Source organism: Stenotrophomonas sp. (assembly GCF_032099025.1).
GTDB lineage: Bacteria > Pseudomonadota > Gammaproteobacteria > Xanthomonadales > Xanthomonadaceae > Stenotrophomonas.
In genome coordinates this window covers 1-42,805 of sequence record NZ_DAMCID010000006.1, presented here as the reverse complement: position 1 = coordinate 42,805, position 42,805 = coordinate 1, and the positions used below count along the sequence as shown (strand labels likewise).

Annotated in this window: 47 protein-coding genes and 2 tRNA genes; 11 read left to right on the top strand and 38 right to left on the bottom strand. The window is 67.7% G+C overall.

The window, feature by feature from the left end; all coding sequences use genetic code 11:
- Window positions 1-70: 70 nt before the first annotated feature.
- The 10 genes from ubiB to rlmE form a co-directional block, all read right to left on the bottom strand.
- Window positions 71-1,750: a 2-polyprenylphenol 6-hydroxylase gene (gene ubiB, locus RT456_RS06080; protein WP_313344176.1), complete on the bottom strand. Its 1,680-nt coding sequence runs from the start codon at window positions 1,748-1,750 to the stop codon at window positions 71-73.
- Window positions 1,751-1,786: 36 nt separating this feature from the next.
- Window positions 1,787-2,281, bottom strand: a complete 495-nt coding sequence (locus RT456_RS06075; RefSeq protein ID WP_313343892.1) for a CinA family protein — start codon at window positions 2,279-2,281, stop codon at window positions 1,787-1,789.
- A 97-nt stretch (window positions 2,282-2,378) separates the two neighbouring features.
- Window positions 2,379-3,689, bottom strand: a complete 1,311-nt coding sequence (gene hflX, locus RT456_RS06070) for a ribosome rescue GTPase HflX (RefSeq protein WP_313343890.1) — start codon at window positions 3,687-3,689, stop codon at window positions 2,379-2,381.
- Between the two features lie 23 nt (window positions 3,690-3,712).
- Window positions 3,713-3,997 carry an RNA chaperone Hfq gene (gene hfq, locus RT456_RS06065; RefSeq protein ID WP_313343887.1) on the bottom strand — a complete coding sequence of 95 codons (285 nt, stop codon included), beginning with the start codon at window positions 3,995-3,997 and terminating at the stop codon, window positions 3,713-3,715.
- A 102-nt stretch (window positions 3,998-4,099) separates the two neighbouring features.
- Window positions 4,100-5,053, bottom strand: coding sequence for a tRNA (adenosine(37)-N6)-dimethylallyltransferase MiaA (gene miaA, locus RT456_RS06060; RefSeq protein ID WP_313343884.1), 954 nt, complete (start codon window positions 5,051-5,053; stop codon window positions 4,100-4,102).
- Entirely contained in the window at window positions 5,053-5,952 is a 900-nt protein-coding gene (folP, locus tag RT456_RS06055; protein ID WP_313343881.1) for a dihydropteroate synthase, read from the bottom strand. Before folP ends, miaA begins: the two co-directional genes overlap by 1 nt.
- Window positions 5,953-6,102: 150 nt before the next feature.
- Window positions 6,103-6,600 carry a hypothetical protein gene (locus RT456_RS06050; RefSeq protein ID WP_313343878.1) on the bottom strand — a complete coding sequence of 166 codons (498 nt, stop codon included), beginning with the start codon at window positions 6,598-6,600 and terminating at the stop codon, window positions 6,103-6,105.
- An 85-nt stretch (window positions 6,601-6,685) separates the two neighbouring features.
- Window positions 6,686-6,871: a hypothetical protein gene (locus tag RT456_RS06045; protein ID WP_313343875.1), complete on the bottom strand. Its 186-nt coding sequence runs from the start codon at window positions 6,869-6,871 to the stop codon at window positions 6,686-6,688.
- A gap of 109 nt (window positions 6,872-6,980) precedes the next feature.
- Window positions 6,981-8,921, bottom strand: coding sequence for an ATP-dependent zinc metalloprotease FtsH (gene ftsH, locus RT456_RS06040; protein WP_313343872.1), 1,941 nt, complete (start codon window positions 8,919-8,921; stop codon window positions 6,981-6,983).
- Between the two features lie 53 nt (window positions 8,922-8,974).
- Window positions 8,975-9,607: a 23S rRNA (uridine(2552)-2'-O)-methyltransferase RlmE gene (gene rlmE / locus RT456_RS06035; protein ID WP_313343870.1), complete on the bottom strand. Its 633-nt coding sequence runs from the start codon at window positions 9,605-9,607 to the stop codon at window positions 8,975-8,977.
- Window positions 9,608-9,672: 65 nt separating this feature from the next.
- Here rlmE and yhbY point away from each other — a divergent pair, with 65 nt between their 5' ends.
- Both yhbY and RT456_RS06025 read left to right on the top strand, forming a co-directional pair.
- Entirely contained in the window at window positions 9,673-9,978 is a 306-nt protein-coding gene (gene yhbY / locus RT456_RS06030) for a ribosome assembly RNA-binding protein YhbY (protein ID WP_313343868.1), read from the top strand.
- Window positions 9,979-9,985: 7 nt separating this feature from the next.
- Window positions 9,986-10,381, top strand: coding sequence for an Mth938-like domain-containing protein (locus RT456_RS06025; RefSeq protein ID WP_313343866.1), 396 nt, complete (start codon window positions 9,986-9,988; stop codon window positions 10,379-10,381).
- Window positions 10,382-10,566: 185 nt separating this feature from the next.
- On the opposite strand, the gene RT456_RS06020 is transcribed toward RT456_RS06025, so the two are convergent.
- Genes RT456_RS06020 through surE form a run of 4 tightly spaced genes read right to left on the bottom strand, consistent with a single transcriptional unit; the run spans window position 10,567 to window position 13,431 of the window.
- The gene (locus RT456_RS06020) at window positions 10,567-11,346 is read right to left on the bottom strand and encodes a peptidoglycan DD-metalloendopeptidase family protein (protein WP_313343862.1); all 780 of its coding nucleotides are present in this window, start codon (window positions 11,344-11,346) and stop codon (window positions 10,567-10,569) included.
- A complete protein-coding gene (locus tag RT456_RS06015; RefSeq protein WP_313343859.1) occupies window positions 11,343-11,957 on the bottom strand; it encodes a DedA family protein in 615 nt (204 codons plus the stop codon). Before RT456_RS06015 ends, RT456_RS06020 begins: the two co-directional genes overlap by 4 nt.
- 20 nt (window positions 11,958-11,977) lie before the next feature.
- Window positions 11,978-12,655 (bottom strand): protein-L-isoaspartate(D-aspartate) O-methyltransferase, encoded by a 678-nt coding sequence (locus RT456_RS06010; RefSeq protein ID WP_313343856.1) that lies wholly within the window; start codon window positions 12,653-12,655, stop codon window positions 11,978-11,980.
- On the bottom strand, window positions 12,652-13,431 hold the full coding sequence (gene surE, locus RT456_RS06005) for a 5'/3'-nucleotidase SurE (protein WP_313344173.1): 780 nt from the start codon (window positions 13,429-13,431) through the stop codon (window positions 12,652-12,654). Before surE ends, RT456_RS06010 begins: the two co-directional genes overlap by 4 nt.
- Window positions 13,432-13,618: 187 nt before the next feature.
- Between surE and RT456_RS06000 the strand changes: the two genes are divergently transcribed.
- Window positions 13,619-14,158 carry a Smr/MutS family protein gene (locus RT456_RS06000; protein WP_313343853.1) on the top strand — a complete coding sequence of 180 codons (540 nt, stop codon included), beginning with the start codon at window positions 13,619-13,621 and terminating at the stop codon, window positions 14,156-14,158.
- 165 nt (window positions 14,159-14,323) lie between these two features.
- Here RT456_RS06000 and truD read toward each other — a convergent pair whose 3' ends face one another.
- The 8 genes from truD to RT456_RS05960 form a co-directional block, all read right to left on the bottom strand.
- Entirely contained in the window at window positions 14,324-15,367 is a 1,044-nt protein-coding gene (gene truD / locus RT456_RS05995) for a tRNA pseudouridine(13) synthase TruD (RefSeq protein ID WP_313343851.1), read from the bottom strand.
- Window positions 15,364-15,858 carry a 2-C-methyl-D-erythritol 2,4-cyclodiphosphate synthase gene (gene ispF / locus RT456_RS05990; protein WP_313343848.1) on the bottom strand — a complete coding sequence of 165 codons (495 nt, stop codon included), beginning with the start codon at window positions 15,856-15,858 and terminating at the stop codon, window positions 15,364-15,366. The genes truD and ispF overlap by 4 nt, the downstream gene beginning before the upstream one ends.
- A gap of 36 nt (window positions 15,859-15,894) precedes the next feature.
- Window positions 15,895-16,593 carry a 2-C-methyl-D-erythritol 4-phosphate cytidylyltransferase gene (gene ispD, locus RT456_RS05985; RefSeq protein WP_313344167.1) on the bottom strand — a complete coding sequence of 233 codons (699 nt, stop codon included), beginning with the start codon at window positions 16,591-16,593 and terminating at the stop codon, window positions 15,895-15,897.
- Window positions 16,590-16,940: a cell division protein FtsB gene (ftsB, locus tag RT456_RS05980; RefSeq protein WP_313343845.1), complete on the bottom strand. Its 351-nt coding sequence runs from the start codon at window positions 16,938-16,940 to the stop codon at window positions 16,590-16,592. Before ftsB ends, ispD begins: the two co-directional genes overlap by 4 nt.
- Before the next feature lie 5 nt (window positions 16,941-16,945).
- Window positions 16,946-18,238 (bottom strand): phosphopyruvate hydratase, encoded by a 1,293-nt coding sequence (gene eno / locus RT456_RS05975; protein ID WP_313343842.1) that lies wholly within the window; start codon window positions 18,236-18,238, stop codon window positions 16,946-16,948.
- Window positions 18,239-18,303: 65 nt separating this feature from the next.
- A complete protein-coding gene (locus tag RT456_RS05970) occupies window positions 18,304-18,729 on the bottom strand; it encodes a hypothetical protein (protein WP_313343839.1) in 426 nt (141 codons plus the stop codon).
- Window positions 18,726-20,381, bottom strand: a complete 1,656-nt coding sequence (locus RT456_RS05965; protein WP_313343836.1) for a CTP synthase — start codon at window positions 20,379-20,381, stop codon at window positions 18,726-18,728. The genes RT456_RS05970 and RT456_RS05965 overlap by 4 nt, the downstream gene beginning before the upstream one ends.
- A gap of 369 nt (window positions 20,382-20,750) precedes the next feature.
- On the bottom strand, window positions 20,751-20,993 hold the full coding sequence (locus tag RT456_RS05960) for a hypothetical protein (RefSeq protein ID WP_313343833.1): 243 nt from the start codon (window positions 20,991-20,993) through the stop codon (window positions 20,751-20,753).
- Window positions 20,994-21,155: 162 nt separating this feature from the next.
- On the opposite strand from RT456_RS05960, the gene parE reads away from it, so the two are divergent.
- Window positions 21,156-23,045, top strand: a complete 1,890-nt coding sequence (gene parE / locus RT456_RS05955; RefSeq protein WP_313343830.1) for a DNA topoisomerase IV subunit B — start codon at window positions 21,156-21,158, stop codon at window positions 23,043-23,045.
- A gap of 633 nt (window positions 23,046-23,678) precedes the next feature.
- Here the strand turns inward: parE and RT456_RS05950 are convergent.
- On the bottom strand, window positions 23,679-24,800 hold the full coding sequence (locus RT456_RS05950) for an inorganic phosphate transporter (RefSeq protein WP_313343827.1): 1,122 nt from the start codon (window positions 24,798-24,800) through the stop codon (window positions 23,679-23,681).
- 13 nt (window positions 24,801-24,813) lie between these two features.
- A complete protein-coding gene (locus RT456_RS05945) occupies window positions 24,814-25,440 on the bottom strand; it encodes a DUF47 family protein (protein ID WP_313343825.1) in 627 nt (208 codons plus the stop codon).
- A gap of 278 nt (window positions 25,441-25,718) precedes the next feature.
- On the opposite strand from RT456_RS05945, the gene RT456_RS05940 reads away from it, so the two are divergent.
- Together RT456_RS05940 and RT456_RS05935 are read left to right on the top strand one after the other, a co-directional pair.
- Window positions 25,719-27,038, top strand: a complete 1,320-nt coding sequence (locus RT456_RS05940; protein WP_313343822.1) for a hemolysin family protein — start codon at window positions 25,719-25,721, stop codon at window positions 27,036-27,038.
- Window positions 27,022-27,681, top strand: a complete 660-nt coding sequence (locus RT456_RS05935) for an exopolysaccharide biosynthesis protein (RefSeq protein ID WP_313343819.1) — start codon at window positions 27,022-27,024, stop codon at window positions 27,679-27,681. The genes RT456_RS05940 and RT456_RS05935 overlap by 17 nt, the downstream gene beginning before the upstream one ends.
- Before the next feature lie 176 nt (window positions 27,682-27,857).
- On the opposite strand, the gene RT456_RS05930 is transcribed toward RT456_RS05935, so the two are convergent.
- The 4 genes from RT456_RS05930 to RT456_RS05915 form a co-directional block, all read right to left on the bottom strand.
- Entirely contained in the window at window positions 27,858-28,358 is a 501-nt protein-coding gene (locus RT456_RS05930; protein ID WP_313343816.1) for a pyridoxamine 5'-phosphate oxidase family protein, read from the bottom strand.
- Between the two features lie 150 nt (window positions 28,359-28,508).
- Window positions 28,509-29,504 (bottom strand): LLM class flavin-dependent oxidoreductase, encoded by a 996-nt coding sequence (locus tag RT456_RS05925; protein WP_313343813.1) that lies wholly within the window; start codon window positions 29,502-29,504, stop codon window positions 28,509-28,511.
- A 157-nt stretch (window positions 29,505-29,661) separates the two neighbouring features.
- Window positions 29,662-30,408 (bottom strand): sulfurtransferase, encoded by a 747-nt coding sequence (locus RT456_RS05920; protein WP_313343810.1) that lies wholly within the window; start codon window positions 30,406-30,408, stop codon window positions 29,662-29,664.
- Window positions 30,409-30,453: 45 nt separating this feature from the next.
- Window positions 30,454-30,819, bottom strand: a complete 366-nt coding sequence (locus tag RT456_RS05915; RefSeq protein ID WP_313343808.1) for a DUF6164 family protein — start codon at window positions 30,817-30,819, stop codon at window positions 30,454-30,456.
- Between the two features lie 63 nt (window positions 30,820-30,882).
- Here RT456_RS05915 and RT456_RS05910 point away from each other — a divergent pair, with 63 nt between their 5' ends.
- Window positions 30,883-31,323, top strand: coding sequence for an FKBP-type peptidyl-prolyl cis-trans isomerase (locus RT456_RS05910; protein ID WP_313343806.1), 441 nt, complete (start codon window positions 30,883-30,885; stop codon window positions 31,321-31,323).
- Between the two features lie 7 nt (window positions 31,324-31,330).
- Window positions 31,331-32,572 (top strand): TIGR03862 family flavoprotein, encoded by a 1,242-nt coding sequence (locus RT456_RS05905; RefSeq protein WP_313343804.1) that lies wholly within the window; start codon window positions 31,331-31,333, stop codon window positions 32,570-32,572.
- 49 nt (window positions 32,573-32,621) lie between these two features.
- On the opposite strand, the gene RT456_RS05900 is transcribed toward RT456_RS05905, so the two are convergent.
- From RT456_RS05900 to RT456_RS05880, 5 genes are all read right to left on the bottom strand, one after another.
- The gene (locus RT456_RS05900; RefSeq protein ID WP_313343801.1) at window positions 32,622-34,244 is read right to left on the bottom strand and encodes an FMN-binding glutamate synthase family protein; all 1,623 of its coding nucleotides are present in this window, start codon (window positions 34,242-34,244) and stop codon (window positions 32,622-32,624) included.
- Window positions 34,245-34,275: 31 nt separating this feature from the next.
- Window positions 34,276-35,559 (bottom strand): nucleotide sugar dehydrogenase, encoded by a 1,284-nt coding sequence (locus tag RT456_RS05895; protein WP_313343798.1) that lies wholly within the window; start codon window positions 35,557-35,559, stop codon window positions 34,276-34,278.
- Window positions 35,560-35,847: 288 nt separating this feature from the next.
- Window positions 35,848-36,303, bottom strand: coding sequence for a BLUF domain-containing protein (locus RT456_RS05890; RefSeq protein WP_313343795.1), 456 nt, complete (start codon window positions 36,301-36,303; stop codon window positions 35,848-35,850).
- Window positions 36,304-36,381: 78 nt separating this feature from the next.
- Window positions 36,382-37,368 (bottom strand): TraB/GumN family protein, encoded by a 987-nt coding sequence (locus RT456_RS05885; RefSeq protein WP_313343792.1) that lies wholly within the window; start codon window positions 37,366-37,368, stop codon window positions 36,382-36,384.
- Window positions 37,369-37,471: 103 nt separating this feature from the next.
- A complete protein-coding gene (locus RT456_RS05880; RefSeq protein WP_313343789.1) occupies window positions 37,472-38,164 on the bottom strand; it encodes a glutathione S-transferase family protein in 693 nt (230 codons plus the stop codon).
- A gap of 119 nt (window positions 38,165-38,283) precedes the next feature.
- Between RT456_RS05880 and RT456_RS05875 the strand changes: the two genes are divergently transcribed.
- Window positions 38,284-38,370: transfer RNA gene (locus tag RT456_RS05875), tRNA-Leu, on the top strand.
- A gap of 19 nt (window positions 38,371-38,389) precedes the next feature.
- Here the strand turns inward: RT456_RS05875 and hemN are convergent.
- Together hemN and RT456_RS05865 are read right to left on the bottom strand one after the other, a co-directional pair.
- Complete coding sequence (hemN, locus tag RT456_RS05870) at window positions 38,390-39,799, bottom strand: oxygen-independent coproporphyrinogen III oxidase (protein ID WP_313343786.1); 1,410 nt, start codon at window positions 39,797-39,799, stop codon at window positions 38,390-38,392.
- Window positions 39,800-39,843: 44 nt separating this feature from the next.
- Complete coding sequence (locus tag RT456_RS05865) at window positions 39,844-40,281, bottom strand: group III truncated hemoglobin (RefSeq protein WP_313343783.1); 438 nt, start codon at window positions 40,279-40,281, stop codon at window positions 39,844-39,846.
- A 96-nt stretch (window positions 40,282-40,377) separates the two neighbouring features.
- On the opposite strand from RT456_RS05865, the gene RT456_RS05860 reads away from it, so the two are divergent.
- Entirely contained in the window at window positions 40,378-40,674 is a 297-nt protein-coding gene (locus tag RT456_RS05860; protein WP_313343781.1) for a hypothetical protein, read from the top strand.
- A 104-nt stretch (window positions 40,675-40,778) separates the two neighbouring features.
- Window positions 40,779-41,756 carry a 4Fe-4S dicluster domain-containing protein gene (locus tag RT456_RS05855; RefSeq protein ID WP_313344164.1) on the top strand — a complete coding sequence of 326 codons (978 nt, stop codon included), beginning with the start codon at window positions 40,779-40,781 and terminating at the stop codon, window positions 41,754-41,756.
- Window positions 41,757-41,770: 14 nt separating this feature from the next.
- Here RT456_RS05855 and RT456_RS05850 read toward each other — a convergent pair whose 3' ends face one another.
- The 3 genes from RT456_RS05850 to RT456_RS05840 all read right to left on the bottom strand — a co-directional run bounded on the left by RT456_RS05850 (window position 41,771) and on the right by RT456_RS05840 (window position 42,706).
- Window positions 41,771-42,007: a hypothetical protein gene (locus tag RT456_RS05850; protein WP_313343778.1), complete on the bottom strand. Its 237-nt coding sequence runs from the start codon at window positions 42,005-42,007 to the stop codon at window positions 41,771-41,773.
- Window positions 42,008-42,279: 272 nt separating this feature from the next.
- A complete protein-coding gene (locus RT456_RS05845) occupies window positions 42,280-42,501 on the bottom strand; it encodes a hypothetical protein (RefSeq protein ID WP_313343776.1) in 222 nt (73 codons plus the stop codon).
- Window positions 42,502-42,632: 131 nt separating this feature from the next.
- Window positions 42,633-42,706 (bottom strand) — tRNA-Cys (locus RT456_RS05840).
- Between the last annotated feature and the right edge of the window lie 99 nt (window positions 42,707-42,805).

Genomic DNA, 42,805 nt, shown 5'->3' with positions numbered 1-42,805 from the left:
TCAGGCGTCATGAGCCCGGAACGGAGGGCAGCCACGCAGGGCGTGGCTCTACGCCTGTCGCCCTCCACCCTCACGAATTCCTGCCCGATCGCCAGATCGACACCAGGATCCACACGCCGCAGAATCCCGCGCCCACGAACCCCGCCACACCCAGCGCCAGCAGCCAGCGGCTGGAGAGCCCACCCACGCTGTGCATCACGATCGACGACCCGATGATCAGCGCCGCGGTGACGATGCCGACCACCAGGCGGTTGGCGGCGCGGTTGACCTGCTCGCCGAAGCCCTGCAACGCAGTGGTCTCCACCTTCAGCTGGAGCCGGCCGCGACGGGCCATCTGCAGCAGCTGGCGCACGTCGCGGGGCAGATCGCCGACCAGGTCCATCATCCCGACCAGGCTGCGCTTGCCGCGCTTGAGCATGGCGCCCGGCGAGTAGCGCTGCCACATCACCCGTTCCAGGAACGGGCGGGCCGCCGTGGCCATGTCGAACTGCGGGTCAAGCTGCCGGCCCATGCCTTCCAGGGTGAGGAAGGTCTTGATCATCAGCGCCAGGTCGGCCGGCAGGGTCAGCGCATGCTGGCGCAGCAGCTGGGTGATGTTGCCCAGCATCAGGCCCATGTGCAGGTCCTTCAGCGGCACGCCCCGGTACTGGTCCACGAAGGCGCTGATGTCCTGCTGCAGGCGCGATTCGTCCACGTCGATGCCGCCGGACCAGTCCAGCAGCACATCGGTCACCGATTCGGGTTCCTGGCTGACCAGCCCATGCAGGAGCTGCGCGACCTGGAAACGGCGCTGTTCGGAAATGGCACCGACCATGCCGAAATCGATCACCCCGATCCGGCCGTCGCGCAGGTAGATGATGTTGCCCGGGTGCGGGTCGGCATGGAAACAGCCGTCTTCGAGCACCATCTTGAGCACGATGCGCGCACCGGTCCGGGCCAGCCGCACGCGGTCCAGGCCGGCCGCATCCACGCCAGCCAAATCACGGCCGGCAATGCCGTCAACGAAGTCCTGCACGTTCAGGCTCTCGCAGGTCCACTGCCAGTGCACGCGCGGAATCAGGATGTCATTGCGCCCGGCAAAATTCCGCGCGATGCGTTCGGCGTTGCGGCACTCGGCGGCGAAGTCGAGCTCGCGCCGCAGCGACACCTGGAACTGCTGCACGACCTCGGCCGGGCGATAGCGCCGCATGTCCGGCAGGCGCGCTTCGACGATCTCCGCCAGTCGCGCCAGCAGCCTCAGGTCGGCCTCGATGACCTCGCGGATGCCGGGACGGCGGATCTTCAGCACCACCGCACTGCCATCATGCAGGGTGGCCCGGTGCGCCTGGGCCAGCGATGCGGCGGCCATCGGGGTTTCGTCCAGCCAGGCGAAGACCTCGGTGGGCGGCGCCCCGAGGTCGGCCTCGAGCTGGTCGCGGATCTGCGCATAGGGCAACGCCGGCACCGCGTTCTGCAGCTCGGTGAACTCGGCGATCCAGTCCGGCGGGAACAGGTCGACGCGCGTGGCCAGCACCTGGCCCAGCTTGACGAAGGTGGGACCCAGGTCTTCCATGGCGCGGCGGACCCGCACCGGGGCGGTCATGCGCAGGATCTGCTGGGTATCGTTCCAGTGCAGCAGGCGGCCGGCACGTTCAAGCACGTCGGCCAGGCCGATCCGGCGCACCAGGTCGCCGAACCCGTAGCGGATCAGGACCGAGGCGATTTCCTGCAGGCGTCCCAGGTCACGGACGGTTCCCAGCGTTTCCCACATCGGCACACCCTCGTTTCAACACTCGGGGGCAGGATGTCACACCGGTGCGAAAATTCCCGTCAGTGCCTGCTGCACGGTCTGCCGGCGGATGGCGTCGCGGTCGCCGTCGAACTGGAACAGCTGCGCGCGGGCGTAGCCCCCGCGATGCTTCCAGCCGATCCAGACGCTGCCAACGGGTTTGTCCGGGCTGCCACCGCCGGGGCCGGCAATGCCGGTCACCGCCACCGCGATGCCGGCGCCGGCATTGACCAGCGCACCGGACACCATTTCCAGCACGGTTTCGCGGCTGACGGCGCCGAACTGCTCCAGGGTCTGCGCACGCACGCCGAGCAGGCGCTGCTTGGCCTCGTAGCTGTAGACCACCATGCCGCAGTCGAAGAAGGCCGAGGAGCCGGCGATGTCGGTCATCGCCTTGGCGATCCAGCCGCCGCTGCAGCTCTCGGCGGTGACCAGCTGCAGCCCGGCCTGCTGCAGGCGCTGGCCGACGTCGCGGGCAAGGACGCCGAGCTCGGCATCGGTGGGGACGGTCATGGGGATCCTGGATCGGGGGGAATACGCCCCCCGTTTTAGCGGAATTCCGCCGTGCTGTCGTGTCCGTTCCGTGCGACGGTGTGTCGCAGCCGGGCGCTCACCACTCCGGAATCTTCTCCGGCAGCATCGCGCGGATCGGGGCACCGTCATCGCCTGCCGCCAGCTTCTCGGCTTCGGCGATCGGAATCTCGACCTGCAGCAGCCAACCCTCCTCGTCGCTCTGCTCGCCGCGCACCACTTCCAGCTGGTGCAGGCGCGAGCGCAGGCGACCGGCAGAGGGCGGCAGGCGCAGGTCGCCGCTGACATGCTGCAGGCCCAGGCGCTTGCCCAGTACCGACTGCAGCAGCTCCAGCCCCAGCCCGTCGCGGGCGGAGATCCACACGCGTTCGCGGCGCGCGGTGTCCGGGATGCCGTCCTGGCCATCGTGGCGGACCTCGCTGCCTTCGATGCGGTCGATCTTGTTGAACACCAGCAGCTGCGGCAACTCGCCCGCACCGACTTCGTTCAGCACTTCATCCACCTGGGCGATCCGCTCTTCGCGATGCGGATCGGCCGCGTCGACGATGTGCAGCAGGAAGTCGGCCTCGCGCGCTTCGCTCAGGGTCGCGCGGAACGCGGCCACCAGCTCATGCGGCAGGTCGCGCACGAAGCCGACGGTGTCGGCCAGCACCACGTTGCCGCCCGGCACCGCAATGCGGCGCACGGTGGGGTCCAGGGTCGCGAACAGCTGGTCCGCGGCATAGGCTTCCGCGCCGGTCAACGCGTTGAACAGGGTCGACTTGCCGGCATTGGTATACCCCACCAGCGCCACGCGCGGCAGTTCGCTGCGGACACGGGCACGGCGCATCTGGGTGCGCTGCACTTCGACCTTCTCGAGCCGCTTCTGCAGCTGCTCCACCCGCTTCTGCAGCAGGCGGCGATCGGTTTCCAGCTGGGTTTCACCCGGGCCGCGCAGCCCGATGGCACCACCGCGCTGACGCTCCAGGTGGGTCCAGCCGCGAACCAGCCGCGTGGCCATGTGGCGCAGCTGCGCCAGCTCGACCTGCAGCTTGCCTTCGTGGCTGTGCGCACGCTGGGCGAAAATGTCCAGGATCAACCCGGTCCGGTCGATCACCCGGCGCTCGAGGAACCGTTCCAGGTTGCGCTCCTGCGACGGCGACAGCGCATGGTTGACCAGCACCAAGTCGGCGCCCGTGGCGTCGGCCGCGGCCTTGATCTCATCCAGCTTGCCGGAGCCGATCAGGATGGAGGGATTGGGCCGATCGATGCGCGCGGTGAGGGTCGCCGCAATGCTGGCCCCTGCCGAGCGGGCCAGATCGGTGAACTCCTCCAGCACATCTTCTTCCAGCCGGCCGGAGTGCGGCTGGATCAGGATCGCGTGTTCGCCTCGCTTGGAACGGTCAAACACGCGCTTCTCCGCTGTTGCTTACTTCATTCAACGTCGTCTTCTTCCTGGACGCCATCGGCGCCACCTTCATTGGACTGTACATAGCCACCGCCGGGCCCGACCCGGACGTTGCGCGCCGGCACCACGGTCGAAATGGCGTGCTTGTACACCATCTGGCTGACCGTATTGCGCAGCAGGACAACGAACTGATCGAACGATTCAATCGTTCCCTGCAACTTGATGCCATTCACCAGATACACCGACACCGGCACGCGTTCGCGCCGAAGTGCATTCAGAAACGGATCCTGCAGCGATTGCCCCTTGGACATTGCACACTCCTGATTATTGTTTTTATGGTCTTCCGGCAGTTGCCACGGCCCCCGCCACCGGAACCCCCGATGGTACACGGGCCGGGGGGACGGCGCTGTGGCTCAGCGGGCCACAAAGGCCGCAACCGCATCCGCCAGGGAAGCCTTGTCTAGATGGGGGTCGAACCAGCGTGCATCAAGCTCGCCGCGCAACCAGGTCAGCTGGCGCTTGGCCAGCTGGCGGGTGGCGTAAATGCCACGTTCGCGGAACTCGCTGGCAGTGCCCTGCCCGTCCAGGAACGCCCAGGCCTGGCGGTAGCCCACGGCGCGGATCGCGGGCAGGTCCAGCGGCGCGGCCACGTCGGCCATCGCCGGCAGTGCACGCAGCGCGCGCACCTCGTCCAGAAACCCCTGGTCGAGCATGCCGTCGAACCGCGCTTCGATGCGCTGGTGCAGCACCGCGCGCTCGCGCGGCGCCAGCACCAGTTTCAGGCAGCGCACCGGCAGGCGGTCCACGCCCGGCAGTTTCTGCCATTCAGTGATCGGGGTGCCGGTCAGGCGGTAGACCTCCAGCGCCCGCTGGATGCGCTGCGGGTCGGTCGCATGGATGCGCGCCGCTGCGACGGGATCAACCTGGGCCAGCTGCGCGTGCAGCGCCGGCCAGCCCTGTGCGGCCGCCTCGGCGCCGATCCGCCCACGGGTGGCCGGGTCGGCGGGCGGCATCGGCGACAGCCCCTGCAGCAACGCGCGGAAGTACAACCCGGTGCCGCCGGCCAGGATCGGCATGCGGCCACGCGCGACGATATCGGCCACGGCGCGCGCCGCATCGGCGGCGAACTCGGCCGCTGAATAGGTCTGCCATGGGTCGCGCAGGTCCAACAGGTGATGCGGCGCCTGTGCGCGCTCGGCGGCATCGGGCTTGGCCGAGCCGATATCCAGGCCACGGTAGACCAGCGCCGAGTCGACGCTCACGATCTCCCCGCCCAGCTGCTGCGCCAGGGCGATGGCCGTAGCGGTCTTGCCCGACGCGGTCGGGCCCATCACGGCGATCGCGAGCGGTCGCTGGTCAGCGCCCATCAGCCCTCGTCCGGCCAGCGCGGCATCGCCGGGGCGGCATCCACGCGCGGCATCGGCACCGCATCCACCGCGGCCCACACCTTCAGCGCGTCCACGGTCGCGGCGACGTCATGCACCCGCAGGATCGCCGCGCCGCGCTGGGCGGCGATGAGGTGCGCGGCGACCGACCCGGCCAGCCGTTCGCGCGGCACGTCGCGTCCGGTCAGTTCGCCGATGCTGCGCTTGCGCGACAGGCCGGCCAGCATCGGCACGCCCAGCTCCAGGAACCGCGCCGAACGGGCCAGCAGGATCATGTTGTGTTCGGTGCTTTTGCCGAAGCCGAAGCCCAGGTCGATGACCAGGTTCTTCTTCGCGATACCGGCCATCTCGGCCGAGAACATGCGGTCGGCCAGGAAGCGGTGCACCTCGGCCACGACATCGTCGTACTGCGGGGTGTCCTGCATGCTGCCCGGCTCGCCCTGCATGTGCATCAGCACCACCGGCACGCCCAGTTCGGCGGCGGCGGCGAGTGCGCCCTCCTGGCGCAGCGCATGGATGTCGTTGATCATCCCGGCACCGGCGGCGACAGCGGCGCGCATCACGTCGGGCTTGAAGGTATCGATGCTGATCGGCACCTGGGTGCGGGCCGCCAGCGCCTCGATCACCGGAATCACCCGGCGCAGCTCTTCCTCCAGCGGCACCGGGGCGCTGCCCGGGCGGGTGGATTCGCCGCCGATGTCCAGCAGGTCGGCGCCTTCGGCCACCAGCTGCAGGCCATGCGCGACGGCTGCCTCGGTGCTGTCGTGCGCGCCACCGTCGGAGAACGAATCCGGGGTGACGTTCACGATGCCCATCACGCGTGGGCGGTCCAGCCGCAGCAGGCGGCCGCCACAATCGAGTTGGGGAGAAATGTCGAACATGGGCCACCCACGGAATGCGTCAGCGCATAGTTTACGCCGGCCGATCGGAATGGCTGTCGGTGGTTGCGGGATTGCGCAGCCACGCAGGGCGTGGCTCTACGGCAGGGAAACGTTCGTAGAGCCACGCCCTGCGTGGCGCCGGCCCAGGCCTCAGAGATCGCCCAGCTTCGCGTTGTCGACCGGGTTGCCCAGCCATTCGGCCAGGTCGCCACCGATCGCGGTGACCACGCGCTCGAGCACGTCGCAGGAGCCCTTGAAGCCGGCGAACGCACCGCCGCGCGAGGTGCGCCGCGCGGTCACGATGGCGACCTTCTGGCCATCATCCAGCAGCACGCCACGCACGGTGGCCGACTTGAAATGACCGGTGAAGGCATTGCCGGCGCTCTGTGCTTCCACCAGCTCCAGCTTCAGCACACGGCCCTGCTCCACCGGTTCGGTACCGAAGGCAATCGTGTTGCCGAACTTGCCGGCACTGGCACCCAGCGCGGTGGCCAGCTGCGCGCCCATGCGGCATTCGGTCTTGATGTTGTCGGCGATGTAGGCCGAATCGGAGAACGGCACCGGATCCTGCACGTGGACGGTGGCCGCGAACGCGGGCGAGGCACAGCACAGCAGCACGGCAGCCGCCGCGCGCATCGAATGACGCATGGTATTCCCCCTGGAACAGTGTTGGCGGCCGCCTCATGCAGCCGCGCCCGCGCATCGTGCCCATTGCGGGGCACGCGCGCAAGGGTCAGCGCCTGTTGCGGCGCTTGTAGTCCAGGTACAGGGTCTTGCCGACGCTCAGGCCGATGCCAAGCACGATGCCGACGATGGCACCGAGCAGGAAATTGTCACGGGTCAGGCCTATCGCGACACCGACCACCGTGGCGATCACCATTTCGGTGGTGTGCGAGATCGGGGGCGGCGGCGTGGACATGGCGACTCCGGAACAGCGTACTGGCAGGGGTGCCATTGTCGCCCAGAACGAGGCAGCAGAAACGACGAAGGCCGGGTTGCCCCGGCCTTCGTGTTCTACCTGTTCACCGTCAGACCTGCTCGGCAGGCCCGGCGATCGGCGGCAACGGACGGGCGTCGCCACCCTTGTCGTTGTTGTTGCCACCGTCCTTGTTGGACTTGCCCCAGCCCATCGGCGGCGGCGGATCGCGGCCTTCCATGATGGCGTCGATCTGCGGCGCGTCGATGGTCTCGTACTGCAGCAGCAGCTGGGACATCGTGTGCAGCTTGTCGAGGTTGGCGGTGACCAGCTCGGTGGTACGGGCGTAGGCCTTGTCCAGGATGCTGCGCACCACTTCGTCGATGCGGCGGGCGGTATCGTCGGACACGCTCTTGTGCTGGGTCACCGAACGGCCCAGGAACACTTCGTCGTCCTCTTCGCCGTAGGCGATCGGACCCAGCTCGTCGGACAGGCCCCACTTGGTGACCATGTTGCGGGCCATCTTGGTGGCACGCTCGATGTCGTTCGACGCGCCGGTGGTGACCTTGTCGGCGCCGAAGATCAGCTCTTCGGCAACACGGCCGCCATACAGCGAGCACAGCTGCGATTCGATCGCCACACGGTTCATGGAGTACTTGTCGCCTTCCGGCAGGTACATGGTCACACCGAGCGCGCGACCGCGCGGAATGATCGTGACCTTGTAGACCGGATCATGCTCGGGCACCAGACGGCCGACGATGGCATGGCCGGCCTCGTGGTACGCGGTAAGGGTCTTCTCTTCCTCGCTCATGGCCATCGAGCGGCGCTCGGCACCCATCAGGATCTTGTCGCGGGCGCGGTCGAAGTGCTCCATGCGCACTTCCTTCTCGCTGTTGCGCGCGGCGAACAGGGCCGCCTCGTTGCACAGGTTGGCCAGGTCGGCACCGGAGAAGCCCGGGGTACCGCGCGCGATCACCATCGGCTCGACATCGTCGGCCAGCGGCAGCTTGCGCATGTGCACCTTGAGGATCTGCTCGCGGCCACGGACGTCGGCCAGGCCGACCACCACCTGGCGGTCGAAGCGGCCCGGGCGCAGCAGCGCCGGGTCCAGCACGTCGGGACGGTTGGTGGCGGCGATGACGATCACGCCCTCGCCTCCCTCGAAGCCGTCCATTTCGACCAGCAGCTGGTTCAGGGTCTGCTCGCGCTCGTCATGACCGCCGCCCAGGCCGGCACCGCGGTGGCGGCCGACGGCGTCGATTTCATCGATGAAGATGATGCACGGGGCCTGCTTCTTGGCCTGCTCGAACATGTCGCGCACGCGGCTCGCGCCGACACCGACGAACATTTCCACGAAGTCCGAACCGGAGATCGAGAAGAACGGCACCTTGGCCTCGCCGGCAATGGCACGGGCCAGCAGGGTCTTGCCGGTACCGGGCGGGCCGACCATCAGCACGCCGCGCGGAATCTTGCCGCCCAGCTTGGTGAACTTGGTCGGGTCGCGCAGGAAGTCGACCAGCTCGCTGACTTCTTCCTTGGCCTCGTCGCAACCGGCAACGTCGGCGAAGGTGACCTTGATCTGGTCTTCGCCCTGCAGCTTGGCGCGCGACTTGCCGAAGGACATCGCGCCCTTGGCGCCGCCGCCACCGCCCTGCATCTGGCGCATGATGAACAGCCAGAAGCCGATGATCAGGATCACCGGGAGGAAGTTCATCAGGATCGCGCCCAGCGAGATGCCGCTGGACGGCTCTTCCTGGACGATTTCCACGTTCTTGCCGCGCAGCACGTTGATCAGGTCACGATCGAGCGGCGCGGTGATGGTGGCCGACTGGCCGCCCCGGGTGGTGTAGCTGATCTGGTTGGTGCCGCCGCGCAGGTCGCCGCTGAAGGTCACCTTCTGGACGTTGCCGCTGTCCACCTGGTCGAGGAACTGGGAATAGGTTGCGCCCTGGGCGTTCGCGCCGCTGCTCTTTGGCGAGAAGCTCTGGAACACCACCATCAGCACCACGGCGACGACCACCCATAGCAGGAGGTTCTTGGTCAAGTCGTTCATCCTCATTGGCTCCGGTGTTCCTCTAATGCCTGACGCAATTGGTATGGTTGAGCTTACTTGATCTGTGCACGTTTGCCCTGCCCCAAGGCATACACCTCGGGCGAGCGCTTACGGGACGCTTCAGGCTTGCGGATCACGACCTTGTCGTACCGGCGGCGCATCTCGCGCACGTAGTCGTCAAAGCCCACGCCCTGGAACAGCTTGATCAGGAACGCGCCACCCGGCTTGAGGTGATTGTCGGCAAACTCCAACGCCAACTCCGCCAGGTGCATCATCCGCGGCTGGTCAATCGCGTCCATGCCACTTTTATTGGGGGCCATATCCGAGAGCACAAGGTCTACCGGCTGATCCCCCAGCATGGCTTCGAACTCCGATAGGACGGTTTGCTCCCTGAAGTCACCGTGAAGGAACTCCACACCGGCGAGCGGCGGCATCTCCAGGATGTCCAGGGCCAGCACCCGGCCGGTGTCGCCGATCTGTCGCCGAACCTGCTGCGACCAGCCCCCGGGGGCGGCGCCGAGGTCGACCACGACCATATGCGGCTTCAGCAGCCGGTCACGCTCGAGCAGCTCCTCCAGCTTGTAGGCCGCGCGCGAGCGCATGCCCTCGGCCTGGGCCTTCTTCACGAAGGGGTCGGCAAAGTGTTCTTTCAACCAGCGTTGACTGCTCTTGCTACGGGAAACCATTGGAGATAGGGCCGGGCGGGGTGGTCATGATACCCTGATCGCCCCAGTTAACCGCTTGTTCCTGAATGTCTATTGCCCTGACCTCGTCCCAGACCCGCTTCCTCCGCGGCCAAGCCCATGATCTGAAAGCCCTGCTGCAGATCGGCGGCAAGGGGGTCACGCCGGCCTTCCTGACCGAGCTGAACGAGGTGCTGGAGCGCCACGAGCTGATCAAGGTGAAGGTGGGCGCGGAAGACCGCGATACCCGCGACGCCATGATCGCCGAGCTGGTCCAAGCCTCCGGAAGCGCCCTCGTGCAGCGCATCGGCCACGTTGCCGTGCTGTACCGCCCGAGCAAGGAAATGCGCCAGATCGTGCTTCCGCGCGGCTGATCGCCCCATGCAGCTGAACCACGAGATCCCGGATTTCGCCTACGCGTTCCGCGCTGCGGGTGGACGCTCGGTGGTCATCGAGGACCGCGAGCTGGTGCGTACCCGCGAGCTGAGCCAAAGCTTCATCCTGACCCCGCAGACGCTGGTGCAGGACTGGGCCGTGAACGGTGGCGCGCGCGCGTTGACGCCGGACGACCTGGCGCCGGTCCTTGCGCTGGAGCCGGAGCTGGTGATCCTGGGTACCGGGGAAACGCAGCAGTTCCCGTCGGCCGCCGTCATGGGCGCCTGCCTGACCCGCGGCATCGGCCTGGAAGTGATGGCCAACGCGGCCGCCGCGCGGACCTTCAACCTGCTGGCCAGCGAAGGCCGCAAGGTGGCGGCGGCGATCCTGCTGGTCGGCTGAAGACACCCGGATTCGTTCAGGAAAGGCTGCCGTTGGCGGCCTTTTTTGTGGGCGGGTTCGGCCGGTTCTGCGTGGCAGTCCCCTACGGGGTGGCAACACGTCGTACGCGGCACGGCGATGTACGGCAGCCACGCAGGGCGTGGCTCTACGCCGGGGGTAGAGCCACGCCCTGCGCGGGTGCCCGGTTATCGGGGCGGCAGGTACAACAACGGATCCACCGGCTTGCCGTTGTAGCGGATCTCGAAGTGCAGCATGTCGCGGGTGGTACCGGTGCGGCCCATTTCCGCGATCTGCTCGCCGGCCTTGACGCTCTGGCCTTCGTTGACCAGCCGCTTGCGGTTGTGGCCGTAGGCCGACAGCCACTGGTCGCTGTGCTTGATGATGATCAGCTCGCCAAACCCGACCAGGCCGGCACCGGAGTAAACCACCACGCCCGACGCGGTGGCGCGCACCGGCTGGCCGCTGCTGCCGGCGATGTCCACGCCCTGCTTGGTGACGTCGGCACCGACGAAGCGGCCGACAAGCGCGCCATCGGCTGGCCAGCGCCAGTCGATGTTGCTCTTGATGGCGGTCGTCGGCGACGGGGTCGGTGCGGGCGCGGGTGCCGTGGTGCCGGGGCGCGGCGCGGTCACCACCGTGGTCGGCGCGCGGGCCGGGCCGTTGCCGGGGTACAGGCGCAGGGTCTGGCCCGGATAGATCGTGTACGGCTCGGCCAGCCCGTTCCACGCCGCCAGGTCACGGGGCGTGATGTTGTGGATGCGGGCCAGCGCGTACAGGGTGTCTCCGCGACGCACGACGGCGGTCTGGCCGGGCTTGGCTACCGAGCTCTGCGGCGTGGTGTGCGCCGTCGGCCGGCCACCGGTGGACGGCTTGACCACCGTGGCGGTGCCACAGGCACTCAGCGTGGTTGCCACCAGCAGCAGTGCGGCCAACCGCGCTCCTCCACTCAAACGATCAGCACTCATGCGAACTTCGACCTCCAGACAAGCCAGGCCACCAGGCCGACCACAAGTGCGGTCGCGACCCAGCCCAGCGGTTCAATCCAACGCCGCAGCGCCGCTTCCGCGCGCGCGCCGCCAATACGGATGACCGCCGCCAGCACGAACACGCGCTTGCCACGGCCAATCAACATGCTCAGGAAGTACTGCGGCAGCGGCACGCCGACGATACCCGACGCCCACGTGAAGACCTTCATCGGGATCGGCATGAAGCCGCCCAGGACCAGGAAGGTGAACACCGCCCACGGCGACTCGGCCATCTTGGCCTGCACGATCGCGATACCGCCTTCAATGCTCGACAACATGCCCAGCGCCGCGAACAGCGGCTTGAGCGCTTCGAATGCATAGTGTCCCAGCGCATAGCCGACCAGCGCACCGGCCATCGAACCGGACAGGCTCAGCGTGGCGAACCACCAGCCGCGCTTGGGCTGGGCCACGCACATCGGGGCCAGCATGACCTCGGGCATCACCGGGAAGATGATCGCCTCGATGAAGCTCAGCACCGTCAGGTAGGTCGGCGCGCGCTCATGCGCGGCCCACTTCATTGCCCGCTCGTACAGCGGACCAAAAATCTTCATGACGCAAACGCTCCTTGGAATCAGTCCAGCATGCCAGACAGCAGCGGGACGAACGTGACCGGTGCCAGTACCTGCTGTTCGACACTGCCGTCCTCGCGACGGGTCAGCTGGATCAGCGACTGCGCCCCTGCCCCGCCCACCGGCGCGACCAGGCGGCCGCCCACGGCCAGCTGTTCGACCAGCGCATCGACCAGCGCCGGCGCGGCCGCGGTGACCACGATGGCGTCGAACGGACCGTGCTCGGCCCAGCCGATGCGGCCGTCGTCATGCTTGCTGCGGATGTTCATGCCCAGCGCACGGAAGCGCTTGCGCGCCTGCCGCAGCAGGTCGCCGATGCGCTCGACGGTGTAGACCTCCAGCCCCAGCGCGCCGAGGACGGCGGCCTGGTAACCAGAGCCGGTGCCGACTTCCAGTACCTTCTTCGGCCCCGACTGCAGCACCGCTTCGGTCATCCGCGCCACCACCCAGGGTTGCGAGATGGTCTGGCCATGCCCGATCGGCAGCGCGGTGTCTTCGTAGGCACGCGAGGCCAGGGCCTCGTCGATGAACAGGTGGCGCGGAACCACGCGGATGGCGTTGAGCGTGGCCTCGTCGGCAATGCCGCTTTCGCGCAGGCGCTCGACCAGGCGATCGCGCACGCGCTGGGAGGTCATGCCGATCCCCACCGCTTCAGGCTGCAGGCGCAGGCGCTGGCTCATGCCGGCCGGTCCAGGGCGGCGGTCAGGCCACCTACCCAGCTGGCGACCTTTTCCAGCGCCTGGTACCGGGTCAGATCCACCTGGATCGGGGTGATGGAGATGTAGCCGTTGCGCACGGCGTGGAAGTCCGTGCCCGGGCCGGAATCCTGTTCGCGCCCGGCCGGGCCGATCCAGAACACCTCGTTGCCGCGCGGGTCGCGCTGGGCAATGCAGCCTTCGGCGCGGTGGCGGTTGCCCAGCCGGGTCACTTCGAAGCCACGCACCTCCGACCACGGCAGGTCGGGCACGTTGACGTTGAGGATGGTGTCGGCCGGCAGCGGGTCGGCGTTGAGCCGGGTGACGATCTCCACCGCGGCACGCGCGGCGGTTTCGAAATTGCGCGGGTCATGGTTGTGCGTGACCAGCGACATCGCCACGGCCGGCAGGCCGAGGAAACGCCCTTCCATGGCTGCCGAGATGGTGCCGGAGTAGATGACGTCGTCGCCGAGGTTGGCCGCGTTGTTGATGCCCGAGACCACGATGTCCGGGTCGTATTCGAGCATGCCGGTCAGCGCCAGGTGCACGCAGTCCGTCGGCGTGCCTGCGACCGAACAGGTGTAGTGGTCGATGCGCTTGACCCGCACCGGCAGGTCCAGGGTCAGCGAGTTGCTGGCGCCGGATCGGTCGCGGTCGGGCGCGACCACCATCACTTCATGACCGGCGTCACGCAATACCGAGGCGAGCATCTTGATGCCGGGGGCATCGACACCGTCGTCGTTGCTGACCAGGATCCGCATCTGCGATTTAACCGCTTGATTATTCAAGACTTCATTTCCATCACTTTCCAGCGTTGGCGGGGCCGGCCTTCACCCGTTCCGGGATCACCGACCGCGCAAGTGCGTCAGCTATTGTGCCGCAAGCGGGCAGATCGGCCTACCCCGGGTGGAGGTAGGCACGACCGTTCCCGCGCATTAGGCTGTACGCATGTCACATCCTGAAGACGAAGATCCGGCCGCGTTGTTCCGCGCCGCCATCGGCGAGGTGAAGCCGCTGCGCAAGCCGGTGACCGCGCCGCCCGCCACGCCCCGGCCGAAGCCGCGGGCGCGCATGGCCGAGCTGGACGAGGACGCCGCGCGCGGGGAATTCGCCCGGCTGCTGCGCGACAGCGCTCCGCTGGAGGCCGGCGACACCGCCAGCTACCGCCGGGACAACCTGCCGGCCCGGATGTTCCAGCGGCTCAAGCGCGGCCAGTACTCGGTGCAGGACGAACTGGACCTGCACGGCGCCACCGTCGCCCAGGCCGAGGCGCTGCTGCGCCAGTTCCTGCTGGAGGCGCACGCGCATGAGCACGGCTGCGTGCGCATCATCCACGGCAAGGACCTGCAGTCCGATGGTGGCGCGCCGGTGCTGAAGAACCTGGTCGATCGCCTGTTGCGCCAGCGCAACGATGTGCTGGCCTTCCATTCGGCACCGGCCGGGCAAGGCGGGACGGGCGCGGTATTGGTGTTGTTGGCGAACCGGTGATTGCCTGCAACGCGCAGCCACGCAGGGCGTGGCTCTACGGGGTATAGGCGCCGGTAGAGCCACGCCCTGCGTGGCTGCGCGGTGCAGGCGCCGGTAGAGCCACGCCCTGCGTGGCTGCGCGGTGCAGGCGCCGATAGAGCCACGCCCTGCGTGGCTGCGCGGCGCTCAATCGTTCGAGACGGCCCCGCCCACATCCTGCACCGGGCCCAGCTCATGCAACACGGCGGTGGCATAACACCCCGGCGGCAATGCGAAGGTCAGCTCCAGCACGTCCGGCGCCAGCCAGCGGTGCTGCAGGTTGACCGGGCGCAGGCGCAGCGCACGCCGCTCCTGCTTCAGGCGCGCGCCTTCCAGGCCCGTGCGCAGCTGCAGCGACTGTTCGTCGCTCACCGCGCCCAGCTCCAGTTCCGCAGCGGCACCGCTGCTGCGCAGCTCGCCCTCGCCCCACAACGGGCCGCTGGGATGGATGTCGAAGCGACCCAGGCGGTCGGCCAGCAGGTCGGTCCACGGCTCGGGACCGAACACGCTGCGGCTGCCGTCCAGCATCCACACCTCACCCTCCAGCGGACTGTCCCAGTTGCCCTGGGTGACGCGTTCGGCCAGCACCTGGTTGAACAGCGCCGAGCGCGCGGCCGACAGCAGCAGCGAACGCTGGTCGGGGCGTACCCGGCGGCCGCCGAACATCGCCAAGGCTGCCGGTACGTTGCCGCCATCGCGGCCGAAACGCTGCTCACCAAACCAGTTGGGCAGGCCGCGCGCGGCGATCAGCGACACGCGCTCGTCGATCGCCTTCGCATCCCCCTGTACATCACGCAACACCAGCCGGAAGCGGTTGCCGGCCAGCGCACCGCGCTGCAGCTTGCGGTTGTGCCAGGTCGACTCGAGCACCTCGACCTCGTCGGAGGCCAGCAGCGCGATATCCGGCGCAATGCGCTTGGGCAGGTGCACGCTGAAGCGCTGCGTGGTCACCGCGTGCCGGTCCTTCATGCCGGCGTAGCTGACGCCCATGTCCGGCAGGCCCGCCCACCTGGCCAGCAGCTTGGCCACGTGCACGGTGTTGGCACCCCGTTTGCGAAGGGTCAGCAGCAGGTGCTCGCCCTCCCCGCTCGGCTCGAAGGACGGCAGCTCGTCGACCTGGAAGTCCTCGGGCGTGGTGCGGATCTTCGCGCTGAGCAGCGGCGCGCCGAAGGCCAGCGGCAGCGGGATCACAGCGCCACCAGCAGCACGACGGCCTGGGCGGCGATGCCTTCGCCACGCCCGGTGAAGCCCAGCGTTTCGGAGGTGGTGGCCTTGACGCTCACCGCGTCCAGCGCGACGCCAAGCAGCCCGGCAATGCGCTCGCGCATGGCCAGCGCATGCGGACCGACCTTGGGCCGTTCGCAGATCACGGTGATGTCGGTATTGCCGACCTGCCAGCCGCGTTCGCGCAGCAGGCCGTTGCAGTGCGCGAGGAAACGGCTGCTGTCGGCGTCCTTCCAGCGCATGTCCGAGGGCGGAAAGTGCTGACCGATGTCGCCCAGCGACAGCGCGCCGAGCATGGCATCGCACAGTGCATGCAGGATCACATCGCCATCGCTGTGCGCCAGCACGCCGCGGCTGTGCGCGACGCGGATGCCGCCCATCATGATGTGGTCGCCCTCGCCGAAGGCGTGGACGTCATAGCCCTGTCCGATGCGGACCGGAGGAAACGGGGTGTTCATGGCAAAAACCTGCAGTGAAGGCCGGCACGCGCGGAATCAGGGTCCGCGGCGCGACAGCTCGAATACGAATCGGGACAGGTCGGCCGGGGTGGTGACCTTGAAGTTGTCCTCGTTGCCCTCGACCAGCAACGGGCGCAGTCCCTGCCGCTCCATCGCCATGGCCTCGTCGGTGACCTCGACACCGGCGGCCGCCGCTTCCTGCAGCGCGCGCGCCAGCTGGTGGCGGCGGAACAGCTGCGGGGTCAGCGCACGCCACAGGCGCGCACGCGGCTCGGTGGCGTCGATGCCACCATCGTCGCCGGCCCGCTTGAGCGTATCGCGCACCGGCGACGCCAGGATCGCGCCGACCGGATCGTTGCGCCCCACTTCCAGCAGGCGGCCCAGGTCGGCAGCCGCCAGGTTCGGCCGCGCGGCGTCGTGCACCAGGACGAAATCGTCGGCGCGCACGCTCTCGGGCAACGCCTGCAGGCCGGCCAGCACCGACTCGGCACGGGTGGCGCCGCCGGTGCAGGTGAGGATCGGCTTGTCGGCCAGCGACTGCCAGCCCGGCCAGTCGGCATCGCCGTCGGCGATGACCACCATCACCCCGGCCACGACCGGGTGCGAGAGCAGGGCTTCCAGCGTATGTGCCAGCAACACCCGGTCGCCGGCGACCAGGTACTGCTTGGGAATCTGCCCGCCGAAGCGGGTGCCACGGCCGGCAGCCGGAACCACGGCCCAGACGCTGCCCATCAGGGTACTTCCTGGTGAGGGGCGTCCGGGTCGGCGGCCAGCGCCGGTGCCCGCGGTGCGGCGACCGGCGCATTTTCAACGACGCGGTAGAACGTCTCGCCGGGCTTGATCATGCCCAGTTCGCTGCGCGCGCGTTCTTCAATGGCGGCCTCGCCTTCCTTGAGGTCCTTGACCTCGGCCGCAAGCGCATCGTTGCGCTGCTGCAGGCCGGCGTTGTCGCGACGCTGGGCCTCGACCTGGGCTTCGAGCATCATCACTTCTCCCGAATTGCCCGGGCCGAACCAGAAGCGGTACTGCAGCCATGCCAGCAGTACCGCGAGCACCAGCAGCAGCCAGCGCCAACTGCGCATGCGGGTCAGCGCTTCAGCGACACGAACGCGTCACGCCCGGCGTAACGCGCGCCGGCACCGAGGGCTTCTTCGATGCGCAGCAGCTGGTTGTACTTGGCCACGCGATCGCTGCGGCACAGCGAGCCGGTCTTGATCTGGGTGGCGGTGGTGGCCACGGCGATGTCGGCGATGGTGGTGTCTTCGGTTTCGCCCGAACGGTGCGAGACCACGGCAGCGTAGTTGGCGTTGTGCGCCATCGCGATCGCTTCCAGGGTCTCGGTCAGGGTGCCGATCTGGTTGACCTTGATCAGGATCGCATTGGCGGTGCCCGACTCGATGCCTTCCTTGAAGATCTTGGGGTTGGTCACGAACAGGTCATCACCGACCAGCTGCACCTTGTTGCCGATGCGGTCGGTGAGCAGCTTCCAGCCTGCCCAGTCGTTCTCGGCCAGGCCGTCTTCGATGGTGATGATCGGGTACTGCGCGGCCCAGTCGGCCAGGAAGTCGACGAACTGCTCGGAGGTCAGGCGCTTGTTCTCGCCGACCAGGTTGTACTTGCCGTTTTCGTAGAACTCGGTGGAGGCCACGTCCAGGCCCAGCAGCACGTCTTCACCGGCGGTGTAACCGGCCTTGCCGATCGCCTCGAGGATGGTGTCCAGCGCTTCGACGTTGCTGCGGAAGTCCGGCGCGAAACCGCCTTCGTCGCCCACCGCCGTGCTGAGGCCGTGGCCCTTGAGCACCGACTTGAGCGAATGGAAGATTTCGGTGCCGGCACGCAGCGCTTCAGAGAACGAGGTGAAGCCGACCGGCAGCACCATGAACTCCTGGAAGTCGACGTTGTTGTCGGCATGCGCGCCGCCGTTGATGATGTTCATCATCGGCACCGGCAGCGACGGGCTCACGCCGGTCTTGCCGGCCAGGTACTGCCACAGGGCCTGCTTGTTCGCAGCGGCGGCGGCGTGCGCGGTGGCCATGGACACGGCGAGCAGCGCATTGGCGCCCAGCCGACCCTTGTTCTCGGTGCCGTCCAGATCGATCAGGCGGCGGTCGAGCACTTCCTGGTCGGCCGCGTCGTAGCCCTTCAGCGCGGTCGCGATGGTGGTGTTGACGTTGTTGACGGCATTGCGCACGCCCTTGCCCAGGTAACGGGTCTTGTCGCCGTCACGCAGCTCCACCGCTTCCTTGGAGCCGGTCGAGGCGCCCGAGGGAACCGCGGCGCGGCCGAATGAACCGTCCTCGAGGATGACGTCGGCTTCCAGCGTGGGGTTGCCACGGCTGTCGAGGATTTCACGGGCGTGGATGCTGCGGATCGTGGTCATAGCGGGCCGGTTACCAGTCAGAAAGGGGGAACGCCAAACAGTAGCGCCGAAAACGTGCCGCGTGATTATCCCTGCCAGCCCCCCGCTTGCCAAATCGGCGTGACATGGCCGATCAGTACCTGCGTGGTCGCGGCGCGGGACAGCAGGCTGGGCAGCAGCAGAATCGCCGCCAGCAGTCCCAGCAGGGCCAGGCCGAGGAACCCGCCCGCCGGTTGTCGGCGCAGCCGGAACGACAACACGCTGGCGACCAGCGTGGCCAGCACCACCGCTGCGGAGAGCACCAGGGTGCCCACCAGGTAGGGCTGCGTGGCCCGCATGGCATGGTTGCCGTCACCGGGCATGCCCACGCTGGCCCACACCAGGAGTGTCAGCAGGAACGCACAGCCCCAGGCTCCGATACCGAGTCCCAGCGCCGCCCAGCCCCACGGCCATGCGCGCCAGTGGCGCCGCTGGCGGCGCGCCTCCAGCGCCGTCCACGGGTCCTGCGTCATGCCTGCAGCGGCGCGCCACCGGCCTTGCGCTCGCGCGCGGCCCGGATGAAGCCGATGAACAGCGGGTGGCCCTCGCGCGGGGTGGACAGGAACTCGGGGTGCGCCTGGCAGGCCAGGAACCACGGATGCTGGTCACGCGGCAGCTCCACCACTTCCACCAGGGTGTCGTCCATCGATTTGCCCGCAATCACCAGGCCGGCATCTTCCAGCTGGGTGCGGTAGCGGTTGTTGAATTCGTAGCGGTGGCGGTGGCGCTCGGAGACCACGTCCTTGCCGTACAGCTCGCGGGCCAGCGTGCCCGGCTTCAGGCGCTGCTCCTGCAGGCCCAGGCGCATGGTGCCGCCCAGGTCGCTCTTGTCGTCACGCTTCTCGACATCGCCGGTGGCGGTGCGCCATTCGGTGATCAGGCCGATCACCGGATTCGGCGACTGGCGGTCGTTCTCGGTGCTGTTTGCCCCCTCCAGCCCGGCCACGTGGCGGGCGAAATCGACCACGGCGGCCTGCATGCCGTAGCAGATGCCGAAGTACGGCATGCTCTGCTCGCGGGCGAACTGCGAGGTGAGCACCTTGCCTTCGAAACCGCGGTCACCGAAGCCGCCCGGCACCAGGATGCCGTCCACATCCTTGAGCGCGGCCATGTCGGTGCCCTCCAGGTCCTGCGCCTCCAGCCACTTCAGGTTGACCTTGGTGCGCTGGCGCAGGCCGCCGTGCTTGAGCGCCTCGCCGACCGACTTGTAGGCATCCTGGTGGTCGACATACTTGCCGACCACGGCGATGGTGACTTCGTCCAGCGGGTGCAGGGTGGCGTCCACGGCGGCTTCCCACTCGTGCAGGTCGGCCGGGCCCGCCTTGTCGCCCAGCTTGAGCTGGTTGATGACGATCTCGTCCAGGCCCTGCTCATGCAGGCCCATCGGAATGCGGTACAGCACGTCCACGTCGGGCACGCTGATGACGGCGCGCTCGGACACGTTGGTGAACTGGGCGATCTTGCGGCGCTCGGAATCCGGCACGACCTGCTCGGAGCGGCACAGCAGCACATCCGGCTGGATGCCGATCGAGCGCAGTTCCTTCACCGAGTGCTGGGTGGGCTTGGTCTTGAGCTCACCGGCGGCGGCGATGTACGGCACCAGGGTGAGGTGCATGAACAGCGCCTTCTCCGGGCCACGCTCGGTGCGCACCTGGCGGATGGCTTCCAGGAACGGCAGCGATTCGATGTCGCCCACGGTGCCGCCGATCTCGACCAGCGCCACGTCGAAGCCTTCGGTGGCCTCGTCCATGCAGCGGCGGATCTCGTCGGTAATGTGCGGAATGACCTGCACGGTGGCGCCCAGGTAATCGCCGCGGCGCTCCTTGCGGATCACATTCTCGTAGATGCGGCCGGTGGTGACCGAATTCTTGCGGCTCAGGCGGGTGCGCACGAAGCGCTCGTAGTGGCCCAGGTCCAGGTCCGTCTCGGCGCCGTCGTCGGTCACATACACCTCGCCGTGCTGGAACGGGCTCATGGTGCCGGGATCGACGTTGATGTACGGGTCGAGCTTCATCATCGTGACCGTGAGGCCGCGGGCTTCGAGGATGGACGCGAGTGACGCGGCGGCAATGCCTTTGCCGAGCGAGGAAACCACGCCGCCGGTTACGAAGATCAAGGGAGTCATGGCTGGGGGTGTCCTGTCAGGAAGGGGGAAACGACGCCGGCGCGGGAGGCGACGGACGACGTGAAGGGGAAATCGGGGGTGATCCGGACGGCGGCAGCGGGACGTTCACGCGCCGGGGCCGGGATCAGGGGATGTGCGGAGCGCGTTCCGGTCTGCGAGGTCGGGTCGGCCGTGCCGGTCGCCGTTGGGACCGTCACCTCCTGCCTACCCTGCTGGCGGCCGCGCACGACCAGACCAGTCCATTCGCTGATGGATGACACGCACTGCTCCCGGAAAGCCATAGTTTACAGATTGAGGGCCCCAAGCCCAAGGGGCACGAACGAAGACGCCCCGGACAAGCCGGGGCGTCGAAGGGCACGGGAAGCGGGATCAGCGCTTCTTTTTGGCCTCTTCTTCCTCTTCCTGCTGCGGGGCCGGCTGGCCCTTGGCCTTCATTTCGGCGGCGGCGGCGGCACGGCGCTTGGCCTTGGCTTCCGCCTCGGACTGGGCCTTGGCGTCGGCCTGGTCGCCCTGCTGCGCGGTGGACTGGCCCTGTCCGGCGTTCTGCGCCATTGCCAGCGGCACGGCCAGGACGGCGGCGGCAATGGCAACGATGGTCAGCAACTTCTTCATGGGGTCTCCTCGCATGTGGCTGGGATGGGGTGGCCGGGGGTCCGGCTTTTGCCATCGCCTACAGTCTATCGCGGGCTGGTCGGCCGGCCCCTGAACGTGTGGCGTGCAAAAAAACCGGCCAGACCGCAAACTTCGCCGTCGCTTTGCGCTTCTTGAAGACAGATGAACACCCGCTATAACGCCGCCGATATTGAAGTCCTGTCCGGCCTTGACCCGGTCAAGCGCCGCCCGGGCATGTATACCGACACCGCGCGCCCGAACCACCTGGCGCAGGAAGTGATCGACAACGCCGTGGACGAAGCCCTGGCCGGGCATGCCCGGACGGTCGAGGTCACGCTGTACAAGGACGGCAGCTGCGAGGTCAGCGATGACGGCCGCGGCATGCCGGTGGACATCCACCCGGAGGAGAAGATCCCCGGCGTGGAGCTGATCCTGACCCGGCTGCATGCGGGCGGTAAATTCAACAACAAGAACTACACCTTCTCCGGCGGCCTGCATGGCGTGGGCGTGAGCGTGGTCAATGCGCTGTCGACGCTGGTCGAGGTGCACATCAAACGCGACGGCAGCGAACACCGCATCACGTTCCGCAATGGCGACCGTGCCACGCCGCTCGAAGTGGTGGGCAGCGTCGGCAGGAAGAACACCGGTACGCGGGTGCGCTTCTGGGCCGATCCGAAGTACTTCGACACACCCAAGTACAACCTGCGCGCACTGCGCCATCTGCTGCGCGCCAAGGCGGTGCTGTGCCCGGGCCTGACTGTGAAGCTTCACGATGAAGCCACGGGCGAGCAGGACAACTGGTACTTCGAGGACGGGCTGAGCGACTACCTGAAGGCGGAGCTGGGCGAGCGCGAGATGCTGCCGGCCGACCTGTTCGTGGGCCAGCTGAAGAAGGACACCGAGGTGGTCGACTGGGCGGTGGCGTGGCTGCCGGAAGGCGAGCTGGTGCAGGAAAGCTACGTCAACCTGATCCCCACCGCGCAGCACGGCACGCACGCCAACGGTCTGCGCACGGGCCTGACCGAGGCGTTGCGCGAGTTCTGCGATTTCCGCAACCTGCTGCCGCGCGGCGTGAAGCTGGCCCCGGAAGACGTGTGGGACCGGGTCTCGTTCGTGTTGTCGCTGAAGATGACGGATCCGCAGTTCAGTGGCCAGACCAAGGAACGCCTGTCGTCGCGCCAGGCGGCCGGCTTCGTGGAGGGTGCGGCGCATGACGCCTTCAGTCTGCTGCTGAACCAGAACGTGGCGCTGGGCGAGCAGATTGCCCAGCTGGCCATCGAACGCGCGAGTGCGCGCCTGAAGACCGAAAAGCTGGTGGTCCGCAAGAAGGTCACGCAGGGCCCTGCCCTGCCCGGCAAGCTGGCCGACTGCATCAGCCAGGACCTGTCGCGCACGGAGCTGTTCCTGGTGGAAGGCGACTCGGCCGGCGGCAGTGCCAAGCAGGCCCGCGACAAGGACTTCCAGGCCATCATGCCGCTGCGTGGCAAGATCCTGAACACCTGGGAAGTATCGTCGGGCAGCGTGCTGGCGTCGGAGGAAGTGCACAACCTGGCGATCGCGATCGGCTGCGATCCGGGCAAGGACGACATCACCGGCCTGCGTTACGGCAAGGTGGTGATCCTGGCCGACGCGGACTCGGACGGCCTGCACATCGCCACGCTGCTGACCGCGCTGTTCCTCAAGCACTTCCCGGCACTGGTCGATGCGGGCCACGTGTTCGTGGCGATGCCGCCGCTGTTCCGCGTGGACGTGGGCAAGCAGGTGTTCTACGCGCTGGACGAGGAAGAAAAGCGTTCGCTGCTGGACAAGATCGAGCGCGAGAAGATCAAGGGCCAGGTCAGCGTGACGCGCTTCAAGGGCCTGGGCGAAATGAACCCGGAGCAGCTCCGCGAGTCCACCATCCATCCCGACACGCGCCGTCTGGTGCAGTTGACGGTGGACGATGGCGAGCAGACCAGCGCGCTGATGGACATGCTGCTGGCCAAGAAGCGCGCGGGCGACCGCAAGCAGTGGCTGGAGAACAAGGGCGATCTGGCATCGCTGGAAGTCTGATTGCTGCTGAAAAATCCCGCTTCGGCGGGATTTTTTTTCAATCGATACCGTCCCGTAGAGCCGGGCCCTGCCCGGCTGCTTCATGCATCTGGGCGAACAGCCGTTGGGCCGCGCATGGCCTGAGCTGGGCCGGCGGGTGCGGGTTTGCGGGACACGCCGTAAACCCGTCCATGGGGGCTTGTAGAAAACATCCATGTTTTCTACAGTCCCGCAAACCCGCCCCCGCCGACCCTCGACGGTGTGTTGGTAGCCAAGGAAGATCAGGAGCCTGCGCCGATCATTTTCATGCGTTACCGGGTGTGGAGTCGTTCCGTGCAATCGTTTGGGAACCGCCCCTACCGGCATCACGCGGATGCATCAACGCGACCGCGTAGGGACACGCCATGCGTGTCTGCTTTTTCCACCCGCACGCGACCAACCATCGGGGGCGGCCGGCGGGTAGCCCCCGGAGGGACGCTAGAAAACATGGATGTTTTCTAGCAGCCTACAAGGACGTACTTGCGGCGTGTCCCGGAGCGGGGCTGCCCGTCGGCCGCCCCAGCTCGTATGAATTGAAACGCCGCTCTTCCCGCGGACAACAACACACAAAAAACCCGGCCGAAGCCGGGTTTTTTGAGTTTCAAACCAGACTCATCAGGCCCAGCCGAACATCTCGAACAGGCGCAGGATCAGGTAGGCGCAGCCGCCGGCCGCCGGGATGGTCAGGATCCAGGCCCAGACGATGCGCTCGATCACGCCGAACCGCAGCGAACGCGGGTTCTTGGCGTAACCCACGCCCATGATCGCCGTGGAGATGCTGTGCGTGGTCGAGACGGGCATGCCGAAGTGCGCCGCCAGGGTCAGGATCGTGGCCGAGCTGGTTTCGGCCGCGAAGCCGTGGATCGGATGCAGCTTGACCATCTTGTGGCCCAGCGTCTTGATGATCTTCCAGCCGCCCGACGCCGTACCGGCCGCCATCACCACCGCACAGGTCAGCACGATCCACATCGCGATGCCGTCACCGCTCTGCGCGTTCGGGTGCATGAAGGCCAGCCAGGACGGCAGGTCGTTCAGCGCACCGGTCGCCTCGGCGCCGATCAGCGTCATGGCGATGATGCCCATGGTCTTCTGCGCGTCGTTGTGGCCGTGCGCGAAGCCCATGTAGGCCGCCGACACGATCTGCGCCTTGCCGAAGAAAGCATTGACGATGCGCGGACGCGCCAGGCGGCCGAGCCAGCCGCCGGCCTTCGCCATGCCCGCGATGATCGCCCACAGCAGCAGCATCACCACGATGCCGAGCAGGAAGCCCGCGACCGGCGAGGTGATCATCGGCAGGAACACCTTCCACAGCAGGCCCTTGTTCTGGGCCCAGGTGCCGATCCGTTCGGACCAGATCAGCGCGTCCCAGTTGTTGTGGGCGGCCGCAAGGCCGGCACCGCACAGGCCACCGATCAGCGCGTGCGAGGACGACGACGGCAGCCCCTTCCACCACGTGATCAGGTTCCAGATGATCCCGCCCAGCAGCGCGCACAGGATCACCTGCGGGGTCACGTCGACCACGTTGGTGTTGAGCAGGCCCGAGGCAATGGTCAGCGCGACGGCGGTGCCGGTGAGTGCGCCGATGAGGTTCATGAACGCGGCAAGCATCACCGCCCAGCCGGGCGAGAGCACCTTGGTCGCCACCACGGTGGCGATGGAGTTGGCGGTGTCGTGGAAGCCGTTGATGAACTCGAAAACGAGCGCGGCCAGGATCACCACCAGAACGAGGGTCAGCATGCTGTGGCGTCCGTCAGCTGTTCTTCAGCACGATCTGGTAAGCCACCACGCCGGCCTCGCGGCACCGGTCGATGGCCTTTTCCAGGATCTCGAAGAACTCCTTGAGCAGGAACATCTGCAGGCTGTCCAGGCGGCCGGAGTAGATGTCGCGGTACAGCTCGAGCATCAGCCGGTCGGCCTCGTTCTCCAGCGAACGCAGCTTCTCGTTGAGCGCGGTCATCCGGTCGAGGTTCATGTGGCGCAGGTCACCCACCATCTCCACCACCACGCTGGCAGCCTGCTCCAGCATCGCCGCGCGCGGCGCGAAATCGATGTGCTCCAGGTGCTGGGTGGCCAGCGAGTAGCGGTCGGCGAACTTCTCGACCTGCTTGGGAATCTTGTACAGCGCCGAACCCAGCGCCTCGATGTCTTCGCGCTCGATCGGGGTCATGAAGCTGTCCACCAGCGCCTGGCTGATCTTGTCCGAGGCGGCGCGTTCGCGCAGTCGGGCCAGCTTGAAGGCGTCCAGCGCAGGCTGGCGGTCTGCGTCGCGCAGCATCGCGTGCAGCGCCTTGGCGCTGTCCTGGGCGGCCTGGGCAGCCTCGTCCAGCAGGGTGTAGAACTGCTTGCCGGAGCCGAAAATGGTCTGCAGAGAGAACATGGAGAAACCTATTCGCCGTCGAGGAAGGACGGCACCGGGCGGAATTATGACGGTTTGATGTCCAATCCGGGTACTCCCGCGATCTTCACACCACAACGGGGCCTGCTGAACGACCCTGTTTGCACCCCTCCCCCCGGCTTTTGTTAAGATGCGCGGGCACCTTCGGGTGCACTCTATGGACGACGACCCTACCCCCCCGCCGCGCCCCCCAGGCTTGACCTGGCCAGGCAGCCGCTGCCATCGCTTGAACACGCCCTCCCTGCCACCAACCGGGGACGATGCCCGTGTTTGAACTGATCCTGCTTGTTTTCGCCCTGATCCTGCTCAACGGGTTCTTCGCCATGTCCGAGATGTCGGTCATGACCTCGCGCAAGAGCCGCCTCAAACAGATGGCCGGCACCTCCAAGCGCGCCGCCAAGGCCTTGGAGCTGTCGGAGAAGCCGGAGAGCTTCCTGTCCACCGTGCAGATCGGCATCACCGTGATCGGCGTGTTGACCGGCCTGCTCGGCGGCGACGCCATCGGCGAGGCCATTGCCACCTGGATCAAGGAGCTGACGCCCGGCTTCAGCCATGCCGAGCTGGTCGGCAAGGGGCTGGCGGTGACCCTGATCACCTTCGTGACGCTGATCTTCGGCGAACTGGTGCCCAAGCGCCTCGCCCTGACCCGCTCCGAGGACATCGCCGGCCTGGTGGCCATGCCCATGAGCTGGCTGGCCAAGCTGGCGTTCCCGTTCGTCTGGCTGCTGTCCAAGACCACGCGCCTGGTGCTTCGCCTGCTCGGCCTGGGCAACGACGAAGCGGCGACGGTGACCGAAGAAGAGATCCGCATGCTGGTGGCCGAGAGCCACGAGGCCGGTGTGATCGACGCGCACGAGCGCGACATGATGAACCGGGTGATGCGCCTGGGCGACCGCACCGCCGACAGCCTGATGACGCCGCGCAACCGGATCGCCTGGCTGGACACCGTGGCCGATGCCGAGAAGAACCTGACGACCATGCGCGAGCACGAGTTCTCGCGCTACCCGGTGTATCGCGACAATGACCAGGACATCGTCGGCGTGCTCGAGGTGAAGAGCCTGGTCACGCGCCTGGTGCGCGACGAACACTCGCTGTTCCAGCACCTTCGCGAGCCGCTGTACGTCTCCGAATCCACCCATGCGATGAAGCTCCTGGAGATCTTCCGCGAGGAACAGCAGTCGATGGCGCTGGTGGTGGACGAGTACGGCGAGATCCAGGGCTTGGTCACCATCAGCGACCTGATGGGCGCGGTGGTCGGCCGCATGCAGTCGGTGGAGAACGTGGACGAGGACGCCCTGGTGGTGACCCGCGAGGATGGCTCCTACCTGGTGGACGGATCGCTGTCGATCGAAGACCTGCGCGAACTGATGGGCAATGCCGAACTGCCCGATGCCGAGGACGGCGACTATTACACCCTCGCCGGCATGTGCATCCATTTCTTCGGGCGCATTCCCCACGCTGGCGAGTACTTCGACTGGGCCGGCTGGCGCATCGAGATCGTCGACCTCGACGGAGCGCGCGTGGACAAGCTGCTGATGCGTACCCTGGCCGAAGAAGAGACCGATGAACTCACCGGCTGATCCGACTCCACCACCGGACCAGAGCCGGCCGGAATACCGCAACGAAGGCATCCGCACGCTGCTGGCGATGTTCGACCATGGCGATCCGGATGAGCGGCTGCGCCTGGGCCAGATCCTGCAAGGCCTGCAGCAGAGCGCGTTCGGGGTGTTCCTGTTCGTGGCGATCCTGCCGGCCTTCATTCCGGTACCGGGCATCGGCGGTGCGGTCAGTGGCCCGCTGGTGATCATGATCGGGGTGCAGATGCTGTTCGGCCTGCGCCGGCCGTGGCTGCCCGGCTTCATCGGCAACCGCGGCCCGCGCCGCGGCACGATGCACAAGTTCCTGGCGCGGATCGACGGCGCGCTGCGCCGCCTGGATCGCATGTTGAAGCCGCGTCGACCGCTGCTGCTGGTGCCATTGCCTGCGCATGCGCTTACCGGCCTGCTGCTGGTACTGACCGGACTGCTGCTGTCGCTGCCGATTCCGTTCACCAACTATCTGTTCGGTTTCCAGCTGCTGCTGTTCGCGCTGGCGTTGCTGGAGCGCGACGGGACGTTGATGTTGATCAACTGGATCGGGGCCGTGGCCGCCGTGGTGTTCTTCGGCTTCAGCTCGGGGCAGCTGGTGGAGTATGTGGCGGGGCTGTTCCAGCGCTGGTTCTGAAAGGACCAGCGCTGTAGAGCCGACTGTTAGTCGGCTACGCGGTAGAGCCGACTGTTAGTCGGCTACGCGCGCAGCGCGGCGTTTGGTTCCATGCGAAAGGCAGCCGACTAACAGTCGGCTCTACCCCGTCGGCGCATCGGCGCGACGTCGTCCGTCGCGCCCAAGCCCCCCTGCCTTCAGCGCAGGTCGACGACGCCGTTGTCGGAGAGCGCACTCGGGTCATCGGACACGGCCGACAGCACGAAACTCAACGCCTTGCCCAGCAGCGTGCCCGGGCCGTCCCAGTACTCGGCCGATTCGGCGCTGACGTGGATCAGGCGCAGGTTGGGATCGTCCTTGCCGCCCGGGAAGAACAGCTTCATCGGCGGCGACCACAGCTCGTCCACCTTGGCGCGGTCATCGACGATGCGCGCGATGCCGGCAACCGACACATACGTGTTCTTCGACTGCGAGGCGTAGGACACATTGACGCGCGGGTTGAGCGCGATTTCCGCCACCTTCGGGCTGTCTGCGGCCACGGCGAACCACAGGTCGCCGTCAAACTCCACTTCCTGCGTGCCCAGCGGCCGGCTGTACAGCCGGCCATCGACGCCGGTGGTGGTGAACATGGCGATGTCCACACCGCGGATCAGTTCGGCCAGTTGTTTGATGTGCTGCTGGCGATCCTGGTCTGCCATGGGGGAACTCCTGAAAGAAGGAGCTCCATCACACCGGATCTGGAGCCATGGCAACGTGAACCGCATGGTCACGCCGCCTTCGCACGATGTGCGGCGTAACAGCACACAGCCGGTGCGTCATTTCCCGGGCGCGTGGCGACGCGTTCAACGTCAGATCCGGTCACCGAGGTCGCGGCGCGCCTGCATGGCCAGGCCGAACGAACGCTTGCGCGCCGCGTGGTCGTAGATGTTGGCCGTGAGCAGCAGTTCGTCGGGCTTGTGGCGGGCGGCGAATGCGGCCATGCCCTCCCCCACCTGGCGCAGATCGCCGACCACCGCACAGGCCAGCGCGTTCTGCACACCGAGTTTTTCATGCGGCTGCCAGAACGCCTCGATATCGTCGATCGGCGGCGGGATCAGGCCCGGCAGGCCGCGCCGCAGATTGACGAAGCTCTGCTGCTGGGTGGTGAACAGGCGCTTGGCCTCCGCCTCCGATTCGGCGGCCACCACGTTCAGGCCCAGCACGGCATACGGCGCGGTCAGGTACTGCGACGCGCGGAATTCACGGCGGTAGACCGCCAGCGCCTCATCCATCGCATCGGGGGCGAAGTGCGAGGCGAAGGCGAACGGCAGGCCCATCGCGGCGGCCAGGCGCGCACTGAACAGGCTGGAACCGAGCAACCACACGGGCACCGGAATACCTGCACCCGGCACCGCGCGCACCGCCTGGCCGGCCTGGGCCGGCTCGAAGTACTGCAGCAGCTCGCGCACGTCCTGCGGGAACTGGTCGGCGCTGTCGAAGTAGCGGCGCAGGGCGCGCGCGGTGGGCTGGTCGGTGCCGGGCGCGCGGCCCAGGCCCAGGTCGATGCGGTCCGGGTACAGCGAGGCCAGCGTGCCGAACTGCTCGGCCACCTGCAGCGGCGCATGGTTGGGCAGCATGATGCCGCCCGCGCCCACGCGGATGCGCTGGGTGCCACCGGCGACGTGGCCGATCAGCACGGCCGTGGCGGCGCTGGCGATGCCCGGCATGTTGTGGTGCTCGGCCAGCCAGTAGCGGTGGAAACCCCAGCCTTCGGCGTGCTGCGCCAGGTCCAGCATGTTGGCGAAGGCCTGCGTGGTATCGCTGCCTTCACAGACCGGGGCCAGATCAAGAATCGACAGTTGCATGGATGGGTTCCATCAAAAGGGTTGCCCTTGGGATGGGGGCGACCACCCGGCGATACCATGGCCGCTGGCGGGATGGTGATTCCTGCGGGATTGCCGGGCCGCCGTCACCGGTAGCGCCGGCCGGTGGCCGGCCCACGCACGCCATCGACGCGCGGCCTCAATCCGCGGTCTGGTCCACCAGCGGCTTCAACTCCGCGTCCAGGGCCACCCGCTCATCGAACACGAAGCAGCGACCGTCATAGCCCTCGCCGCCCACCGCCTCGAAATAGCCCAGGATGCCGCCGTCGAGCTGCAGCACGTTGTCCATGCCGTCGTTGCGCATCCACAGCGCGGCTTTCTCGCAGCGGATGCCGCCGGTGCAGAAACTCACCACGGTGCTGTCGCGCAGCGCCTCGCGGTGCGGCGCCAGCGCGTCGGGCAGGTCGGTGAACTTGGTGATCGGCAGCACCAGCGCGTCCTGGAAGGTGCCGTACTCGATCTCCTGGGTGTTGCGGGTGTCGAGCATCACCACCGGCTTGCCCGCATCGTCGTGGCCCTGCCGCAGCCAGCGCTGCACCGTCGCCGGATCGACCGAGGGCGCACGCGGAAAGGCCAGCGGCTGCCCATCGTCGATGCGGAAGCTGATGATTTCCGGCTTGACCTTGGCCTTGAGCCGGGCGAAGGGCTGCATCTGGCTGTAGCTCGTCTTCACCCGCAGGTCCGCGAACCCCGGGTCGGCGCGCAACGCGGCATAGAAGCCGTCAATTCCCGACTCGCTGCCAGCCAGGAACAGATTGATGCCCTCGCCGGCCACCAGCACGGTGCCGCGCAGCGCGGCCGCCTCGGCACGCGCCAGCAGCGTGGCGCACAGCGCATCGGGGTCGGCGACGGGGGTGAAGTGGTAGGCGGCGGTATTGGCGATCATCCGCCCATTTTACCTCCGGGCCGCCACCCCCGCCCAACCGGGCATTCAGCCGCGCAGCAGCACGAACGGCAGCAGCACCAGTGCCGCGGCCCCGATCATGCCGGCCAGTACGGCCACCACGAACAGCGGGCGTCGGCGCAGCAGCGTGCCAAAGGTCTCGGCGGTGCCATCGGCCAGCGCGGCCTGGCGCTCGGCGCGGACGCGCTCGCCGCGGGCCTGCTGGTAGTCGGCCATCAGGGCTTTGGCCCGGGCGTGGTCGGCATCGTCGCGGATCCATATCCCGCCAAACGAGATCCCCCAGGGGCTGGGCTCGGTGCGGTAATGGGCGAGGCCCGCCTGGTCCAGCAGGGCGGTCACGTCCTGGATTTCATCGTCCGCGACATTGCGCAGGTTGAGCAGCAGTTTCGACATCCGCCCATGATAGCGCCCGGCGATGCGCTACCCTTGCGTCCCCGTTTTCTACCGGTGCCGCCCATGCGTCGTCTGCCGAAGTTCCTGCTCGTTCCCGCGCTGCTGTCGCTGCTGGCCGCGTGCACCCCGCCCGGCCCGCCGCCGGGCGGCAGCATCGCCACGTTCGAGAAGATCGACACCCAGCCGGGCAGCGGCGCCGAGGCGACCCCGGGCAGCACCATCGTGGTCCACTACACCGGCTGGGTCTACGACGAACGTGCCGCCGACAAGCATGGCGAAAAGTTCGACAGCTCGGTCGACCGTGGCGAGCCGTTCAGCTTCGGGCTGGGCCAAGGCCGCGTGATCAAGGGCTGGGATGAAGGCTTCGCGGGCATGAAGGTGGGCGGCAAGCGCACCCTGATGATTCCAGCCGACTACGGGTATGGCGCCTCCGGTGCCGGCCCGATTCCCCCGAACGCCTCGCTCGTGTTCGATGTCGAGCTGCTCGACGTCAAGCCGCGTTGATCCACCCATGAGCAGCGACGTACGCCCGGCGCGGCGGGTAGCGATCATCGGCGGCGGCCCGGCCGGGCTGATGGCGGCCGAAACCGTGCGCGCGGCGGGCCACGAGGTGGACGTCTACGAAGCCAAGGGATCGCCAGGACGCAAGTTCCTGATCGCGGGCAAGGGCGGGCTGAACCTCACCCACTCCGACCCGCCGGACGTCTTCGTGGCGCGCTACCGCGAACGCGCGGCCGAGGTCGGCGCGTGGCTGGCGGACTTCGACGGCCCTGCCCTGCGCGAGTGGGCGCGCGGTTTCGGCGTGGATACCTATGTCGGCAGCTCCGGCCGGGTGTTCCCGGTGGACCGCAAGGCCGCGCCGCTGCTGCGTGGCTGGGTCCGCCGGCTGAAGGAACAGGGCGTGCGTTTCCATGTGCAGCACCGCTGGAGCGGATGGCAGGACGATGGCGCGCTGCGCTTCGAAACGCCCGACGGCCCTGCCGGTGTGTGCGCCGATGCGGTGGTGCTGGCGATGGGCGGCGGCAGCTGGCCCGAACTTGGCTCCGATGCAGCCTGGGTAGCACCGCTGGCCGCGCGTGGAATCGACATCGCGCCGCTGAAGCCGGCCAACTGCGGTTTCGACATCGCGTGGACGACGTACTTCCGTGATCGTCAGGGCGGTGCGCCGCTCAAGCCTGTCGTGGCTCACTGGACCGCGCTGGATGGCCAGCCGCGCTCGCAGCAGGGCGAATGCGTGATCACCACCAACGGCATCGAAGGCAGCCTCATCTACGCGCTGGCAGCCGATCTGCGCGATACGCTGGCCCGCGATGGCGCGGTGGTGCTGCAGCTCGACCTGCTGCCCGGGCAGACCGAGGCCCAGCTGCTGGAAAAACTGCAGAAGCCGCGCCAGGGCCGCAGCTTCGGCGAGCACCTGCGCCGCCAGCTCGGCCTGGGCGGGGTGAAGTCGGCGCTGCTGTTCGAAGTGCTTGGCAAGGACGCCGGACACCTGCCGGCCGGGGCCATTGCATCGGCGCTGAAGCGCTTGCCATTGTCGCCGCTGCGCCCGCGCCCGATCGCCGAAGTGATCAGCACTGCCGGGGGCGTGCGGTTGGAGGCACTCGATGCGCGGTTGATGCTGCGCGAGCTGCCTGGGACCTTCTGCGCGGGCGAGATGCTGGACTGGGAAGCGCCGACCGGCGGCTACCTGCTGACGGCGTGTTTTGCGAGCGGGCTGCGCGCCGGTCGTGGGGTGGTGGAGTACCTCCGGTAGCGCCGGCCGTTGGCCGGACCACGGATCGCCTGGGCCGGCCAGCAAATCGCTAGCGCGATTTGCTGGTTCGCAGGGCCTGGATGCGTGCCGGCGGCTGGAAGGAATCGCTGCGGGCGTCGGCCCAGAAGTCGTGGAAGACCGCGTGGTCGGGTACCTGGCGCAGCAGTTCGCCGGGGGCGAGGTAGCGGTACAGCGAGGCCAGCGAGCGGATCTCCACCGGCGACACGCGGCGCACGATGTGCTCCGGGCCCAGCTCGGCCGGATGCCGCAGGCCCGCCGCGCACAGCAGGTCGCGCAGCGCGCGCAGGGTGTTCTCGTGGTAACTGTGCACGCGCGTGGCCTTGTCGGCCGCGTCCAGGTGACGCCAGCGGTTCGGATTCTGCGTGGCGATGCCGGTCGGGCAGCGGTCGCTGTGGCAGCTCAGCGACTGGATGCAGCCCAGCGCGAACATGAAACCACGCCCGGCGTTGCACCAGTCGGCGCCCAGTGCGATGGTGCGGGCGATCTCGAAGGCGCTGGTGACCTTGCCGGCCGCGCCGACCCGGATACGGTCGCGCAGGTCCAGGCCGACCAGCGTGTTGTGGACCAGCAGCAGGGCTTCATGCATCGGCACGCCGACATGGTCGACGAACTCGGACGGCGCCGCGCCGGTGCCACCTTCGGCGCCATCGACCACGATGAAGTCCGGCAGCAACCCGGTTTCCTGCATCGCCTTGGCGATGCCGAACCATTCCCACGGATGTCCGATGGCCAGCTTGAACCCCACCGGCTTGCCGCCGGAGAGCTCACGCAGGCGTGCCACGAACTGCAGCAGTTCCAGCGGCGTGTTGAACGCCGAATGCTTTGAGGGCGACACGCAGTCCACGCCCATCGGCACGCCGCGCGTGAGCGATATTTCCTCGCTGACCTTCGCCGCCGGCAGCACCCCGCCGTGGCCGGGCTTGGCGCCCTGCGACAGCTTGATCTCGATCATCCTGACCTGGTCGGTGTTGGCATTGGCGACGAAGCGCTCCTCGCTGAAACCGCCGTGCTCGTCGCGGCAACCGAAGTAGCCCGAGCCGATTTCCCAGACCAGGTCGCCGCCCATCTCACGGTGGTACGGAGAGATCGAGCCTTCGCCGGTGTCATGGTAGAAGCCGCCGCGCCGCGCCCCCTCGTTGAGTGCGCGGATGGCATTGGCCGACAGCGAGCCGAAGCTCATCGCCGAAATGTTGAACACGCTGGCCGAATAGGGCTTGGCGCAGTTGGGGCCGATCAGCACACGGAAATCGTGGTCGGCCACCTCGGTCGGGGCCAGCGAGTGGTTGATCCACTCATAGTCCACCGCGTAGGTGCTGCGCAGCGTGCCGAACGGCACCACGTCCATTTCATTCTTGGAGCGCTGGTAGATCAGTGCGCGCTGCTGGCGGGAGAACGGCACGTCCTCGAGGTCGCTCTGCACGAAGTACTGACGAATCTCCGGCCCGATCGATTCCAGCCCGTAGCGGAAATGCGCCAGCACCGGGTAGTTTCGGCGCAGCGTGCTGCGCTTCTGCAGCAGGTCCCAGGTGCCGAGGATCGCCAGCGCGGCGGTGGCTCCCACGCCCCAGTACCAGGCGGGCCAGATCCCGGCCAGCCACAGGCAGACCGGGAACAGCAGGATGGCGAGCACGTAGACCAGATAACGATGCATGGCTTTCCTCGATCAACAAACGTGGTCGAGTCTACAACCGGTCATCGACGACGTCCCGCGGCCAGACCGACTTCACGTCGTAAACAACCCCATCCGGGACCAGCAACGCGCGGATACGCGTGGCATCGAACTGGCGGAAATGCGCATGCGCCACTGCCAGCACCACCGCGTCGTAGCCTTGGGGGTCCGGCTGTTCCACCCAGCGCACGCCACTGCCGTCCAGGGTGGCCGGCCCTACCCACGGGTCCTGCACGTCCACCTGCGCACCCTTGGCCTGCAGCACCTGGGCCAGTTCCAGCGCGCGGCTGTTGCGCAGGTCCGGGCAGTTTTCCTTGAACGTCACGCCAAGCACCAGCACGCGTGCGTCCTTGCCCGCCTTGCCGCGTGCGGCCAACAGGGCCAGCACGCGCTGCGCGACATGTGCACCGACGCGGTTGTTCACCTGGCGTGCGGTGTGGATGAGGTCGGGGTGGTAGCCCATGCTTTCGGACTTGTGCAACAGGTAGTACGGGTCCACCCCGATGCAATGCCCACCCACCAGGCCCGGGCGGAACGGCAGGAAATTCCATTTGCTGCCTGCTGCGTCCAGCACGTCCTGGGTGTCGATGCCGAGACGGTCGAAGATCAACGCCAGTTCGTTGACCAGCGCGATGTTGACGTCGCGCTGGATGTTCTCGATCACCTTGGCGGCCTCGGCCACGCGGATCGACGGCGCCGGCCAGGTCCCCGCGCTGATGATGCCCGCGTACAGCGCGTCAACCCACGCCGCCACCTGCGGGGTGGACCCCGACGTGATCTTGCGGATGTCGGCCAGCCGACGCTGGCGATCCCCCGGGTTGATGCGCTCCGGGCTGTAGCCGCAGTGGAAATCGTGATTGAAGCGCAGCCCCGAGCCGGCTTCCAGCAACGGCACGCAGACCTCTTCGGTGGTACCCGGATACACCGTGGATTCGTAGATGACCACGTCGCCGGGCTTGAGCACGCTGGCGATCAACGTACTTGCGCTGCGCAGCGGGCCGAGGTCGGGCTGTTCGTGCGCATCGATCGGCGTGGGCACCGTCACGATGTAGACGGTGCAGTCAACCAGATCGGACGGGGCGGCGCTGTAGCGCGCGTGTACCGCCGCCGCCAGCTCGGCCGGTTCGAGTTCGAGGGTGTGGTCGTGGCCCTGCTGCAGCTCGGCCACGCGCGCCGCGTCGATGTCGTAGCCCAAGGTGGTCTGCCGGGTGCCGAAGGCCACCGTGAGCGGCAGGCCGACATAGCCCAGCCCGATCACCGCGATGCGCGCCTGCGCGGCCCACTGGGTCGCCTCCATCAAGGCATTCCTCCGCACGCAACGGCGCACGGGAACAGCAGCAGAGTGTGATAGATCATGTGGGGGCAATGCCAGGCAACGGATGCGACAAGACTATCGCGGCAAGCGCTGCCCCACAAAGAACAAAACCGCCGCCCGCGGAGAGTACGGACGACGGCCAATAAGTGGTCCAGCTGCGGTTACTTCCCTTTCAGACAACCCCGGGGGCATACCCCGGACCGGTCACAGCTGGTAGACACATGCTAGACGTCGACCTGTGATCTTTGTGTTACGAGGCGCCGGCAGCAGTCAGGAGCCCAGCGTGACCGCCGCCGGCTCCAGTTCACCGGACACCCCGGTCCACACCTCCAGCATGCGCGCGAAGCCCACGCGGCGCTGGCCGTCCACCGGCGCGGCGGCGGTGAAGCCGCTCCACGCGGCGTCCACGATGCTGGTCAACACCTCCGCATCGATCCGCGCGGAGGCCATGGTCCAGCGTGGAAAGTGTCGCGTGGCCACCGCACCGTTGGCGAGCTCGCGCAGCTGCGCATGGCTGCGTGCGTTGAGCACGCGCTGGTAGACCGAGTCCACGCCGTCGTCGGGGCCTTCGAAGTACTGCAGGAAACGGCTGCCATCGAACATCAGCACCGCAGTGACGCCGGCGACGCGGTTGAAGCTGGACGCCGCGGCAAGAATGCGGTCGATGCCCGGTCCATCCAGACCCTCGACAGCGTCACTGACATATGCGATCGCCCGCAACGACATGGACATCCCCCCCGGTGAAGTCCCGGCGACTATGCCATGAAGAACGTGTGGTGGAAATGGCGTTCCCGGCGCCCCGGCTCAGGGCGCCTGAATCGTATAGCCGGCCTGGCGCAGGCGCTCCAGATAGCCGGACGGTGCAACCAGCGCATGCACCGGTACGGTCGCGAACGTCACCGGGTGGCGCGCAAGGGCGTCGCGCGCGGCCGCCAACCATGTGTCGGCCGAGCGCGCCTCCAGGTCGGTCAGGCCCCGGCGGCGGCCCAGCTCGCTGCTGGCAAGGGCACCCACGCAGGCGTCGTACTGGTTCTTCAACGCCAGCTGCTGCAGTGCCTCGATATCCCCTACCGCCCAGGCATTGGCACGATCGACCAGCACGGGCAGCTGATGCTCGACCACATCCAGCGTGCGTTGCAGGCAGTCCACGTCCGGCAGCGTGCTGCCCCGCACCTCCTTCAATGCCGCGCGCGGATCGGCGACCTTGATCACCAGGCGGGTCTCCACCGGTTTCAGGCCGCGCGCCTTGTACGCCTTTTCCAGCAGCTCGCCGACGCCTGAGCGCGGGGCGAGGCCGACCGCCTTCAACGCGGCGCCGTAGAGGCGCGTGGCCGCGACCAGCGGGCGGTCTTTCTCCACGCCCCGGTCCCGGCCCAGGTAGCGCTGCTTCATCGGTGCCCACCGCGCGTAGAGCTCGGGTGGCAGGATCTGGTCCAGCCGGCGCCCCTGCGGGTCGTGTGCGGCCTTCATGGCCGACGGCAGCAGGGTCAGGCCGCGGAAGAAGCCGACATCGGCGTCCAGTGTCCAACCCGGGGAACCGAGCACCGCATCGGCACTGGCGATCACCGCCTTGACCTCGTCGGCGCGCCAGTCGAGCTTTGCGGGCAGCGGCGACACCGTACCCAGGATCCACAGTGTGTGTCCGTCAGCACTGGTGACCCGCCACATCCCCGGGCCGGGCTGCACACCGGACACCACGACTGGCGCCAGGTCGACCACCTCGGGCAACGCCTGCGGCGCCTGTGCCTGCACCGGCAGCGCAAAGGCCAGCCACGCCAGCATCACTCCCATTGTCACTGCCTTCGGCATGGCACTCGTCCCTGTCTGCGTGATGCGCAGCCTACGGCGCGCCGCCACCGCCCGCGTAAAGGTTGCGTTGCGTGCCCTGCCCCGTTCAGCGCGGCGTCGGCTCCGTACGGTACGGCTCTTCGAACGCGCGGAAATCGTGCTCCTGGAGCGCTGCGGCGACCCACGCCTGTACCCCGCGCAGCGCCTGCACCGCCTCCAGGTAGCGCTGCACGCGCGGGCTCACCGGCACGGCATAGGTGTGCAGGCGCATCACCACCGGGGCGAAGAACGCGTCGGCGATGCTGAAACGATCGAACAGCAGGGGACCGTCATGGCGTGCCAGCAACGATTCCCACAACGCCAGCAGGCGCTGCAGGTCGGCCACCACCGCGGGCTCCTCGCGCAGCACCCGCGCGCCCACCTCGGGAAGGCTCGCCTCGATGTTCATCGGAAAGTGCGAACGCAACGCACCGAATCCGCTGTGCATCGCGGCGGTCGCACTGCGCGCGAGTGCACGTTCGGGCGCGGTGGCCGGCCACAAGCCGAGTTGCGGAAACCGTTCGGCCAGGTACTCGGCGATCGCCAGCGAGTCCCACACGACCAGCCCGTCGTCGACCAGGACCGGCACGGTGCCCGACGGCGACAACGCCTCGGCACTGCGCTTGAACTGCGACCCGGGCTCGAAGCTGTCGAAGCGAAGCACGACCTCGTTGAACGGGATGCCGGCCTGGGTCATGAGCACCCACGGCCGCATCGACCAGGACGAGTAATTCTTGTTGCCAATATGAAGTTTCAGCATGTCGAACGTGGCCCGGGGGAACGTCGCATGATGCTAGCGCCAAATCGCTCGGCGGAGTGGCCCGCGCGCGCGCCGCCGGCCGCCCGCTGGATTCCGCTACACTTCCCTCCGCAGCGCCGGCCCGGATGGCGAAACTGGTAGACGCATCGGACTTAAAATCCGCCGGGGGCAACCCCATGCCGGTTCGATTCCGGCTCCGGGCACCACGCTGCGCAGGCCGCCGCTTCAAATCGCACGCGAGTAGCGCACCGCTTGATCCGGCGCGGCCAGGTAGCGGTCGAAGCACATTGCCAGCAGGCGCAGCAGGGGACGCCCACGCTCGGTGGCGCGGACCACGCCGTTGGCGTATTCGGCCAGGCCGTCATGCTGGAGTGCCTGCAGGGCGATCAACGCGTCGGCAAAGTAGGTGTCGAATGCCACGCCATGGCGCGCGCCCAGCGCATGCCCGTCAACCTCGCCCTGGCACATCAGCTGGTTGATCAACTCGGCGCGCAGCACATCATCCGCATCCAGGGTCAGCCCCCGCCATACCGGCAGGCGCCCGGCATCCACCGCCGCTTCCCAGCCCGGCAGGTCGCGCGGATTCTGGCTGTAGCTGTTGCCGATGCGGCTGATCGCACTGGCGCCCAATCCAACCAGGTCGGTGTCGGCATGGGTGGTATAGCCCATGAAGTTGCGATGCAGCTGGCCGGCACGCTGCGCCCGGGACAGGTTTTCCTCGGGCAGCGCGAAGTGGTCCATGCCGATGTACTGATAACCCGCCAACGACAGCCGCCGTACTGCCAGGCCCAGCAGCGCGAGTTTCTGTTCAGGGCTGGGCAGGGCCGCCTCGGCAATCTGCCGCTGCGCCTTGAACAGGTGCGGCAGGTGCGCATAGCCGTAGATCGCCAAGCGATCGGGGCGTTCGCGCAGCACCGTTTCCAGGGTGCGCGCGAAGCCCTCCAGGGTCTGGTGCGGCAGGCCGTAGATCAGGTCCACGTTGACCGAGCGCAGGCCATGCTCGCGACACGCACGCAGTACCTCCAGCGTCGCCTCCACACCCTGCTCGCGGTTGATCGCGCGCTGCACGACCGGGTCGAAATCCTGGATGCCGAGGCTCGCCCGGTTGAAACCCAACGCGCCCAGCTGGGCGATGCCGTCGCGGGTGACGAAGCGCGGATCCAGCTCGATCGAGAAGTCGCGGCTCGCCGAGGCGCTGAACGAAAAGCGCCGGCGCAGGCCGTCGATCAGCGCGCGCATCGGGGTGCTGGCCAGGAAGTTGGGGGTGCCACCGCCCAGGTGCAGCTGGACCACGTCGCGCGAGGCATCGAACAAGGGTGCGATCAGGTCCGCTTCGCTGAGCACGCGCGCGACATAGGCCACGCCCTTGCCATGGTCGCGGGTGATCACCCGGTTGCAGCCGCAGTAGAAGCACGGGCTGCTGCAGTACGGCACATGCACGTACAACGACAATGGCAGTGCCTCGACATTGCTGGCCGCGATCGCGGCACGCAGTCCGTGCTCGCCGAGGCCGTCGTGGAAATGTGGCGCGGTGGGATAGGAGGTATAGCGCGGGCCAGGCCGGTCGTGGCGGCGCAACAGGTCCGGGTCGAAGTGCCAGGCAAGCCCGGCGGCGGCAGGCGAAAAGGTGTCCATGCGCGCATCGTGCGCGCCTGCGCGGACGCACGCATTGAGCCAGATCAATCCGCCTGCGGGGCGCCTGCGACCCGCAGCTGCGGCCAGCGCAGCATCTGGAAGCGCCGCCAGAAGGTATCGGCGATGCGTTCGGCCACATCGTCGGCCAGCCGCTGCAGCCCAGGGTTGCCGCATTCGGCCGTGGTCAGCCGGAACAACGCCAGCCAGCGGTCGAACAGGTCGCGGTCCAGTTCGTCCATGGCCATGTGCTTGGGCATGGGCGTACCGCTGAAACGGCGGGTGCCGCGCAGCATGGCCGACCAGAAATCCACCAGCTGGGCCAGGTGCGCGTCCCAGTCGTGGATCCGCGCGGCGAACACCGGCCCCAGCCGCGGTTCCTCACGCACGCGCGCATAGAAGTCGTGCACCAGGCGGGTCACCTCCTGCTCGCTGCACAGCGCTGCCGCCGGGGTTGGCAGGGCGGTCGGGGACGGGGACGACATGGGGTTCCTTGGCGGCGGACGCGGCGCGGCCATGATGCAACGTCGCCTTGATCAGGATCAATGTGGCGCGCTGTCGCAGCCCCTAGTCTGGCGGCGATGAATGACCTGCACGAACCGCCTGAAACCAGCCGACGACGCCTGCTGATCCAGCAGTGGGGCGCGATCCTGTGGCCAAGCTTCGTCGCTGCCGGCCTGGCCAGCATGGTGTTCTTCGCCTTCGTCGACCCCTTGCGCCTGCGTGACCTCACCTTCCCGCAGCACGCGCTCAGCCGCGAACTGGGCTACACCCTGGGCTTCTTCATGTTCTGGGCGGTCACCGCTGCATCCAGCGCGATCACCTGGTATCTGCTGCGGCCCCTGCGCCGCGACAACGACGAGCTGCCGCTGGGGTGAGCATGCCACGCCCTCCCCTGCACCTGGTCGATGCCACGCCGCCGCCACCGGCGCCGCGTCCGCCGCTGCGCTGGCGCGCCCTGCTGTCAGCCACCCTGCTGGCGATGTTCTACCTGCTGCCCTGGCTGCGGTGGGATGGACGCCAGGCCCTGCTGTTCGACCTGCCGGGGCGCCGCTTCGACCTGTTCGGGTTGACCTTGTGGCCGCAGGACCTGGGCGTATTGCTGGGGCTGATCGCGGTGCTCGCCTGCAGCCTGGCATTGTTCACCAACCTCGCCGGGCGGGCGTGGTGCGGGCTTGCGTGCCCGCAGACCCTGTGGAGCGGGTTGTTCCGCTGGATCGAACTGACCTGCGCACGCCTGTTGCGCCAGCCCGCGCTGGCCACGGCGGCCAAGCACCTGGCCTGGGCGCTGGTGGCGCTGTGGACGGGCATCACGTTTGTCGGCGTCTTCAGCCCGATCCAGCCGTTGGTGGCCGGGTTCTGGCCCGCCGCGTGGAGCGGCTGGGAGCTGTTCTGGGTGCTGTTCTATGCGGCCGCCACGTGGGGCAACGCGGGCTTCCTGCGCGAACAGGTGTGCATCGACCTGTGCCCCTATGCACGCATGGCGCCGCTGCTGTGCGACGCGGACACCCCGCAGGTCTGCTACGACGCACGCCGCGCCGAGCCCCGTGGCCCCCGCCCGCGTGGCCAGGGCGGGGTCATGCAGCGTGGACGCGGACTGCTCGACCCGGTCAGCGCCGACGACTATGCATTCCGCGCAGCCCACCCGGCGCTGGCCGGGCCGATGCCGCGCTTCAACGATGATCGGCTGGGCGACTGCGTGGACTGCAATGCCTGCGTGCAGGTGTGTCCGATGCAGCTGGACGTGCGCGCCGGCACGCTGCCGGAGTGCATCGCCTGTGGCGCATGCGTGGATGCGTGCAATGCGCAGATGCGCGCGTGGCATTTCCCAACGGGACTGATCCGTATTGCCAGCCGCCATGCGGCTCAGCAGCAGAAGACACGCTGGCTGCGCCCACGCACGCTCGCCGCGCTCGCCACGCTGGGCGTGCTGCTGGGTATCGGCCTGCGTGTTCTTTAGTTCCCCAAGCGGATTCAGCGCGCGCGCGTGCTGCGTGGCGGCACCATCTGCGCGCGCCGTACGATGCCAAGCTGTTCGATGATCAACGCCAGTTCGTTGGTGACCTGGGTCCGGCTCCTGCCCTTGGGAACCAGGCGCTCCAGCACCTGTTGGTACGTGGTCCAGAATTCCGGGCCGCAGCCATGCTTGCTGTAGCTGGCTTCCAGCTCGGTGCGCACGCCGTCAGCCAAGTCATTTGCGCCGTATTGCATACGACCCTCCCTTGGACTTGCCTTGCATCGGAACGAGCAGCTCCCCCTGTCAGGCGTGTTGCCTGTCAGCCTCGGCTGGATGGACCCAGCCTCGGCTTCACCCGCGGTTCACCTAAAATTTGCACGGTCTTCGCATCAAGTCAATCGATCGTTCCATGCTTGGCGAGACATCAGGTGAATGGTTCAGCCTGAGAGCACCCGCCGTGCAGGCAGCATGCCCGTTGCCTGATGACACGGTGATGTCATTCAGAGGGGACCGCCCTGCGGGTGGATCAGCTGGCCATGCGCCAGGCGCCATAGGCACAGATGACGATCCCGGCCACCAGCAGTGCCCACGCCACGCCGTTGAAGCGCTTGAATACCTTGGCGAGCGCCAGCGACAGGCCGATGATCACCGCTCCCACCCCCAGCAGGATCGCGGCGGTCACATTGCTCGGCGAATCCCAGAACGAACCGGGCATGCCGGCAGCGGCGAAGAACAGGGCAAGACCCATCGGACCACCTCATCGAAGACGTCCGTGCACAGTAGGCACGCCATCGTCCCGGACAGGTGAAGGCTCGACGATGCTGTCTCGACAGGGAGCCCAAACAAACAACCCCGCCGAAGCGGGGTTGTCTGAAACGCTGGAGGCCTCGAGCGGAATCGAACCGCTGTGGCGGGATTTGCAGTCCCGTACATGACCACTCTGCCACGAGGCCGGTAACCCTACAGAACAAAACCCCGAGAACGGGGCCTTGTCAGTATCTGGAGCGGGAAACGAGACTCGAACTCGCGACCTCAACCTTGGCAAGGTTGCG

Excerpts from the sequence above, each read along its gene's own strand:
- surE (WP_313344173.1), bottom strand. The coding sequence starts at position 13,431 with ATGCGGATCCTGGTCAGCAACGACGACGGTGTCGATGCCCCCGGCATC.
- eno (WP_313343842.1), bottom strand. The coding sequence starts at position 18,238 with ATGACCACGATCCGCAGCATCCACGCCCGTGAAATCCTCGACAGCCGT.
- RT456_RS05950 (WP_313343827.1), bottom strand. The coding sequence starts at position 24,800 with ATGCTGACCCTCGTTCTGGTGGTGATCCTGGCCGCGCTCGTTTTCGAG.
- RT456_RS05895 (WP_313343798.1), bottom strand. The coding sequence starts at position 35,559 with ATGGAGGCGACCCAGTGGGCCGCGCAGGCGCGCATCGCGGTGATCGGG.
- RT456_RS06025 (WP_313343866.1), top strand. The coding sequence starts at position 9,986 with ATGCAGCTGAACCACGAGATCCCGGATTTCGCCTACGCGTTCCGCGCT.
- RT456_RS05885 (WP_313343792.1), bottom strand. The coding sequence starts at position 37,368 with ATGGGAGTGATGCTGGCGTGGCTGGCCTTTGCGCTGCCGGTGCAGGCA.
- yhbY (WP_313343868.1), top strand. The coding sequence starts at position 9,673 with ATGTCTATTGCCCTGACCTCGTCCCAGACCCGCTTCCTCCGCGGCCAA.
- folP (WP_313343881.1), bottom strand. The coding sequence starts at position 5,952 with ATGTTCGACATTTCTCCCCAACTCGATTGTGGCGGCCGCCTGCTGCGG.
- RT456_RS05860 (WP_313343781.1), top strand. The coding sequence starts at position 40,378 with ATGAATGACCTGCACGAACCGCCTGAAACCAGCCGACGACGCCTGCTG.
- RT456_RS05890 (WP_313343795.1), bottom strand. The coding sequence starts at position 36,303 with ATGTCGTTGCGGGCGATCGCATATGTCAGTGACGCTGTCGAGGGTCTG.
- RT456_RS05970 (WP_313343839.1), bottom strand. The coding sequence starts at position 18,729 with ATGACGCAGGACCCGTGGACGGCGCTGGAGGCGCGCCGCCAGCGGCGC.
- RT456_RS05920 (WP_313343810.1), bottom strand. The coding sequence starts at position 30,408 with ATGATCGCCAATACCGCCGCCTACCACTTCACCCCCGTCGCCGACCCC.
- RT456_RS05845 (WP_313343776.1), bottom strand. The coding sequence starts at position 42,501 with ATGGGTCTTGCCCTGTTCTTCGCCGCTGCCGGCATGCCCGGTTCGTTC.
- RT456_RS05940 (WP_313343822.1), top strand. The coding sequence starts at position 25,719 with ATGCCCGTGTTTGAACTGATCCTGCTTGTTTTCGCCCTGATCCTGCTC.
- RT456_RS06050 (WP_313343878.1), bottom strand. The coding sequence starts at position 6,600 with ATGCGTCATTCGATGCGCGCGGCGGCTGCCGTGCTGCTGTGCTGTGCC.
- ftsH (WP_313343872.1), bottom strand. The coding sequence starts at position 8,921 with ATGAACGACTTGACCAAGAACCTCCTGCTATGGGTGGTCGTCGCCGTG.
- RT456_RS05855 (WP_313344164.1), top strand. The coding sequence starts at position 40,779 with ATGTTCTACCTGCTGCCCTGGCTGCGGTGGGATGGACGCCAGGCCCTG.
- RT456_RS05960 (WP_313343833.1), bottom strand. The coding sequence starts at position 20,993 with ATGAAGAAGTTGCTGACCATCGTTGCCATTGCCGCCGCCGTCCTGGCC.
- RT456_RS05900 (WP_313343801.1), bottom strand. The coding sequence starts at position 34,244 with ATGCATCGTTATCTGGTCTACGTGCTCGCCATCCTGCTGTTCCCGGTC.
- RT456_RS06075 (WP_313343892.1), bottom strand. The coding sequence starts at position 2,281 with ATGACCGTCCCCACCGATGCCGAGCTCGGCGTCCTTGCCCGCGACGTC.
- RT456_RS05965 (WP_313343836.1), bottom strand. The coding sequence starts at position 20,381 with ATGACTCCCTTGATCTTCGTAACCGGCGGCGTGGTTTCCTCGCTCGGC.
- ftsB (WP_313343845.1), bottom strand. The coding sequence starts at position 16,940 with ATGCGCAGTTGGCGCTGGCTGCTGCTGGTGCTCGCGGTACTGCTGGCA.
- hemN (WP_313343786.1), bottom strand. The coding sequence starts at position 39,799 with ATGGACACCTTTTCGCCTGCCGCCGCCGGGCTTGCCTGGCACTTCGAC.
- RT456_RS05910 (WP_313343806.1), top strand. The coding sequence starts at position 30,883 with ATGCGTCGTCTGCCGAAGTTCCTGCTCGTTCCCGCGCTGCTGTCGCTG.
- RT456_RS05930 (WP_313343816.1), bottom strand. The coding sequence starts at position 28,358 with ATGGCAGACCAGGATCGCCAGCAGCACATCAAACAACTGGCCGAACTG.
- RT456_RS05945 (WP_313343825.1), bottom strand. The coding sequence starts at position 25,440 with ATGTTCTCTCTGCAGACCATTTTCGGCTCCGGCAAGCAGTTCTACACC.
- RT456_RS05935 (WP_313343819.1), top strand. The coding sequence starts at position 27,022 with ATGAACTCACCGGCTGATCCGACTCCACCACCGGACCAGAGCCGGCCG.
- RT456_RS05925 (WP_313343813.1), bottom strand. The coding sequence starts at position 29,504 with ATGCAACTGTCGATTCTTGATCTGGCCCCGGTCTGTGAAGGCAGCGAT.
- RT456_RS05850 (WP_313343778.1), bottom strand. The coding sequence starts at position 42,007 with ATGCAATACGGCGCAAATGACTTGGCTGACGGCGTGCGCACCGAGCTG.
- RT456_RS06045 (WP_313343875.1), bottom strand. The coding sequence starts at position 6,871 with ATGTCCACGCCGCCGCCCCCGATCTCGCACACCACCGAAATGGTGATC.
- RT456_RS05865 (WP_313343783.1), bottom strand. The coding sequence starts at position 40,281 with ATGTCGTCCCCGTCCCCGACCGCCCTGCCAACCCCGGCGGCAGCGCTG.
- RT456_RS06010 (WP_313343856.1), bottom strand. The coding sequence starts at position 12,655 with ATGAGCCAGCGCCTGCGCCTGCAGCCTGAAGCGGTGGGGATCGGCATG.
- ubiB (WP_313344176.1), bottom strand. The coding sequence starts at position 1,750 with ATGTGGGAAACGCTGGGAACCGTCCGTGACCTGGGACGCCTGCAGGAA.
- RT456_RS06020 (WP_313343862.1), bottom strand. The coding sequence starts at position 11,346 with ATGAGTGCTGATCGTTTGAGTGGAGGAGCGCGGTTGGCCGCACTGCTG.
- RT456_RS05915 (WP_313343808.1), bottom strand. The coding sequence starts at position 30,819 with ATGTCGAAACTGCTGCTCAACCTGCGCAATGTCGCGGACGATGAAATC.
- hfq (WP_313343887.1), bottom strand. The coding sequence starts at position 3,997 with ATGTCCAAGGGGCAATCGCTGCAGGATCCGTTTCTGAATGCACTTCGG.
- ispF (WP_313343848.1), bottom strand. The coding sequence starts at position 15,858 with ATGAACACCCCGTTTCCTCCGGTCCGCATCGGACAGGGCTATGACGTC.
- miaA (WP_313343884.1), bottom strand. The coding sequence starts at position 5,053 with ATGGGCGCTGACCAGCGACCGCTCGCGATCGCCGTGATGGGCCCGACC.
- RT456_RS05905 (WP_313343804.1), top strand. The coding sequence starts at position 31,331 with ATGAGCAGCGACGTACGCCCGGCGCGGCGGGTAGCGATCATCGGCGGC.
- RT456_RS06015 (WP_313343859.1), bottom strand. The coding sequence starts at position 11,957 with ATGAAGATTTTTGGTCCGCTGTACGAGCGGGCAATGAAGTGGGCCGCG.
- RT456_RS06000 (WP_313343853.1), top strand. The coding sequence starts at position 13,619 with ATGTCACATCCTGAAGACGAAGATCCGGCCGCGTTGTTCCGCGCCGCC.
- rlmE (WP_313343870.1), bottom strand. The coding sequence starts at position 9,607 with ATGGTTTCCCGTAGCAAGAGCAGTCAACGCTGGTTGAAAGAACACTTT.
- parE (WP_313343830.1), top strand. The coding sequence starts at position 21,156 with ATGAACACCCGCTATAACGCCGCCGATATTGAAGTCCTGTCCGGCCTT.
- RT456_RS05880 (WP_313343789.1), bottom strand. The coding sequence starts at position 38,164 with ATGCTGAAACTTCATATTGGCAACAAGAATTACTCGTCCTGGTCGATG.